We start from the raw sequence: 42810 nt of genomic DNA, 5'->3' as shown, positions 1-42810 counted from the left end.
AGAGGTAATTGACTCATATGATTAAATATTTAAAAAGTACAACTCAAAGTTAATCATTTTTTCAATTACCCTAAGTTTTTTTATTTAAATCCCTTGAAAACAATAAGTTAGACTTATAATTCACGTTGTAGTTAATATGGGTTGCTGTAAGTGGCATATCAGAATAAAATCAGAGGTCATCAAATAAAAATTTTTCCATAAAAATTTCCTGATGAAACTTCAAAATTTGTTCGCGATTTCCAAACCACTCCTCCAAATAGGTTCTATTGATTTTGCTTGGCTTTTGGGACAAATAACTATGAATAGAACTATGTTGCCAATCGAGCAAATCCTTGCAAAAGCCGTGTTTGACAGGGTTGAGGTAGATATAAGCAATCAGTTGGGTGAAGTATTGGTCGTCGGTGATGGCTTTGCGTTTGAAAGGTCGTTCAAATAAAGAGCCTCTTCGCTCATATAGTTTATTGTATGCTTTGGTGTAGGCGTTGAAGAAATGGCTGAACTGTTGCGAAATCAGACCTGACAGGTTTTGAAAACCTGTCAGGTCTATATTTCTTTCCTTCAAAAATGCTACTATTTCCTCTTCGCTTCTTATTCTAATCATTATGTGAAAATGGTTGGGCATTAGGCAGTAAGCATAGGTATCGGCAATAGGATAAATATACTCAGCATACTTGCGTAGAAAATAATAGTAGTTTTCATCGCAGCGAAAGAGATTTTCGCTTCCGTTGGCGTGGTTGTACACGTGATAGACCGTTTCGGGGAGAAGAGGAGGAGGTGTAGTCGCCATAAGTTTTTTTAGTTTTTTTACACCTGACAGGTTTTGAAAACCTGTCAGGTGTGGAGGGGTGGTGGAGTTTAGACTTGGTTTTCGTAGTCATTAGATTGATACATAGCTTGTATAAGACTTGGAAGAAGTTCTACTCCTCAAAGGCAAGACCCAAATCTCCTCTTTCCTTTTCGTTGATTTACCTGAGAAATTATTCACCATCTCAAAAGTTACCAACTCATCAAAATCATCATACTTTTGCAAAATACCCGAAAGCCCTTTTTTAACATCAAAAGGAACTACATTGGCTTCTGGTGGGTTATCGTTGTACTCTAAAAATTGAAAAAAACAACCTCGCTTGCCGAAGTAGTTGATTTTATGCAAATAGTTCTTTAGAAACACTTCTTGTGAAGTGTCCGAAACCTCAAAAATTATTTCCAAAGGATGTGTTATTTGTATGTACTCTCTAAAACTTATTGTTTCTTGAAATCCCGGCTCAAATATCTTACCCGCTTCTTTGTCTTTTTTACTACTCTTATCCTCTTTAATCTTTAAGATTTTCACAAAAGCGTTATTCACACAAAATTTACTACCCTGAGGTAAATAAAAGCTGATTTTAGCATCTCTAATCGCTTCAAAAATCTCTGACTCTTGTAGCTTTTTCTTTTTGCCTTTTGTCGTTTCCTCCTCTTTTGGATTAAATATTTCTACTCCTTCAATCGTAATAATTTGATTGAGCAAAGCCATTTTGACGCTATAAGGCGAGGGCAAAAACAAACTCTTTGCCCCCGAATTGGTAGCGTTGCTATCTTTGAGTGAAAATAAAGCAGTAGGCAGATATTTAACTGAAAATCGTACCATACTCTAACCAATTTTATAAGGTTCGTAATCCATTAGGTCAGCTAAAATTTTGGATAAATCGCCCAAGCCGTTAAACTCTTCCAGCGAAATAGCATCTTGCTCTATCCTATTGATATTTTCAGCTATTTTCCTGATTTCAGCCACATAACCGTCATTTAAGGCACTAATGGTAGGGGCAGGTGTAAGTTTATTAGAAATGGCTATTACACCTTTGAAATCAGTAATGTGTGGTTTTTGAGTGCTGGTCATTGCTCCTCTGGGGTTGATAAATGAGCTAAGCAGGGCTTGAATCAGAGCCTTGTACCTTGCTTGACGTTTTTCAAGTTCCGGATAAGTCCTTGAAATATCGTTGAAGCCAATTCTATACACATCTATATGGCACACAAAAGCATATACCCCGTGATTGGCAGGGCGATGGAAGATATTTTGCCCTTCATTGGCTCCGTCAGTCTTTTTACCACCTGCATCTGATACCAATTTGGTATGCACATAGCTTTCCGTATTGTTTTTATGAGGAATACCCACTGTCCAAGCAAACTCAACCACCGATTTACGGGGAACATTTTTGTTTTTATTGCCGATTTTAGTAACTAAAACTCCGTGAGTATCATCCACCACGCAAAGTTTGATAATAGCATCTACAATATCCTTATCAGAAGCATCTCCCAAATTAAGATTTCCTAAATCCTCTCCACTTGAAAGACGATTGGGATTGAAAATTTGGCAATTTGAGCATAAATCTAAGTTTTGCTCTTTTGCCAGGTTAATCAAATGCCCCACGTGGATATGCTTAAACATATCCCCACTAATTCCGTTAACGGTATGTTCATCACCATTTTTATCAATGATAGTCAATTGACGGGTAATGATTTGGTTACCTTCGCCACCTTCGTTGTTCAAAGAGTGCAAGTTGAGTGTAATCTCTCCACTGATGGAAAGAGATGCGATGATTTTTTTATTTTCTGACATATTATTGATGATTTAAAGGTTTACAAATTATTCGTTTTCTTCGGTTAAGTCTTCTGTTTCTTCCTCTTTCACTTCTTTAGCTTTAAGGGCAAAGCCATAAGAAGCAAGTAAAGCTCCTATAAGGCGAGAAGGATGTTTGTCTAATAAGCAGAAGAACTCCTTCAATTCTTCGTCTTTTACGTTTGCACGGAAAGATTTTCCGCCATTCTTTTCTACAACTTTGGCGGTTTCAGCATTATACGTAGCAATGAACTCCCCAATGAAGGTCGCCAAATCCAATTTTGATTTTGATTTGTTTTGCAATTCTTGGGCTAATCCATAGCGGATTTCAAATTTGCGAGTATCTTTGGGGGTGTACTGCAAGCTGACTGTACTTTTGCGAATAGCTTGGGCTACTGCCTCAAAACCTTTGTTAGCGATTATCTCGCATAAGTTTAAACTTTGATTATCCATATTCATATAAAAAAGATTTAAAGTTTCTATTTTGAAGGGTTTGATATAGTACTGGTCTTTATCCAGTGCTTGCATCAGATAGACCGAATACCAATTACAGAACTTGAAAAAGCTTTGCAAATCACCACCGCTTAAAAAATTGCGATAAGCTAATAAGCCTTGTATAGCATCGCCTTGTTCTTTAATTGAACTAATAATACTTTTTTGAGAGTTAAGGATTTCTATCCATTCATTTGCGGATTTTCGGTCATTGATTTCAATAAATTCAGGAACTTCCAAAAAGGCAATATTCGCAACAGCCTTGTTTTGCCCTAAATCTTTTTGGTAAACTGAATGAATTCCATTAATGGTATTTTTCAATTTTCCTGTAAACTCCTCACTTCGCTGAATAAAATTGACTGAGAAATTGAGTATGTTCAAAATATCTAATTTTACAGGTGATACACTCTTTAAGTGTCGTTTAAATTCTAACATTAGCTCTTTGGCTTTACTCCACAAAATGTGTTTATACTCAGGCACAAAAATTTTTAGGTCATAGCTACTCCCCACTTTCACATATTGGCAAATCATCATTTGTAAAGCACCGGATATTTTCATTAGTTCCTGCACCCAATAACTATCTAAATTGGTCATATTGGCATTATTAGCCTTATATTGGTTAAGCCCTTTTCCCTGATTAGGTGAGTAAAGTTGTTGTGCTGTGAGCTTTTCATCAATTTTGAACCCTCTATTGATTTTTTGAACGACATTCGGTATCGTTGAGTAAAAGGTTAAGATTTCATTTAATAGTTTCGAAAATTGCTTTTGATTATTATGCAGTATAGAATGAGCTTTTACGTATCCCGTGTAGGGATTACCCACCATATTTTTATATACATCAAAAGCCTCATCTAACTTCTTTCCAAACTCACTTTCAAACTGATTTTGTAATGTCCGAAGTTTTTCCTTTTTCTCTTCAGCACTCAAATTTTTATCCGTACTAATTTCATTTTTTCTTTTTTTTATTTCGTCAAATTCTTTCTTCTGGTTAGGATAATCGTAAAAGTTATTTCCAATATCATTGGGTACTTGGGTATTTGCTTCCTTTTTCAGGAATTTAATGACTTGGAAATAACTCAATTTTAAAAGCATTTCCTCAGTGATGCTTTGGCTGGGTTTAATTTGATAATATAGACCCTTATCAAATATTTCTACCTTTCGGTTGCCGGCATTACTTCGTAACAAAATCTCATCAATCAGATTTGCCAAACCGTAAGCCTCCAAAGTTTCGGCATAGGTATTAGAGTTCTTATCTATGAAAAACTCTTTGTATTCTCTTGGTTGCTCCATAAGGGTTGAATTAGTTTTCTGTAAAAAAATCGGATAAATTTTCAGTGGCTTTTTGGTCGCATAGCCTTAACAGGCGAACCAAGAATAAATACATTATGGTTTGCTCGTCTGTCTCCAACCCATTCAAATTCATCTTGCCCTCAAAGTCTTCTTCTTTGGAAAGTTCAACATCATATCCAAATTCGTCTAAAAGTCTTTGCATAGCTTTATAGCTACTATCTGAAATACTAAACTTTGAATAAGAGTCAGATAAAGGACTATGATGCCTTGCGATTGCCATTGATACAGCATAAGCCAAGTCTTCACTTTCAAAATATTCTTCAATCACAGTTTCTGCCACAAAAGCCCCCACTCCTGCGTGTCCGCCCCGTTCATAGAGTTTGCATTCTTGCTCCAAAGCCAAATCAGTCGGGTTATTCCTATCATAATCGGTATGGGCTAAAATTTCTTTGAAGTCTTTTGGGTCTTTGCCTTCTTTTTTGGCTTGGTAGCAACGCATAGGCTTTTGCCATTTTTCGTTAAGCTTGCCGTAGTCGTGCAGGATAATCATTAGTTTGATAAGTTGCTCGAATTCCGTTTTTGTCCATTCCGACTTTCCTATTCTTTTAGCAAGTTGTATAAATGCAAAATCGAGTTTTGGTAAAAACTCCCGCTCAAAACAGCGTATCAAACCCATATTGTGCTGGTAAAAGGTGTCTTTGGTCAAAGGCTTAAAATCCTCTTTTTTGTCTTTATATTCTCTTGTGGGCGATATGGTACCAAACGTTTCTGCAAACTGCCAATTGAAACCTATATCCTCGTGATAACCGAAAAAATCGGCATTTACATAGACCTGTGCAGGTAATTGTAAAAAGTCTGTAATATTCTCTAGTTTGTATTTCACATCTTCATCGTTTTCACCAAAGCCATCAATTACGTTGTTTTCTACTAACTGCCATACTAAAGTGTCTTCTTCACTATCATAAACCTTTGCTCCTTCACCTCTTGCAATTTTATTAAGCCAACTCACCAAACTCCATTTATACATACCCACCGACTGATAGCGATATGGAAACTTGGCTACTTCTTCCTTCTGATTTTCCGTAATCAATACTACTTCCACGCTCTGAATATCTCTGATAGTATTGCGATAGTTATTTTTCTGACAATCCCGCCAAGACTCCAAAATTTTAGCGTAATTGAAATTGCTGTCTTTCAGCTCTTGGATATTTTGATTTTCAAATTCAGTCAATACACTTTCGACCAACTGCTTAGGAATATCCCCATCTAATGTTTGGTATTTTTTTAGCTCTGTGAATGATTTTTCAACCACCTCTTTTTGATAAGGCAAAAACTTGTTGTTGATTGCCCTGATTTCTTTTTTATCATCATCATTGTTTGCTTCAAGTGTTATTTTTTCTCGTTCTTCAATTTCTAAAATATCATAGATAAAAATTTCGCCTGTTTCGTTTTCAAATCTTGCACAGCGACCTGCTCTTTGCAAAAATGAGTTGACAGGTGATATTTCAGTGTGCATTACCGAGCAGGAAATATCCATACCTGCCTCAATTACTTGGGTAGAAATTAGAATAGCGTTTTCGTTGGGGTCGGCATTTTTCCCAAAAAGTGCTTTCAGGCGATTTTCTTTGGCTTTTCGGTCGCTGTCAAAAAAGCGAGAGTGCAGGCAAATGATGTTCTCCGCCTTTAACTCTTCAAGGGCTTGAAACCCTTGAAGAGTTTTAATTTTAGTTAGAAGTTCTTGATATAATCTTTGAGCGTTTTCTACCCTATTACATATCACAATCGTTTTATTTTGATGATGTTCTATAACAGCTTGTGCTGAAATAGTATTATCAAGTACCTTAATCTGCTTTTTATCTTTATTAGGCAAAAGTGATTTGATTTTTTGTTTGTCCTCAGGGAAATCATCAAGCGTGATGATTTCATAATTAGGTAAATTTTCTTTGAGCATCACAGCAAATGAACTGCTCAAAGTAGCCGTCATAATACAACACCTGCTCAAATCGCCTAAAAGTCGTAACATCCCCAATGTTGTGCCCATCGATAGTGATGGTTCAAGCAAGTGAAACTCATCGAAAACCAAATAGCTACCAATCAGTGCCCCTGCATTGATATTAGCTTGTCGGTGAGATAATGGCAAAGGGAAACAAAGAAAGTTACTTAGCGTTTGGTCTATGGTAGAAAAAATAATATCTTTTTCAAAAAACTTATCTTCGCCATATTCACCAGTTTGAATGCTTGCATCAGTAATTTTATGTACATCTTGATAAATAGAGTTTGTAAGTGTTCGTAATGGTAAGCTGTAAATCATTTTTTGAGGAAAATCAGCTATTCCATTTTCTCTGGCATACAGAAATGGTATTATCGAAGCCCAAGTTTTACCCGCACCAGTGGGGACGACAAGAATAACATTTTTACCACTAAGTAAGATTTCGGCAACCTTCATTTGATAACAATAAGCCTGATAGCCAAGTTTTTTTATGTAATAATTACAGATTTCCATAGGTTTTGTTATCATTTTTACATATGCAAACATAAGTTTCAATTTTTCCAAATTTTGTCAAAACTTAAATTTTTTTATTTCGTTTTGTAAAAAGTTTTTCAGTCCTTCATCTTCAACTACTTTTATCTCACCGGGCAGGCTAAGTATAAACCTTCCGATACCTTTATAGCTTCTTACAAAGCCTCTGAAAAAATAGGTGTTTTGTTCTTTTTTCAGGGCGGGCTCTGTTAGCGGAAACTCCTCACGCAAGAGTAAATAAGCCTTTTCCGATAGCTCTAAAACTATAAATAATTCCTCTTTATCGCTAAAACCAAAGGCATCAGTAGGATACAATTCACCTTGATAGCTACGAGGTTGGTCGATTATTTCTACTGCATCAATTCTTTGAATACTAAAATTTCTAACTTCTTGCTTTTCAAGCTCATAAGCCCGTATTTGAGTGAAATTGTGCGTAAAACATATGGGTTCTACAAGCCTATCTTTTACGCTCTGACTTGCAATAGAATGGTACTTTTTTAGAATGGCTCGCTTCTTTTGCTCAATGGCTAACGATAGCTTCTGTATTATTCCTTCTCTGACATTCTGAAAAAAGTTTTCAGCTATATTTTTTAGTTCCGACTCGTAGAAAATCTTGCTCAAAATACTTTGTTTCAGGGGCGAAGTAGGCAAGGTAACAAGCAAATCTTTGAGCAATAGCGTTTCTTCCATAGAAAAACCATAAGTAAGCGAAATAGGCACGCGTTTAGAAATTAGCTTGTAGCGTTTCGTTTTCTCCTCTTTTTCAATTGGGAAACCCAAGTTGGGTAAATCTTCGTCTAAGTATCTGCGAATGGTACGAGCATTGATTTCTGTTTTTTGGCTTAGCTGTTCAATCGTATAGGCTTGTGCATCTTCTAAAATGTACCGCAACACTCTAAAAATACTTACAACTTTGTTTTCCTCTTTGTATTTAGGCATATTTAGTTTTTTGAGTTCAAATTTTCAAGTACATCACACATTCCAAACCCTTGGGCGTTCTCATTGCCAAAACCTGCCGCAAGACCTACTTCCAATAACTCTTTGGGGGCTTGTAGTATGAAATCAAATAAATAACCTTTCACTTGAATAGGATTAGAAGTATTTTGTTTTATGGTAATCAGTTTGCTTCTGATGCTCTTTTCCTCAACTTCTAAACTAAAAGGATAATTCTGCCACGCAGGGGATAACTCTTTTCCGCTGGCTTTGTACTTTTCCAACAAATTATTGATGAATAACTCCTTGAAACCACTATCCAAAGGGCTTAAATATTTTTTCTTGTCTTGCTTATCTTTTTGAGCAACCACCAAAGGAGAAATTGTTTGCAAATGTACGATTTCTTTGCTCAGACGTATAGGAGCAGTTTCTACCCGCTCAACACGGAAATCTATTTGTGTCTCTTGTATTCCGATACTACCTCGTTGGTTTTGAAACAAACCTGCCACAAATTTCTCAGCGGCTTTATCTACATAAAAGCTAATGTACAAAGCTATCTGATGACTTTGCAACAGAAAACCCATATCTTTTACTATTTTATACTTCGGAATGAGCAAATTAGAAAAACAAAAAAACTTAAAACTCTTTTGATTGCTCTCGTAGCCATTCTGATGTAAAAAATAAGCATATTCCTCATCGGCTCTGCTGATGATTTTGTAAATCCAACTGGAAAGCTCGTATTGGTAATTGAAAGGCAGAATAGGATTTCGGTGAGTATTTACGGCAAGTATCAACTTAAAACGCATATATTCAGATTTTGCAATACCAAACTAACGATTTGGTCTTAATTTTGCAAGTTTTTATAGTAAGATTTTTCCTTGCTACTATGAAAAAAACTTACTATTTATTCAATGCGGGCAGATTGAGCCGAAAAGATAATACGCTCAAATTTACACCCATAGACGAAGAGGGTAACGAAGCCCAACCCAAATACTTACCCATTGAAGACGTAGATAATCTCTATGCTTTTGGAAGTTTGGAAGTAAATAGTGCCTTGCTCAATTTTTTGGGTAAAAATAACATTAATGTCCATTTCTTTGACTATTACGAGCATTACACAGGTTCATTTGTAGCCAAAGAATATTTGTTTTCAGGCAAGGTGCAGATTGCTCAAACTCAAAACTACTTGATTACTGAAAAAAGGTTGCTCATAGCTCGCAAAATTTTAGAGGGAGCTATCAGCAATATCTTAAAAAATTTGCATTATTATCAAGCTCGGCAGAAAGACTGTTCTGTTCAAATTGCTCAAATTCAGCAATGGGCTGATGATTTAGAATATAACGCTTCGTTAAATATCCCACAAATGATGGCTCTGGAAGGAAATATCCGTCAGGTGTATTATAGTGCTTTTGATACTATTATCAACGATTTCATTATGGAAGGGCGTTCCAAACAACCCCCACAAAACGAAATCAATGCCTTGATTTCCTTCGGCAATATGATGTGTTACACGCTTTGCCTCGACCAAATTTACCATACCCAACTCAACCCAACGATTAGCTTTTTGCACGAACCGGGTGAAAGACGATACTCTTTAGCTCTGGATTTAGCCGAAGTATTCAAGCCTATTCTCGTAGATAGGCTGATTTTTTCGCTTTTGAACAAAAAACAAATTCAACAGAAAGATTTTGACAAAAATCTAAATTATTGTGTTTTGAAAGAAACAGGCAAGAAAACTTTTGTGAAGGCTTGGGACGAAAAACTCAAAGAAACTATACAGCACCGAACACTCAATAAACACGTAAGCTATAAATATCTGGTGCGTTTGGAGTGTTACAAACTCATTAAGCACATTTTGGAAATGGAAGTGTATAAACCTTTCAAAATTTGGTGGTAGAATAAAAAACATTATCCCTTGAAGGGTTGAAAAGTTAGCAAAAGAAACACCTATGTACGTTATTTTGGTATATGATTGTGGTGAGCAAAGGGTAGGCAAGATGCTCAAACTTTGCAGGCAGTATCTGCATTGGATACAAAATTCGGTTTTTGAGGGAGAAATTAGCGAAGTAAAACTCAATGAACTGCTCGGCAGGGCTTCTCGAATTATGGACACCGATACCGATAGTCTGATTATTTTCAAAAGTCGCGACCAAAAGTGGTTGGATAAAGAAATTATCGGTAAAGAAAAAAACAGCACCGATAATTTTTTGTAAATTCTCATTATGTTTAATCAAATTTCAGCGAAAATTTTCTCATAATCTTTTGGAGTTTTCATAAATTCTGATAGCTTTGCTTAAAATTGAATGCTATGCCTCAAAAATTTCTCTTGAAATGTGATATTTCAGGCATACAGGGGTTTATTTTTGATGTTCCCAGCGATGGTGCCGCCCGACAGCTCAAAGCTCGTTCTTTTTACGTTTTTGCTCTTACAGAAATTGCCTACGAATATTTCACCCAAAAAGTAGCTCCCCCTCAACTCATTTATAAAGGTGGGGGTAATTTCTTTGCCTATTTTGAAACAGAAAAAGAAAAACTCGGCGAAGCTATCCAAAACTTTCAAAAAGAATTTTTGCAAGAAAACATCTTTCCTGCCTTTGCCTTTATAGAAAGTAAGGGCGAATTTAAGGAGGATATGAAACAAATTGCCCAAAAAGCAAATACTACAAAATTTCAAAAACCTCTGTACTGCGAAGCATATGACTATTCCCCTATAAAAAGCGAAAAATGGGAAGAATTTACCCAATATTTAGTCAGAAGTAACGGGTATGTAATTAAAAGCGAATTTCAAAAAAATAACCCTTTTAGCAAGGCAGGTTTTACTTTTGAACTTCGGGAAAAAGATGCCTTGCAATTTGAAGGAAAAATTCTCAATAAAATGCCTATTGGAAAGAGAGGTATTGTAGAATTTGATGAAATTGCTCAAAAAGCCACAGGCGATAAAAAACTTGCCGCCCTTGCTATGGATGTGGATAATTTAGGCTCACTTTTCAGAGATAAAGAAGAAAACGACTACAAACTGAATTCCCAAAACTTAACAAGTTTCTTTGAAAAAGAAATTTACAACCTCCTAAAAACCCATATTCAAGAGCATTACATTTACCCTGTCTTTTCAGGAGGCGATGATTGCTTTTTAGTAGGGGCTTGGGACAAAATTTTAGAAATTGCTCGCCTGATACAGAATAATTTTCAAAACTTTGCCAAAAACAAAAATCTGCCCAATACGCTTTCGGCAGGCGTGGTGATAGTTTCCCCCCGATTTCCTATGGTTCGTATGGCAGAAGAGGCTGAAAATGCCCTCAAAACTGCCAAAAGCAACGGCAAAAATGCTATTTGCATCTTTGGAGAAGTACTCCGATGGAATGAATTTGAGCAAGCCTATAAAATCGCCTGCGAACTAAAAAAGTTTGTAGAAGCTAAAGAGCTATCCCGTAACATACTCCACCGCTTGCAGTCATCAGAATTAGGTTTTACCAGCCTTCAAGAACAGAAAGCAGGTAAAATCAATTTCCCACGCGTACATCGCTTAAAGTACTATTTGCGAAACATAGATAAAGATACACCTGCTCGCTCTTATTTAGAACAATTGTTTGAAAACTACAAAAATGCTCTTTTAACGCATTTCCTAAAAAAGCCCAACGCCCCTAACCCCGCTTTGTATGTAGTAGCGGCTCGTTGGGCTGAACTGCTCACAAAATCGGCAAATACGGAAAACTAAACATAAAAAATTATGCACGGAAGTAAAAATCCAAATCAAAACAAAGGGCAAGAACAAGGTAAAAAAAATAAAACCTTTGCCGAACTTGCCGAAAAGGGATTAGAACACTTCGGTGAGTTGAAAAACGAACTGCTCAACTTTCAGAAAAGCTCCAAAATTGATGAAGTCTTTAACAAAACAGAAGAGTTTGTTAAAAATTATAGCCAAAGCATTACGGCTCATCAATTGCGAAATATCTACCAAGAAATTAAAAAGGCAAACGAAGTATTAGACCTGAAACTCCTACGCCCCAATTTAGCCTACATTGCAGGAAGATTGGATAAAGGTGAGGGTAAAGAATTCGTAGCCTTTGTTGATGCCCTTATCAGGGAAGTAGATAGCAAAGAAAAACTAGAAAATTTCAAGGATTTTATGGAAGCAGTGGTGGCGTATCATAAATTTTACAGCTCAAAGTAGAAAAAATATAAATCTATGGAAAAAATGATTCTGCAAGAAAAAATCGTCTTGAAAGGCACTATCACCCTACTGACAGGCTTACACATTGGCGGTGCTAAAACTTCTTTGGATATTGGCGGTTTGGATTTACCTGTTATCAAAACGCCCAAAGGTGTGCCTTACATTCCGGGTAGCTCGCTCAAAGGCAAAATTAGAAGCCTTTTGGCAAAAAAAGAAGATTCCAATGATGTAAAGGAAGATAGCATTATTTTACGTAAAATGTTCGGAGGTGTAGAAACTAAAGAAAAACCCCAAGAAATCACAAGGCTTATTTTTCGTGATGCTTACCTTGATGAAGAGGCATTCAAGGTGGCTTTTCCTAAAAATGCAGTCAAATTAGAAACTGATTTTACCGAAATTAAAACCGAAAATACCATAAACCGCAAAAATGGTACAGCTCAACACCCCCGAACCATAGAACGCGTACCCGCAGGAGCAGTTTTTCATTTTGAAATTGTCTTGGATAAATATAACGATAGCGAAGCCAAAGAAATTCTTGCAAAGCTCAAAGAAGGCGTAGAACTGCTCAACAACGACTACCTCGGCGGCAGCGGCACACGTGGTTACGGCAAAGTGAAAATGGAATTTGATGAAGAAAGCAACCGAAAATTTCCAGAAAACTGAAAACTTGAAAATCAAAACTCGTGATGCAAGTTAAAATCTTATACTGCCCACCTGGAAGTCGTTTTCATTTAGGAGAAATTAGCGAGGTAAGAAGTACCACACTTACCGATACAGCTATTTACATACATTCTGATGTGCTTTTCGGGGCATTTTTGTACCAATTAGCCTATCTATATCCCGAAAAAGTTCCTCATTTTATAGAACTTTTTCGTAACAAGCAAATACAATTTTCTTCGGCTTTTTATTTTCTTGAAAATCGTAACAATCAAAGCAAAATCTTTTTCTTGCCCAAGCCCGTCAGTCTTAATCTTATTGAAGTGATTGATAGCAAAGGCGAAAGCCAACACAAAAAACTGAAAAGTATTCAATTTCTTTCTTGGAAAGTTTGGCAAAAAGCCCTTATGCCACAAGATTGGCTCAATTCAGAACTTTGCCATATCATAGACGGCAAATTTGTAGTGCTTGCCAATGAAATTAGCCCCCAAGATTTAGCCGACCTCCGAATATTTGCCAAAGACGATACGCTCAAAGTGCGTTTGCATACTACCGAAGAAACAGGCAATCTTTACTCTCAAACTGATTTGTTTTTGCTTGGAAATAAAAATTGGCAAGTGCATTGGTATTTTTTAGAAAAAAATCTGCTCTCTGCACAAGATAATGAGATTTATCAGCAGGTTTGGCAGAATGTCATAAAAGTAGGCATCGGCGGAGAACGTAGCACAGGAGCAGGAAAAATTACGCATATCAGTTCAGCAGAAACAGACACAAATTTTTTGCAACAAGAAAGCTCTCAAAAAGTCAATTTTTCGCTCACTATCCCGCAAAAAAATGAAATTGCTCATCTGCTTTTGTATCAGAGCAAATTGCGAGGAGGTACATTTTTGGCAGAAAATTATCGGCTCAAAGTGGTGCAAAGCATCTTGGAAGGAGCTATCCAAACACAAGAAATTCAAGGCAATATCGTAGAAATTGGCGAAAACAAATTGCGATATGGCATCAATTTCGCCGCCGCACTGCCCGAAAAATACGCTTTCACCGAAAGTTAAAGCAAAAATTTACAGCTTATGGCAAACTATACGTTATATTTCAAAACATTAAGCCCTGTTTCGGTAGGCACGGGAGAAAAATTTTCCCCATATAGCGATTTTGTGATAGAAAAAAACTTTGTGCATTTCATTGATAAAGAAAAAATCAAAGCCATTATTCGCTCCAAACCCAACTTTGATGAACTTATCGACCTATACGTAGCAGGTATTGCCACAGGTATGGATAACAACCGAAGCCATTTTGAACTCAAACAATACATCACTAATACTCTAAAAGTTCCTTTGAGTGAGGTAACTTTACGCAAACACCAAGCCTCGCCTTCGGTGAAAGGAAAAATACTGATTAGCGAAATTATCAAAAATCCTCATTTTCAGCCATATATTCCGGGTAGCTCCCTCAAAGGAGCTTGCAAAGGAGCTTTGCTGTATGATTGGCTCAAAAATCACTCCGAAGGCAAAACGTGGCTAAAAGAGCTTTTAGATGTTCTTTCAAAAAACAACAAAGATTTAATCAAAAATAAAACCCAAGACCTTCAACGAGCATATACAAATATTCAAGTAGCCTTCGCCGATAGTTCCTGTTTAGCCCGTGAAGCTATACATATTTACAAAACTATTCGCTTTCATATTCATCAGGCAAAAGATAAAGGGACACCACAATTCGTAGAAGCCATCGCCCCTGAAAATACTTTCCAAACCGAATTTCGCTCTAAAGAAAATGAGCCTACAAAAGTATTTCAGGCTCTTGTGCAACTCAGCCAAGATGCCAACCAACGAGATATTGAGATTTTAGAAAATGCCCGCCATAAAAGTCCCGAAACCGAGCAACTGCTGAATTTTTACTACCATATCCAAGAAAAACTTACTGATGGCAAAATTTGCTTCAAAATAGGTTCGGGCAAAGGTTATTTTTTTCAGTCAATTGGCTTGGCAGTGTACTATCAGGCAAAAGAACATTTTGGCAAATTTCTTCAATTTTTTCACCCCGCCTCTAAACCTATCAAAAACCACAATGAATTCCCTTTGACCAAAGTGGTAGATGCAGATGATTTTTCACCTTGGGGTTGGGTGCAAGTAGATACAAAACCTATTGCCAAAATTCCTCAATTTGTTTCACTTGAAATTGGCTTACCTTTTGAGCTAATTCACGAAAGCCAAGAAAAAAAGGAGCAAATAAAGCAAGAAATCCGTGCCGAGTATCTCAAAACAAGTACCAAACTCAAAAAAGGTACTATGCTTGACGCCATAGTGGTGCAATCGGGTAAGCCCAACAAAGTAAAACTGATGATTGCCCCTAATAATGAACCTATTTTTGACCTCAAAGGTTACAGCAGTCCGTTAGAGGAAGGTAAAATTGTAATTGTTACCATAGAATACAACGAAAAGAAAAATCAAATTTTGGACGTAATTTTTAAGAAGTTAAAGTAACTTTAAGGCAAGAAAACGGCAAGAGTTGAAAAAAACTACTAAATAAAACCTAAATTTTATGAAAAACGTAGCTGTTCTGATTATCAGCGACCAAACTATCCAGAACGTTCAATTTATCAAAGAATTTTCCGAAAAAATCGGTACGTATTGGTTCATTACTACCGAAAGTATGGAAAACAAGGGCTGTTCAGAATGGATATGCGAAACTCTCCAACTTCCGAAAGAAAACGTTCAGAAGATTCTTGTTAATGAATTTAGCTTGCAAAATATCACCGAAAAGTTAAAAGATCGCTATCAAAGCGAAAATAGCTATCTTGTCAATATTACAGGAGGTACGAAATTGATGAGCATTGCCGTATATGACTTTTTCAGAGAGAAAACCAATGCCACTATTTACTACCTCACAGGCAGAAAAAATGAATTTCTGAACCTCACGCAAAATAGCCACAAAGAAACCTTACAACAAAAAATTACGCTGTATGAATATCTGACAAGTTATGGCATCAAAGTCAAAGAGAGCAGTCAGAAAGTACCTATGAAAACCTTTGAATTAGCCAAGGCAATGTATCAGGAATTTATACAAGCCAAACAGGCTAATATAGACTGCTTGCAAAAATTAAGAGATAAAATTCAAGAGGACAAAAAAATAAAAGAAATAAACGTAACTGATTTTGAAAACCTATCTGAGTTGTTACAAGCCATTGACTTGCAGCATCGGGGTCAAATTTCTCGCAAAGATGCCGAATACCTTACAGGAAAATGGTTGGAAGAATGGACTTACTACCGAATCAAAGAAAAACTACAATTAAACGAAAACACAATTGCCATAGGATTATATCTGCAAAAAAAAGGCATTGAAAAAACTGAAAACGATTTTGATGTAATGTTTATTTTGAAAAATGAGCTGTACATTGTGGAGTGTAAAACCTCGCATAAAATAAACAAAGAAAATAAACTCAATGAGTTTATTTACAAATTAGATGCTTTGCAGAAAGAATTTGGCTTATTTTCGCAGGCTTTTATTTATACGTTGGGGAGTTTGCCTACCGATGATAACCCCAAAAATATACTCAAAGATAGGCTCAAATTTCACCGAATTACACTGCTTACCAAAGAGCAAGTTAATATAGAAAATACGAAGTCTTTTGAAGGTTGGCTAAATAATTTAGCAAATGGCTAAAATATTTTTGCTTTTTTCGCACAAGCTCACCGAGCAACAAGAAACAGAGCTACGAAAAGATTGGGGCATCAGGGAAATATGGTATTTGCCTGATAATTTACAAACTATTTGGAGCAATGTTAATCCCGAAGTTATCCAAATTAGGGAAAGTCTGGAGGTTATTTTTGATTTTTTGCAGAAAAATGCTACGCCAAACGATTATGTTTTAGTACAGGGCGATTATGGGGCAGTAGTTTTGGTGGTGCAATGGTGTTGGAAAAAAGGGCTAATACCTTTGTATGGCACTACGCAAAGAGTAGCCCAAGAGACACGAGAAGGGGAACACATCAGGGTTGAACGAATTTTTAGACATTGTAGGTTTAGAAAATATGAAAAATTAATAAATCACTGATAATGAGATGCTTAATTATTTGCAAGTCGTCGAACACTGTTCAGAAGTATACTGTGCTTATTTAGTATAGCTAATTTTAGCCCTAAAAATGGCTTAATATCCTGATTTTCAGCGAGTCGTCGATCTCCAGGGAAAATCCTATGATTGGAGATCGACGACTTTTTTGTAAAAATTTTTCAAAAAAAATTTGGAAATTTCATTTCTTTCGCATACCTTTACAACGAAAATAACGCCTTTTAATCGTACCATTGTGGAATTGAAATTACGCTAAAAAGGTATGGGGTTAGCTTAATTATTCTTTTAATCGTACCATTGTGGAATTGAAATTGTCCGTGTCAAATCAGTTGAGCCATTGTCTTTATCTTTTAATCGTACCATTGTGGAATTGAAATGATATAATCGGATTTACTCAAAACGGGACGTTTATTGCTTTTAATCGTACCATTGTGGAATTGAAATTTGACAAATTTTGACAAAGTCGTCGGCGGTATTTGCTTTTAATCGTACCATTGTGGAATTGAAATAATGGTATATATAATTTTAGTAAGGACAATTGGCAAAACTTTTAATCGTACCATTGTGGAATTGAAATGATGTAATCGGATTTACTCAAAACGGGACGTTTACTTTTAATCGTACCATTGTGGAATTGAAATGACGTTGAAGTTATTGCTTACCTAGTGAAGCAATTCTTTTAATCGTACCATTGTGGAATTGAAATTTTTTTCAAGTCCATATTTTTAATCCCTAAAGGCTCTTTTAATCGTACCATTGTGGAATTGAAATTTTTGGTTATGTTCAACGTCTATTATCTCCAACTTTGCTTTTAATCGTACCATTGTGGAATTGAAATCAACAAAAAGAACTAAACCACGACAAACTTGATTTTACTTTTAATCGTACCATTGTGGAATTGAAATCTGTTTTCAGTAGGTCAACCGGAAAGTGCAAACGCTTTTAATCGTACCATTGTGGAATTGAAATCGTTAGCGGGGCGAAGGACTTTCACTTGAAATGGGGCTTTTAATCGTACCATTGTGGAATTGAAATGTCCTTTTTTTTGGCATCATTCTCATTGCTCCAATACTTTTAATCGTACCATTGTGGAATTGAAATTTTTATTTCGTTTTGAATTGATTTGGCTTCTTGGCTTTTAATCGTACCATTGTGGAATTGAAATGTTCTAACCTCTAACACGTAATCTTGCCACGTGCCTTCTTTTAATCGTACCATTGTGGAATTGAAATATAATATTTCAAATGAAATTTTTCTGCCTTGCCTTCTTTTAATCGTACCATTGTGGAATTGAAATTACTTTTTTTTGCGTAAGCGAAGCAACGCACAAGCCTTTTAATCGTACCATTGTGGAATTGAAATTACATAACTACATCAACCTGTACTACGTATCCTCCTTTTAATCGTACCATTGTGGAATTGAAATACGAAAGATGCGAATATTGTCGGAATTTTAGAAGCTCTTTTAATCGTACCATTGTGGAATTGAAATTTTACTTGTCTCATCCTAGACACGTCATCTTTGTCTTTTAATCGTACCATTGTGGAATTGAAATCTCTATTTTGTACGTTGATGAGATGAAGTGGTAGGCTTTTAATCGTACCATTGTGGAATTGAAATTAACTTGTTTTTTTATATTTTTTACGTGGAACATTACTTTTAATCGTACCATTGTGGAATTGAAATTTGACTTGTTTCATATTAGAGACGTCATCTCTATTTTGCCTTTTAATCGTACCATTGTGGAATTGAAATATTTTTTCAATCGTGTCGTTAATTTCGTAGATGCTTTCCTTTTAATCGTACCATTGTGGAATTGAAATCTTTGAAACGAGGAGTATTTTTTAATTTGTTAAATACTTTTAATCGTACCATTGTGGAATTGAAATTTTCTCGGATATGAAGAGACATTTGTAGAGTTTTTCTACTTTTAATCGTACCATTGTGGAATTGAAATGTTATTTTGCAGGCGTCTGTTTTTAACAGAGCGGGGGCAGCTTTTAATCGTACCATTGTGGAATTGAAATCAGAAACAGAAAACGTCGCAGAAACAAATGTGCAAGCTTTTAATCGTACCATTGTGGAATTGAAATACCCAATGATACAAATGGGATGAGCCATCCCTTTTGAATCCTTTTAATCGTACCATTGTGGAATTGAAATAACGTTTCGGCGTGCAAAAGAGCCGAAACGGCGTTCTCTTTTAATCGTACCATTGTGGAATTGAAATTAAAATATTCATTCTCTATTTTTCTTATGCAAACACTTTTAATCGTACCATTGTGGAATTGAAATTATTTTTTCTTTTGTGTCCAAAATGCAATCCTCTCTTTTAATCGTACCATTGTGGAATTGAAATCTTTTCTTGCAATTCGTACAAAAGCCAACTCATTTCCTTTTAATCGTACCATTGTGGAATTGAAATAAAAGGCTTAAACGGTGTTTATGCGTTCTTAAAAAAGACTTTTAATCGTACCATTGTGGAATTGAAATATTGTGGCAGGTTTTTGGTTTGGGCGAGCGTGGTGCTTTTAATCGTACCATTGTGGAATTGAAATTTAGACGGAAAGTTGGAGGTAGAAACTAACGTGCTCTTTTAATCGTACCATTGTGGAATTGAAATAAATTTTGCCGTCTGCGTTTTGCTTATACTTGTAACTTTTAATCGTACCATTGTGGAATTGAAATTAGTAAGCGTATTTAATAGCTTCTTTTGTTTTTTGCTTTTAATCGTACCATTGTGGAATTGAAATAAACAAAGCTCTTTACGAGGCTTTACACGGCACACTTTTAATCGTACCATTGTGGAATTGAAATGCTCTTGCTTAACAATTAGCTCTTGTACTTTTGCGTTCTTTTAATCGTACCATTGTGGAATTGAAATATTCAAATACGAAAATTAAAAAGCAAAAACGCATCTTTTAATCGTACCATTGTGGAATTGAAATAAAGTTTGAGAAACGAAAATTCATAGTTACAGTACTTTTAATCGTACCATTGTGGAATTGAAATACCAAAAAGAATCGTTGCGCTGTATCAATTTTTTTCTCTTTTAATCGTACCATTGTGGAATTGAAATTCAAATTTTATTGTAGGCATTACACTACTTTGGACTTTTAATCGTACCATTGTGGAATTGAAATCCGAAAGTCAAAGACAGTTATTTAATAATATTCCACTTTTAATCGTACCATTGTGGAATTGAAATTTTGCAAAGTCTGTTTTAGTGCTTACCACTTTCTTTGCTTTTAATCGTACCATTGTGGAATTGAAATGAAAATCAATTTTTGTTATTTAGATAAATTCTACTTTTAATCGTACCATTGTGGAATTGAAATTTCATAATAAGTCGTTTGCCCCTTTATCCTAAATCTGTACTTTTAATCGTACCATTGTGGAATTGAAATCTCTTAAATGAGAGTTTCCGAGCAGGTAATATGATTCTTTTAATCGTACCATTGTGGAATTGAAATCAGTTTGGAATTTATACAAGTTAAGCCCGTAAAACTTTTAATCGTACCATTGTGGAATTGAAATGTGGATTTGTGGAGAGGCAGGAGACAGGAGACAGGACTTTTGGTCTTACCATTGTGGAATTGAAATGATAGTAGGGAGTAGAGAGTAGCTTTTAATCGTACTATTGTAGAATTAAAATCTATCTACTATCTACTAATTACTATCTACCAACTCTTATATCGTACCATTGTGGAATTGAAATGGAATTAAGAAGCAGGAGAAAAGAAATAGGATAAAGTTGATAAGAAAATACAAAAGTTAAAAGACCATACATAGAAAGTATTAGCCCTCTGAAAGATTTGATAAATCTTACAAGAGTGAAAAAATGACAAACTATCCACTCACTTATACGCAAAATTATTACTTGATTTTACTCCCCCCTCCTTTCCAAGTAGGGACAAAAGGTTCTTTGGTTGTTTTTTGCCATTTTATTCAAAAGTAATATGCCATTGTATTTTGTAACTCCTCTTTAATCATCGCTTGTAGCCTTTCAGGAGCAAGTACCTTTACGTTTTTTCCAAAGCTCAAAAGTTCGCTCACCAAGTCAGGGTTGATAATCAGCTTCAGGCTAATGCAAAATTCCTGTTCAGTATCTATCAAAATTTTTTGCGTGTGATGCAAAGGCTTGCTTTTAAGGTAATGCCCTACCCAAGGCGAAAAAGAAAGTACAATTTTCTCAATTTTCTCATTTGGCAAGCGAGTAATTCCATAGCAGTTTTGATAAAAATCTTCTGCCTCAAAGCCTAATTTTTCAGGATAAAGAACACTAAAATCGCTAATTTTCAGAGTTTTTATTCTATCCAAAGCAAAAGTAGCTATTCGTTCTTTATCGGGGTTGTAGCCAATTACATACCAACGCCCCTTAAATTCTTTCAGCAAATAGGGGTGTAAAGTTCGTGTTTCAGCTTCGTTTTGAGAGAACTTTTGGTAGTCAAATTGAATTTGTTTGTAATTCTTGATAGCCCACAAAATATCTGCAAGCCACTTTCTACCTTCGGGGTAAGCGGCGTTTTCAGGTTGAATAAAATTGTGCATTTTGCGGGTAGTATCTTTGAGTTGTTTGCCCACTTCTACGGCATCTAATACTTTGTTGATGGCATCAGAGAAATCCTCAAAAATTTGGCTGTTTTTGAAACTTTGCAAAATAGATTCGGCGAAATTAAGGGCTACAAGGTCTTTTTGCGAAAGACTAATAGACATAAAACGATACTCCTTATCCAACTCATAGCTGATTTGTCCTTTTTTATCTTTTTGCTTGTAGCCATAAAAGTAACCTCTTTCTAAATGATGAAATTCAATTGGAGCCCCGAACTGCTCACGCATAATTTTGAGGTCTTTTTCAAAAGCAGAAACCGAATAAGTGGCATCGGTGCGTTCTTGGATAGTAGCGAGAATATGCTCTTTGGTAGGGAATAAATGCTGTCGGTTACGCAAAAGTTCATCAATAATCAGATAACGAAGCAGTTGATTTTTATTCGGCATAAGGATTGAAAGGTTTTATTTCCCTCATCGGTGATTGCTTTGGTTTCTTTCTGCGGCTTTTCTGATAGCTTTCTCTAAACTCTCTTCTATGAGTTCATACTGCTTAAAGAAATGAATGTTATCTTGGCGGATATGGAGTTGTCCTTCATTGCCTTTATTTCCTCTGTGTTGTCCTTTGGAATAAAACGGACTTTCCATAACCTCTTTACTACTCATTACCCATAAAACGATTTGGTCTCTAAAAACAGCAAGCCACACAAATACATCACAGCAAGCTGGTTTCAATTGCTGAAAGTTCATTAAAAAGTTTTTCTCAGTGTTTCTTGAAAGGGCTTTCATATAAAGAGGCTCTTGGCTATCACTATCCACAGCTCTTGAAGCCTTAACCTCAACCCTTATTCCATCTAAGTAAAAATCGTAGTCTCCCGAGTAGTTGGGGTCAAGTTGTTTATCGGGTTTTTTCAGTTTGGGGCAAATTCCTTGAATATACGTTTGAGCAAACTTTTCGCCAAAATCTCGGGGGGCAGTTATTTCAAAAATCCATAAATTGGGATTAGCATTTATGTATTCTGTTCTCAAATCCATATATTGTTGGTGAGTCAGCCCGCCTTTTTCAATTAGAGTACAAATTAAGAGTTCGTATTCGTTGAATGGAAAAATAGCCTTATCATTTTCAAGCATTAGCAATACATCTTCAAGTTCTTGCATTGAGCCTGTAAAAGTTTCTATAATTCTATTTTTTAAGCTGGTAAGTTCCATTGGGGGTTTTAGCAATTTGCAAGTAATCAAGGTAAGATTTTTCGGAGAAAACAGAATATTTTGAAAAATACTCGTAATGAATAGGTAGTAATTCTAAATCTCCACGCAGAATTTTGTGCGTTGCAAACATTTTCTTAAAAAGCCAGTTGATCATTTCGCTATTTAGCAACTCTGTAAGTTGGCGAGCATTGATAGGCATATCTTTCGGAATGAATAAATTGGCACTATTGAGAATATAACTTTGCTCTGTATCGCAATAAAAACACAAGTCAGTAGAGATAAACCTATAAATAATTTTTTCTGGTGCCTGATACAACTCCAAAGGGGCAACTTGTTGAAATTTAGAAAAATCGTTCAAAATATAAGTAGTAGGTCTTTTTAAGCCTTTTTTAGTAATATCCGAACCTTTGTAGATAGGAATGTAACCTTCTTGGGGTTGGTTGGTACAAAATTTTTTGTTATTACCTGTAACAATCCCTAACGCCCAAACGGCTCTATTTTTCAGCGTAATATGCGTAATAGCATATAAATGCTCTATCAGATGAGCTTCTTGTTCGGTAATCCAAAAATTAAATATCTTTTTAGGGGTTATTGTAAAGGATTTTTGTGTTCTTTGAAAGTTTTTATCTTCATTACAACATTCAATTAAATTGTTATTATCCGAAGGGCTATTTTCAAGGATTATGGCTTGGGCTTTTGTCAGCAATCCTTTGAACACTTTTCCATAATCTACCAATCGCAATATTTTTTTAGTTAAAACCTTCCTTCTGATGTCCTCAAAGTTAGCTATGTTGAAAAATGCTTCTTGGGTTAAAAAACCTAAACAACCATTGGGTTTTAATAGCAATAGGCTTGCTCCTAAAAATAAAGATGTAGTATCTAAGCTATTTCCGCACTCAAACATTGAGGCGTATATTTCCTTTTTATTTTTTTCAATTTTTTTTCCCCAAGGCGGATTGGTAAAGATAAGGTCAAAACTTATTTTTTCTCTGCTCAATGAATGAGCTTCTTGCAAAAAATCTGCAACTCTGATATTAGTAGCCTCGTAGCCAAATTCTTCTTTAATTCTCTGTTTGGTGATTAGAACAGCGTTTTCATCTGTATCAAATCCATAAACATTTTCGGGGCGGATACCTTGTCTGATTGCTTCCACAATAAAATTACCCGAGCCACAACAAGGGTCTAAAAAAGTAAAATTTTGCTGTATTTTTATACCCTTGAACATATCTTGCACTACCCAAGATGGCGTATAATAGATGCCTTCTTTGTTTCTGTAAGAGTCGGACAAAGAATTTTCATATTCTTTGCCCATACTCTCTCCTTGTTTGTTTTGAATTATGAAATTTATATCCTTTGCAATTGTGTAGATGTTTTTGTCTTTTGATAACTTATTGGCTCTTGCATTTAATTTCTCTTTGCCTACCACCTCCGACAAAAAGATTTCCAACGAATCTTGTGAAATTAGACTTTTACCAACTACTGCCAAATAGCCTGCCTTAATCCAATTACGAATAGTTGCTGTTGAAACTTTTGCTTTTCTTGCGGCTTGTTCAAGAGTTAATTTTTTTAATTCTACTTCACCAAATATATTTGTCTGCATATAGTTTAGGCAAATAGAAATAGCAAACAAGGATTGTTTAATTTCAATATTCTGCTACTGCTTCGGCAATAATATCGCAAGCCTCATTCATTTGCTCTTCATTGATAATGAGCGGAGGAGCAAAGCGAATTTTATCGCCGTGAGTGGGTTTGGCAAGGACACCTTTTTCTTTCATCAAGATGCACAAATCCCAAGCGGTTTTGCCGTCTTTTTCTTTGATATCTACTGCATTGAGAAGCCCTTTGCCCCGTACAGCACTAATTTTTTCGGGGTAACGTTGCATCAGTTCTTGCATACGCTTGCGGAAGATGATACCCATTTTTTCGGCATTTTCGGGTAGTTTTTCATCTTTAATAACCTGCAAGGCAGTCATTGCTATGGCACAAGCCAGCGGATTTCCGCCGAAAGTAGAGCCGTGTTCGCCCGGTTTTATGCAAAGCATTACTTCATCATCAGCGAGCACCGCCGAAATAGGATACACCCCGCCAGAAAGAGCTTTGCCCAAAATAAGTATATCAGGACGCACATTTTCGTGATGTGAAGCAAGCAATTTGCCTGTTCTGCCCATACCTGTTTGTACTTCGTCTATCATTAGTAGTACGTTGTATTTTTTGCAAAGTTCGGCAGATTTGGCAAGATAGCCTTCATCAGGCACAAACACGCCTGCCTCGCCTTGAATAGGTTCTACCCAAAAGCCGCATACATTCGGATTTTGAAGGGCTTTTTCCAAAGCCTCGGTATCGTTGTAAGGAATAATCTGATAACCGGGCATAAAAGGACCAAAATCGCGAGTAGCTGTTTTATCGGTAGAAGCCGAAACAATTGCAAGTGTTCTGCCGTGGAAATTGCGTTGTACGGCTACAATAACCGCCTGATTTTCAGGAATACCTTTTTTCTGATAGCCCCACTTACGAGCAAGTTTGAGAGCAGTTTCGTTGGCTTCGGCTCCTGAGTTCATCATTAGCACTTTATCGTAGCCGAAATACTCTGCCATATACTTTTCACACAAGCCCAATTTATCGTTATGAAAAGCCCTTGAAGTAAGCGTAAGCGTTTGAGCCTGTTCAATAAGAGCTGATATAATACGAGGGTGGCAATGCCCCTGATTGACAGCACTATATGCTGAAAGAAAATCAAAATATTTTTTGCCCTCAACGTCCCAAAGAAAAATGCCTTCCCCGCGTGCCAGTACCACAGGAATGGGGTGATAGTTGTGAGCTCCATAACGTTCCTCTAATGCGATAGCCTCTTGCGTTGAAATGAGCGTGGTAGTTGTCATAAAATTAAACTTTTTGGTATTACATTATGTTCATTAAGAAAGTTTGAAACGAGTTACACTGATATTTTTGCAAAATTATCAAAAATTATGGAGTTTTCATACTTCGGAAAGAAAAAAACAAACAATCTACCTACGCTTGAAGCAGACGACTACTACTACAACGAACAAGGACTTATGGTTTTTACGGAAAAATATCATCTCAAACGGGGGTATTGTTGCCAGAGCGGTTGCAAACATTGTCCTTATGGTTTCAAAAAACAAAATGAAAAACCTTGACGGAAATCATTGATTTTTGAGGGTTTTTGTTGTAACTTTGCAGAAATTTCAATCAAAAAACAATGAAACAACGTATTTTCAGCCTTATATTTACGTTTTTGCTTGCTTGTGGAAATCTTTTTGCTCAAAGCAATGAAAACAACATAGAAAAATTTTTCCGCACCGAAAGTAAATTTTATGTTGTAGTAGCCGTGCTTGCTATCGTGATGATAGGACTTTTGGGATATGTGATTTATTTGGATAGAAAAACGCAAAAGCTGGAAAAGCAAATTTTCGGTGAAAACAATTCACTTTCGCAAGAAAAAAAGCAATAATTTTTTCAGTACCTAACTAAAAAGCTAAAAAAATGAAACCCACACATATAGTTGCTATTGTAGTTATTGCCATCGCCGTAGGAGTGCTGATAAGCTCTATGGGTAGTGTTACGGAGTATGTAGATTTCGCTACGGCTCAAGAAATGTACAACAAAGGAAAAGATAAAAGTTTGCATATTGTAGGAACGCTCCCCAAAGATAATTCGGGCAAAGTAGTAGGTATGCAGTATGAGCCTCGGCTCAATCCGAATTTATTTATTTTTGAAATGATTGATAACAAGGGAGTTAAGGAAAAAGTATATTACAATGATGCCAAACCGCAAGATTTTGAGCGTTCCGAACAAATCGTAATCATCGGCTCTTACAACAAAGAAAAAAAGTTTATTGCCAAGCAAATCCTGATGAAATGCCCTTCTAAATACGAAGGCGAGCAGAAAAAAATATAAATCTTTGCCAATAGTTTTACACAATGAAACAACAAACTATCATTCCTTTGATTTTTTTTCTGGTTTTTTCATTTGCAAAAGCCCAAAATCCCGAAGCACAAATTAGAATGGATATTTCGGAAGAGCTACGGGCAGAGCCTAAATTAAATGCAGAAATATCAAAAACAAACAATGTTTATTATGTAAATGCTATTCAAAAAAAGTCAGAAATAATTGATAAAAAAGAGCTTTCACAAATTTCTCCAAGTTTCCAATATACAAGGCTAAAAAAAAATCTCAAACTCGGAAAGGTTGTACAAGCCACTGATAGCTTACCCAAACAAAAACCATTTTTTCAGCGTTTAGGCTGTTTTTTGAAAGAACCTTTACAACTAATTTCGTTGGGCGTAGAACTTTTTGAACTTACCAAGCCCCCTAAAAGTGCTTTTGCTATAATTTTGTATGTTATTTACATTGTGCCGCTTTTTGCAATTATTACGGCTTTTATTTTGGGCGGAGTTGTAGGACTGATAACCTTCATTTTTATTAGCGGAGCGATTAGCTTTCTGATTTATTGGGGGATTTTGGCTCTTTTAGGCATTTCTTTGGCGGGCAGTTTTATTTTTTGGGGGCTTCTGATAGCATTTTTAGTCGGATTAGTTGTATATCTCCTTTTAGTGCGTTTATGTTAGAAAATATTGAGGTCTGCCCTATTTGCGAAAATACTTCCTTTGAGGCTTTTCTTACTTGCAAAGATTACACCGTAAGTGGCGAAACATTCAGCTTGCAAAAATGCTCCAATTGTGGTTTTGTGGTTACTTCGCCTCGTCCTTTGCAAAAATTTTTGGGTAATTATTACAAATCTGAAAGCTACGTTTCTCACTCCGATACACAAAAAGGGCTTATCAATAAAATGTATCATTGGGTAAGAAAAATTACCCTGAAACGCAAATTACGTCTTATTGAAAAAATCAATCATTTTCAGAAAGGTAGCGTTTTAGATTTTGGCTGTGGAACGGGCTATTTTCTTAAAACTTGCTTGCAAGCAGGTTGGCAAGCCGAAGGCGTTGAACCCGATGAGAATGCCCGCAAAATAGCCTCCAACAATACCAATAAGCCTATTTTCGCTTCTTTGCAAGAAATCAAAAACACGCAATTTGATATTATCACACTTTGGCACGTTTTAGAGCATATTCCTGACCTCAACGAAACTCTTTCTGCTCTTAAATCATTGCTCAAACCTACGGGAAAGCTCATAGTAGCCGTACCCAATCGTGACAGCTATGATGCCCAAGTATTTGGAGCTTTTTGGGCGGCGTATGATGTACCTCGGCATCTTTGGCATTTTAGCAAAAACGATATGCAAGCCCTTTGCCAAAAGCATCATTTGCAAATTCAAGAAATTTTGCCAATGCCTTTTGATGCTTATTACATTAGTTTGATGAGTATCCTTTATCAAACAGGCAAAACGCAATTTGTAAGGGCTTTTTGGCAGGGTTTTCTTTCTAACTGGAAAGCAGGCAAGCAAAATACTTCTAGTTTGATTTATGTGATAAAACTGCAATGAAAATCATTAGTAGCATTGATAAAAGTCAAGGTCTTGTTTCTTTTGAACGCCTAAATTGCTCAAAAAATGAAATTCTTTATGGTATCTTCACAAAATAAAACCTTTCAAGATGAAGTAGTAACTGCCTTTCAGCAGTTGCAAAGCGAGATTTGTTCTGCCATAGAAAAAGCTGATGGCAAAGGGATTTTTTCCAAAGATGAATGGCAAAGAGCCGAAGGCGGTGGCGGATTGACACGAATTTTACAAAATGGAAATGTTTTGGAAAAAGCAGGGGTAAATTTTTCCAAAGTATTTGGCACACCTACTCCGCAAATGGCAAGCAAATTGCAAATGCCCGAAGGTGAATTTCTTGCCACAGGGGTTTCCATTGTAATGCACCCCGAAAGCCCTATGGTGCCTATTATTCATATGAATGTGCGTTATTTTGAAGTACAGACCGCCGACAACAAGCTCATTTATTGGTTTGGTGGCGGCATTGACCTTACGCCACATTATATTGATAAAGATGATGCTCGCTTTTTTCATCAAAAACTCAAAGAAGTTTGCGATAAGTATCACCCCGATTTTTATCCTCGTTTCAAGCAGTGGGCAGATGATTATTTTTTCATCAAACACCGCAACGAAACACGTGGCATTGGTGGTATTTTCTTTGATAGATTGCAAGAAAATGAAGAAATTAGCAAAGAAAAACTATTTGATTTTGTGCTTGAAGTCGGTAAAAGTTTTGCTCCTATTTACAGCCACTTGATTGCCAAAAATAAAAATTTACCATTTGGCGAAAAAGAAAAACAATGGCAACTTATCCGCAGAGGGCGTTACGTTGAATTTAACTTGGTGTATGATGTAGGTACAAAATTTGGCTTGGAGACTAATGGCAGAATAGAATCTATTTTGATGAGCTTGCCCAAACAAGCCGAATGGCATTATTGCTTCACTCCCGAACCTCATTCCAAAGAAGCTGAAACACTTGCTCTGCTGAAAAAAGGAATAAATTGGTTATAGTACAGGGCGAAGCCCTCGCAAAGCGAGGGCTTCGCCCTAAAAAATTCAAATCCCAAACTTTCCGCTACCTATTTCTGCCGTATTGTTCGTGGCTTGAAACCCAATCGGAAGAAGAAATCGCAGAAGCCAACGAAATTTCCCCTGCCAGCACCACTCCTGCTACAATTTCAGCAAATTTATTCACAGAGCCACGCCCCACGCAACCAAGCATACGCAAACATTCATTTTGCGTAGCCAGTTTGATACCTCCTCCGTGAGTAGCAACAATCAGCGAAGGAATAGTGATATTCATATACAAATCGCCTTCGGGAGTAAGTTCGGAGTACATAATACCCGCAGAAGACTCTGAAACATTGGCTACATCTTGCCCTGTGGCAATAAACATTGCCGTAATACCATTAGCAGAATGTAAGCCGTTATTATTAGCTCCTGAAAGAATTGCCCCCACGTTGGCAACGTGATAATGATACACCAATTGTTCGGGTTCTACACGCATAATTTGTGTAAGTACTTCCCGCTTGATAGTACATTCTGCTACTACACGCTTTCCACGCGTACGCATCACGTTGATTTGCGATGCTTTTTTATCCGTAGCAAAATTAGACTCTAAGTAAAAGTTTTTGATTTTACCTTGTGGATAAGCATCTAAAATCCAACTGCAAGCGGCAAAAGTAGCACGTCCCACCATATTTTGCCCTGCGGCATCACCTGTGGAGTAATTGAAACGCAAATAAGCAAACTTATTGGAAAGATAGCTATCAATGTATTGCAATTTAGCGACACTGGAAGTAGCTTCGGCTTCCTCTGCGATTTTTTTGAAATTCGCTTGTACCCATTTTTCAAATTCACGAGCCTCACGAGCATTTTCAAACACAAAAACAGGTGCCCTTTGCATAGCATCGCCAATGACGGTACAAGTTGCCCCGCCACTCAAATTGATAACCTTCATACCACGATTGTAGGAGGCTACGAGTGTTCCTTCTGCAGTAGCCAGTGGTATCAGAAATTCACCTTTGGCGTGTTCGCCATTGATTTTGAGAGGTCCTGCAATACCCATCGGTACTTGGGCAACCCCTACAAAATGCTCGCAGTTACCTTGTGTAATATGAGGGTCAAAAGAATATTTGGTAATGTGATTTACCCCCTCAAAATCAGGATTTACATTCTTTTTTACAAATTCATTGATAAACTTATGCCTTGCTTTGATAGCATCTTCTGAATAATCGTCCAAATCATTGCGAGGAATTTTCGCTATGTTCGTATCCTCTTTCGCAATAGCATCTTCTACCTTAATTTCCAAGTTACCAAAAGGACTCGCCTTAAATTCTATCTTCACCTTGTATTTCCCTTCGGGTAAAGGAGCTTGTTTGGTAATAACGTTAATAGCTCTACGCAGGGGAAACTCAATGGGATTGCTTTCTGAAATTTGCTCGGCGGCAAGAATACGATTATCACCTAAATCTACAAATACATCTTTCAGAGGAATGTTTTTGTCGCCTATTTCAACCTTTTTCAAGGCTACGAGCTTGGCATCGCTCAAACGATTTTTCACCGAAAATACAACTCCATCGCTTGCGTTACGCAAACTGCCACGTGTGTAGAGTTGCTTTAATAGCATACTGGGAATGAAATTCATAACTTTTCAAATTTAACGTTAAAACTTACATTACTCAATCGCATTTTAAGCATTTTTTTAGAATTACCAAAAAAAATTAGCGAAATTTTGCTAAAAAATGTACCGATAAGGAACAGATTGACAGGTAAAATGGTTATGAAATAGTACAATGCAATAATTTCAATCCTTAACCTTTGAACTTTTAAGTTATGGAACAAGTAGTAAAGCCCAAACGTTATCTGAACGTTTATACGGAGGCAAGTCCTAACCCCGCTTCTTTGAAGTTTGTCCTTAATTATATGCTTACGCCTGAAAACGAAAGTTTTGATTTCCCCGACCGCACCACTGCCGAAAAATCCCCACTTGCCACCGAACTTTTTGAAAAATTCCCATTTGTAGAAAGAGTTTTCGTAATGAATAACTTTATTACCGTAACTAAAAAAGAAGGTTACGATTGGCTGGACATAGCTCGCGAAGTCAAATTGCACATTCAAGAGTATTTGGAGCAAGAAAAGCCTATTTTTAGCGTAGAACTTTTGCAAGAAAATGCTAATTTGCAAGCAAGTGAAAATGATACCGAAGTCGTAAAACAAATCAAGAAAGTATTAGAAGAATACGTAAAACCCGCCGTAGAAACCGATGGCGGTGCTATTCATTTTCATAGTTTTGATGAAACCACAGGTAAAGTAACACTAACTTTGAAAGGCTCTTGCAGTGGCTGTCCTTCTTCAACCATTACACTAAAATCTGGTATAGAAAACCTCTTGAAACGTATGATTCCACAAGTGCAAGAAGTGGTAGCAGAAAGTATGTAAAAGTATGAACCAACTTTTAGAAACACTCCACGAAAAACTTCAAAAACGCAAACAAGAAGGGAACTTTCGGGCATTAAAACCTCAAAGTTCCCTCGTTGATTTTAGCTCTAACGATTATTTGGGACTAGCCCGCAATGAAATTTTGCAAATAAACATTGAAAAAGAACTCCAAAAACTACCTCAACCGCATTTAGGAGCAACAGGCTCTCGTTTGCTTTCGGGTACTCACCCTTACGTATTGGAACTGGAAACCTTTTTAGCCAAAATTTTTCAAGCGGAAGCCTGTTTGATTTTCAATTCTGGTTATCAGCTCAATACGGCTATTTTAGCCACTATTCCTCAAAAAAATGATGTTATTCTTTGTGATGAACTCATTCACGCCAGCCTTCGCGAAGGTAAAAACCTAAGCCTTGCTCAAAGCTATTACTTTCGGCATAGCGATTTAGAAGATTTAGAAAAAAAACTTCAAAAATTCCAAGAAAAACCACATAGCCATATTTTTGTGGTAGTAGAAAGCGTGTATTCTATGGACGGCGACATAGCCCCTTTGCCCGAAATCATTAACTTATGCAAGCAATATGGGGCTTATTTGATTGTAGATGAAGCCCATAGCACAGGCATTTACGGCAAGCAGGGCGAAGGATATTGCATTAGCCAAAATCTACATCAAGATATTTTTGCAAGAATTTACACCTTTGGCAAAGCCATCGGCGGACACGGAGCTTGCATAACAGGTTCAAAAATACTCATAGAGTATCTTATCAATTTTGCAAGAGCTTTCATCTATACCACTGCCCTACCCTTACATAGTTACATACATATACGCAAAGCCTTTGAGCATATTGCCGAAAACATCTATTTACAAGAAAATTTGTACCAAAAAATTACCCTTTTCAAGACTGCTCTGCAAAATTTATCCCATATTCAACTTAAAGAAAGTTTTACGCCTATTCAAATTCTCAAAATTGGCGGCAACGAAAGAACCAAACTTTTTGCCCAAAAACTGCAAGAAAAAGGCTTTGATGTGCGTCCTGTTCTTTCGCCTACGGTAAAAGCAGGCGAAGAGATTATTCGCATCTGCCTGCACGCTTTCAATACAGAGCAAGAAATTGCAGAACTTTGCCGAAATATACTTATTTTGGCAAAGGAAATATAAGTCTATCGGAAATCAATGAACAATTATCTTTCGCAAGCACAAAAAGAAGGAACTGTCCGTTTTTACAATAACGAAATTTTTTATTCTGCTAGCGGTGTAGGCTTTCCACTTACCCCCGAAGAGCAAGTAAGAGCCGAAATATATGCAAAAATTTTATACCATTACCGCTATCCCGCCGAAAGAATAGCCTTTGAATACCCCGTAAAAATGGGTTCAAGCTACAAAAGAGTAGATATTCTCATTTTAGACGATACGCAAAAACCTTTTTGTATTGTAGAGTGTAAAAAAAGCAGTATCGGCGAAAGTACCTTTGAGGAAGCCATAGAACAGGCTTTTTCGTATGATAATCATCTGTATGCTCCTTACATTTGGGTAACTTCGGGCAGGCGTGAAATTTTTTTCAAGTCCGAGCATAGCTCACAAGGTCGCAAACGCTACGAACTGAACGATTTGCCCAAATTTGGATTTTCAAAGCAACTTTGGTACAAAATCTATGAAGCAGGACAAAGCGTTTGGGGCTTTTTCAAGGATATTTATGCAGAATTTTTTGCTCCTACGCTTCGCAAACGTTGGTTTGCACGTTTGTTGTTGTTTTTAGTGATTTTTGCTTGGTGTAATTGGCTAGCAAGTTGGGCAAATATTACTTGGCTCACCCCTTACGCAATGGAGCAAAAATGGCTTCAAAAATCTTGGACTTTTGAGCATCTTTTTTACATCAGTGCCAGCATTGCAACGCTTGTAGGAGTTTGGATAGTCAGGCATAGTGTTATTCCCGATGATTTGCTTTCGGCTTCCAAAGCTCACGAAAAAGCCAAACAAAGAAATAATTGGGTGCTAATAGCCACTATTTTGGTGCTTGTGCCTGCGTATTTTTGGCTTAAACTTTTTTTTGATTATGATACAAAATACTGCTACGGTTGCAAACCTTGTGCATCAGAATGGCATTGTTGGTGGTCTTTTGCTCATTTTCGTCTGTATGCTCGCCCTGAAAGAATTTGGGAATATCTTACTCCTTCTTGGGTGATTTTAGGAGTACAAGCAATTGCTACGCTTTTAGTAGCTGAAATATTGAAATGGTATGCTTCTATTCGGTAAGAGACTTTTATCTCACTAAATTTCCATTTCTATCAGTTCTGATAAGGGCAATCATATTTACTTGCTCAAAACCAATTGTTCCTAAAATCAGTATATCGCCATTGGCGAGTTGCTTGATGCGGCGTGCTTTATCGTCTTTTGTTCCACCGAATTGCTTTTCCCAAACTACATTGCCAAAAAAATCAAGTTTATAGAGTAAAATGTCTTTTGCATTTCCTATGGTAGCTACGTTTCCTGCTACTAAAAATTCCCCATTGTCCATTTGGGTAATAGTTTTACCTTCGTCATCTCCACCTCCACCTAGGTTTTTTTCCCACTCTATATCCCAGCCTGACCATATATCGCCAAATTCTCTGACAACTCTAATTTTAGACACATATATATCTTTACCTCCATTTTCTCCTGCACTGATAGTTCCAGTAATAAGCAAGTTTTTATCTGATGTGGTTATTACCTGCTCACCGAAATCGTCCCCTATTCCACCAAACAAGTTAGTCAAATCAGCAGTAGCAACTAAACTACCGCCTGTAAATCTCATTCTTAATACTCTAATGTCCAATTTTTTATCTCCCGAAAACTCCGTAGTACCACTAACAAGGATTTGGTAGTTATTACTGAATTTATCACTCATAGCATTTCCAATAAGATTAGGACCGGGCGTTGTTGGTGTTACCACGCCGAAAGTCCCATACTCGCTTTGATTGATAAAATTTCCATTTATGTCAGTGATTATTAAATAAATTTTTGCCTGCGTAGTATTTTCTGCAACTGAAAAATCGCCAAACAAATAAATATTACCAATATCTTCAAAAACGACTATCCCTTTGAGCCTTTCAAAACGAGTGTTATTAGGATATTTCTTTGCCCACTGCACATTTCCATCATTATCTATTTTCATCAAAGCAAAGTTGGTATAAGAAGTATTTCCTACCTGAAAAGAGCTATCAATGCCTACATACCAGCCTCCCGAACTTGCGGGGTAAATGGCTTTGGCGGCTCTGGCATTTAGTTTTTTTTCCCACAAAAGATTTCCAAAAGCATCTGTTTTGGCTAAATAGCCAATAGTGCGAATAAACTCACTTCCATCATCAGCAAAATCTTTGACATTCACAGAACCCGCAACGAGCAAAGTTCCATCAGAGTTTTCAACTACATCATAGGCTTCTGCACCTTCAAAAGCCCCTAACATTTTGTAAAATGTTCCTGAATTGTCAAGATTTACTTTGGGCTTAAATTTGCAAGCTATTGGGATCATCAGAAAAAAGCTAAAGCCCCAAACAATAGTTATAGGATAAAAATTTTGCAGTTTTTGTAATATTTTTTGCATAAACGAAAGTTTTCAGCTTTTTGTCAAAATCTATCAATATTCAAAATTATTTGGTTTTACCTTACCCCTCCTTAACTCAAAGAAATAAGGGGGTGCTTCTGGGCTTTTTCTTACCAAAATCAATTTTGTTTCATTACTGACTCAAATTAGACAATATTTTATTTATCAAGATTTTCAATTTTTATATCTTCGGAAACTTTTTTTAGCTTTCTTTTTTGAATTTTTGGGTTGTATAGAGGGTAATTATACCCAAGCGAAAGCATTATGGCACTTAAAGTGTAGTCGTTATCTAAAAAACCATACCGAGCAATTTCTTCTTGTAAAATATAACGATTGACTGACTTTACCATATTATTCAAACCTGCTTGGTAACGCAATTCTACAAAAAGATGTCCTAAACCTATTTTGTATTCTACGCCCATTCCAGCCAAAACAGAAAAAGTCAAAGAGTTGCGTAACTCTTTCATTGAAATAGCTTTCCCCTCTACAGAACGCTCCACGTCCCCATCTTGATTGATGTCGTTGCGTTGGGCATTCAAAGAAGCAGATATTAAAAAATGGGGCGTTGCTCCTGCCATAACATATGGATTGACACCAAGTAAATTGAAATTATACTTATTTTTGAAGTTATATTTGAGAATGAGGGGCAAATCAAAGCGAGTTTGAGCTTCAGTAGCAAGCAGTCTTGCAAAACCAAAATATTGTGCCTCAAAGCGATAACGATAAGATACGAGATTGGGCTGTAATAAAATTTCTATAAAGTTGGTAATAGGACGAGAGATAATTCCACCGAACTGAAAACCAAGTAAATTAGTGTAAAGCATCTCTTGATTAGCGGGGTTATCTGTGCTGAAAAGTTGTGTTACTCTGATTTGAGAGAGATTAGCCCCTGCATTACCACCAACAATTAAATAAGGACGAATACGAAATTTCCTGTAAAGTTCTGCAAATTCAGTGGGGTCATTCGGACGCAAGCGATACTCAGGATTAGTTCGCAGGAGTTGGTGCATAAATTCCTCTGCTTCTTTATCCTGATTACGATACAAATGGATAATAGTAAGCAACCTGTATGCCCTTACACGTTCTTCCTGATTAAAATCGCCTTTTTCCAAACAATCTTTTAATAGCAAGATAGAATTACTCAAAGAACCATCATCAAAAGCGTTCTCGCTTTCTTGCAATTTAATAGAGCAGTCGCTCTGCCCCTCTTGCTGAGCCGAAACCCGCCAAGCAGTAAAAAACAATCCTAATAGTAGTAAGTATCGCCAATAATATTTATTCATTTGTGTTAGACTTGTTTGGGTTAAAACTTTGTTATCTGGACTCAAAAAATTCAGCAGGCTCAAAAAAGTTCAAAAGCCATTACATTTACCACCATTCAAAAATTTTTATTTTTTGCTTACAATTCATTCAATTGAAATCAAAAAATTACAGGATTTTTACTCTCGTTTAGGTAAATCGCCACAAGTTTTTTCATAAGGTACATCATCATCATCAGCTACATAGCGTTTCCATTCTTCATCACTCATATTCTTTTTGATTTTACCACATAGATAATCACTCATCTTGCTGATTTCTGTGTACCAAAATCTTACCACTTTATCACGCGTACCTGCGATAAGTTTAGAGCCATCTGCATTGAAACTCAGCGTAGTAACCCAAGTGTTGTAGTCATTGAATACCATTGGCTCGCTATTGAGATTGTTCATATTCCAAACCCTGACGGTTTTGTCCATACTGGCTGAAGCCATTTGAGCATCATCATTGCTAAAAACAATATCTGTAATTTGCCTGCTATGTCCGAAAAGGTTGATAGGTTTGGCATTCTCTTTTTGTAAGTTATACAAGCGTAATTTTCCTTGCTCGTTACCCACAGCAAGCCATTTACCATTATGACTGACGCGTAGAGCAGATATGGGCTGATTATCGGTCAGAAAGATTTTTTCTTCGTTGTTTTGAATATTCCAAAATATCACTTGTCCTTTGGCATCACCTGTGATGATATGCTTTCCATCGGCAGTAATAGCCAAACAAGTAACTTGTTCTTTGGGCGAACCGATTGTTTTTACTTCTCTCCCATTGTAAAAATAAATCTTTTTATTGGAAGCCAGAATAGCCAGCCCTTCGTTGGAGCGAGAAGGATACGCCAAGAACCAAACAGATATTTCAGGCGGTAAAACAATATTATTTTGCAAGCGTTTGCTTTCACCTTTTACATCAAAAATTTGAATTTTATTAGCATTACCCGCTACTGCCAGAAATTGCCCGTCATAGCTGATAGCCATAGTTTTATTGACATAACTATTTTTAGTAATAACTTCACCCTGCTTTTTAGTATTTTCCAAATCAAAGCGAAGCACCTCACCAGCACTGCCTGCCGAATATACGTACTTGCCCGTTTGGGCTGGCACAATAGCTCTGACAAAATCTGTATGTCCTTTTAGCTTATTAAAATCTTCTCCTTCGTAAGTACGGATAGCATAATAAAGTCCTTGATAAATATCGGGGTGGAACTTGCTTCCGCCATTATCGCTATGAAACTTGTAGGCTTGTTGAGCATTGAGGGCTTGTAGCTCGGGGTCTTCGGAAAGTTGCTTGGATTTGAGAGCCATAGCTTGAGCAATAGAGAGCAAACGCTGATTTTTAGCTCTATTTTTTTGCAGATTGGCTTCTTTGGTAGCGGCTTCAGCTTCTTTGCGGCGTTCTTCGGCGATTTTGGCATTTTCTTTGGCTCGCTCTTCACTGGCTTTGGCTTCGTCTTTGGCTTTGATAGCCTCTCTTCTTTGATTTTCGGCAATTTCTCTTTGCTTTTCAGCTTCTTCTCTTTGCTGTTCTGCTTCAATTTTAGCTATTTCTGCACGATTTTTTTGTATTTCTGCTTCTTCACGGGCTTTTTCAGCCTCTTCTTTTTGTCTGATAGCCTCTTTGGCATTTTCTTTCGCTAATTTTTCTTGCTTAATAGCCAGCAATTTTTGCTCTTCGGCACGGGCTCGTTGTTGGTCTGCTTCCACTCTTTTTGCCAAAGCGTAAATCAAAAAAGCAATAGCTACAAGTGTAAAAAGCCCTAAAATAATAGCAGTCATACGAGTACGCTTCAAGGTTCTTTTTTGTAACATTTCCTTGATGCGTTGTTCGGCTTCGTACTCTTTTTGGCTATAATCCAAGAAAACCATAGCTCTTTCAAAGGCGGGGTTATGCCTTTGAGCCCAAAGCAAAGTGGGTTTATGTTTTTCACGCCAATTGAGAGCCAGTTGCAAGTCGGGAGGTCTCCATAAACCTGCCTTTCCTACTTGGTACATAGCCGAAGCTTCCGAAAGTCTGAGATACATTTGCACTGCTTCGGCTTCATCATCTACCCAGTTTTTGAGCCTCGTCCAAATTCTCATCAAACTTTCGTGAGAAATATCAATAATAGAGTTGGCGTGTAATGGAATACCATAAGCAGGAGTAACAAGAGAGCGTCCGGGTTCTCTGAATTTATCAATAACGGTGATAATATCCTCTTGTCTTGCTCCAATAATAGCCGTAATTTCTCCGAGAGCAGTGGGTCTTCGTATACCTTGGTTTTGGTCTCCTCCTTTTTCTGTAATAGTTTTGAAAAGTTTTTCACAAACTCGCTTTTGAGCTTCTGTAAGTTCATCATAAGCCTCATTGGCGTGTAAGGAAAGAGCTTCTTTCATTGTGCCAATAGCTTCGTAATGATGTACATCAAGGGGCTCATTTGTCTCTTTATGCCTAATCCAATAATCCCAAGTACGCATTAGTGAATGTTGCAGAATGGGTAGTTGGTCAGGATTATCGCCCAAGTCATTCAGCAAGCGTTGTACCAAGCGAGGTGTGATTTCAGCACCGCCTACTGCTACAGGTCCTATGATAGCCATACGCTTCTGCTCGCGTGTCATTTGTGGTATCATATAGTAGCTATTGTTGATGGCTTTGGTTAAATCGGGGAAAAAAGCACACTCCCCAATAAAATCAGAACGCATCGTAATTGCTACATAAATAGGCAGACCTTCGTACCTGATAGCTTCCATCAGTAAATTTACGAAATTGAGAGCCTCGTTAATAGCCTCTGCATCATCTTGTTTGCGAAAACGGAAAAGTTCTTCAAATTGGTCAATGAGAATAAGCGTATTTTGCTCAGAAAATTCAGGGGTGTTCAGTATCACTTCAATCAGCCCCAAAGAACTACTACGCAGTAAGGTGGCAATAATTTTTTTACGAATAATTTTGTCTTCTTCATTCAAATCTTGCGTGTGCATTTTCTTGAAAATGGCTTCTGCCAAGTTCTCAATAGGCGAAGCACCCGGACGAGCCACTACTACATTCCAATTAGAGGTTTTATTTGCCACAAAGCCTCCATAGAGAATAGGGATTACCCCGCAATAAATAAACGAAGACTTACCACTTCCCGAAGGACCTACCACCGCAACAAAGCGATTTTCGTATAGTTTCATCAAAACTTCATCACTTTGCCCTTCTCGCCCAAAGAAAAGATGACTCTCTTCAATCGTAAAAGGTCTAAGACCGGGAAAGGGATTAAATGCGGTTTCGGTAGCGGTGTAATTCTCTAAAATACTTGCTTGCATAATAGCCTCTTGTTTAGCCTATCGCTGAATAATAAATTTTTTGTATCCCACTTTTCCTTGTTCGTTGTAAAACTTGAGCAAGTACATTCCCTCGGAAAGGTTTTGAGTAGATAACTCATTTTTACCAATTTTTGCCTTTCCAGTTAGTAGGCTTTTACCCAAAGCATCAAATAACTCGTAGTTGAGCTCATTCAACGTATTGGGAAGTTCTATGAATACCACATTTTGGGCTGGATTTGGATAAAGAGTAATAGCACCTGATAAATCGTTGTGCAAAGCAGTAATGCCACTAGGTATGGTTGTAGGTTCTATGTAAATACTTTGATAGATTTCTTTGGTTTCCTCGTCCTGTACAAAAACTACCACAGCAATTTTATTGATGTCATAGAAATTCGTGGGGTTGTACGATTGATTAATGGTAGCTTGTGTAACATTTTTTATCCAATTCGTGTTGATACGCGTACCTGCCGCATCAGGTAAAAGTCTTTTTACAACATTGTAGTAAGTATTTCCGGGCAAGCCAATTACATTACCTTGTACTTCTTTTTCTATAATAGCTATTTGTACCAAAACAGGTCTATTCAAGTTTTCTACTGCTCTGATAATTGCCCCTATATTCAGCAGTTCAGGAGGATTATTGCCGAATACTACTTGTATTTCAAAAGGTGAAGGCACCAAAGAGCGTTTGTCGTATTCAAGCAATGTAGGGTCTATGACAGAATAAAGATTAGGAAACACCGCCCCATCGCGAGTAGTACGAGGTGTTTGAGAAATGCCATAATGAAAAGCTCTGGCACTGGGGTCTACGGTATTGTCTTTATTCAGAGGGTCATTGGCATTAGGAAAACTGGTATGAAAACGAATATTAACGCTTTCGGGACGAAGCGTAGCAATATTATTGATGAAAGCGTCTTCGGCACTTGCATTAGGAGCCCCTGCATTGGTAAAATGTTCAAGTAAAATTCTGCGATTTCTGCTTTTAATTTGGAAATTATCAATGGCAAAACCATCATATTTGTCGGTATTATCTATGGGAAAATTAAGGCTTCCAAGTACAAAACGGAAACGTACTCTTCCACCTGCTCCCGCTTCTTGCTTTACTTGGTCAAGAATAAAGCGTGCTGTTTTCCAAGCAGTTTGGGTATCGCCTGACCAGCCCCTTACGGTACCGTTGATGAGCCCAGGTGTTCCTGTACCGGGCAAGCCTGTAATTCCCGCAGAATTGAACCATTCTAACCCTTGATTGACGTTTCCAAGAAGTTTCCAAGACATACCATCATTGGTAGTGTAAAGTACAGAAATACCATCTTGGTCGGGGCGAGTATCTACCCAATAATCAAAATTGATAACAGGTCTATCCAAGTTGCTAATATCAAAGCAAGGTGTTTCTAAAAACGACTGTTCATTGCCATTGTATTGCTCAATATTGCTTACCCCCTTGAAAGTTCGCCAATAAGCCCCATCGGTAGGAGTGATTTTGCCACCTGTTGCTGTCATTGTACCCCATTGCCAAGAAGGAGCAGTAGGGTTGGTTTTTCCAACAATCCAAGAGCCATTAGTAACATTAAAATTTTCGGTGTATGGGCTTGCATTAGTTACAACATACTGCGGAAAAATAGTAATTTGTTTGCTGATAGTTACAGGACAGCTCAAATCGGGATTACTGCTGGTCTGTACGGTAAGAGAAACATTATACACGCCTGGGGCAGTATAAGTATGAGTAGGATTTTGCAAGGTAGAAGTATTGCTATCCCCAAAATTCCAAAGCCAGCTTACAATGGGGTCGCCACCGGGCAGAATGGTTGTTTGGTCGGTAAATTGCGTAGGAGAACCCAAACACTGACCTATAAAGTTAAAATTAGCATTAGGTTTGTTTTTAATTTCTATGCTGAAATTAAGCGTTTGCTTACAGCCCTGAGCATTGGTTACTACAAGGGTCACGTTTTTGGTACCCGTAGAACTATAAGCGAATGAAAAGGCATTGGAAGTGGTCGTAGTCAGAGAAATTTCAGTTCCCGACCATTCATAGGTGCTAATAGGAAGCGGAGAGGTAACAACAAATTGCGTTGTTTCGCCTAAACATCGGTTGGAGATTTGAATATTAGCAAGCGTAAGTGTTGGACTAGGATTTACGGTAAGTGTTTTTTGAGTTGAAATATCGTTACAGGTATTTGCATCTGTGTAAGAATACTGAATTTCATACACATAAGCGTCTGTGGTAAAAGTAGGAATATTGAATTGCGGGGAAGCAAAATCTATGATATTCAAGCCAAAAGCCATATCAAAAGGAGCTTGCAGTGTGGGTGCTATGCGAGTTATCCTGAATCTTCCATTCATAGGTATAGTGGGAGGTAAGCCATTTACCGAAGGAATAAGCGTAATAGTATTTTGGTCCCTACAAATAGAAGCAGTTGTAGAACTTGTCTGATAAGCGGCAGGAAACTCAAAGTTTGGTATAGGTAAATCGTGAATAACCACCTGTTTGGAAGTAACATTTTCACAAGAGATGGGTCCTGGGTAGTCTTGACTAAATCGGTATTCTATCTCATAAAGTCCTGGCGAAGAACCTGTCTGCGAAGGCAATGGCTGTGTAGGTCGGAATGTTCTATCTACATATAAATTTTCAAAAGCAGTAGGCGAAGGTGATACACGTCTAATTCTGAATACCCCACCCGAGTTAGGAGTACCATTTACAACTCCCTGTAAAGTTACGTTAGGTGCATTTCGGCAAAATTCATCTCCGTCATTGATCCCTGTAAAAGTTACAATAGGTAGAGACTTTATATTAAAAATTTGTGTAGTGCTTTGAGCTGTACAACCTCTATTTGTTTGATAGGTGTATCTCACTCGGTAACCATCATTAGGAGTTAGAGGAGGGCTATTCAGATTTAGCGTATTTACTCCATTCGGAAAAATACGTACTACATTATTAGATGCATCTAAAACCTCAAAAAAGCCATTGTTAGGATTGAAAATTTCATCAGTAATATTGAAAGAAGGAGTGAGATTAAGTGTGGCATTTCCTTCGCAATAATTAGCTTGCAAACCCGTGAAAGTAGGTATTGGCATTGGGTCTAAGAAAAATTGTTTTACAGGGCTTTCTCCTGTACAACCTTGCGAGTCGGTATACCTAAATTTAACGTGAGTTAAGCGGCAATATCTTGAAAAAGTTCAAAATTTGTAAGTAGATTTTTTTCTTGAAAATCTCTAATAGTGGGCTTTTTATCTAGGAATTTGTAGGCAATAATTCCAGACCACAAATTGAC

At 37.0% G+C, this 42810-nt stretch carries 34 protein-coding genes and 1 CRISPR repeat array; of the genes, 18 read left to right on the top strand and 16 right to left on the bottom strand.

Going from position 1 to position 42810, the window contains the following annotated elements:
• Positions 1 to 169 precede the first annotated feature (169 nt).
• The 7 genes from Rain11_RS09985 to cas6 form a co-directional block, all read right to left on the bottom strand.
• The gene (locus Rain11_RS09985) at positions 170 to 787 is read right to left on the bottom strand and encodes a hypothetical protein (protein WP_101359222.1); all 618 of its coding nucleotides are present in this window, start codon (positions 785 to 787) and stop codon (positions 170 to 172) included.
• Between the two features lie 90 nt (positions 788 to 877).
• Positions 878 to 1627 (bottom strand): hypothetical protein, encoded by a 750-nt coding sequence (locus Rain11_RS09980; RefSeq protein WP_101359221.1) that lies wholly within the window; start codon positions 1625 to 1627, stop codon positions 878 to 880.
• Positions 1628 to 1630: 3 nt separating this feature from the next.
• Positions 1631 to 2596 carry a DevR family CRISPR-associated autoregulator gene (locus Rain11_RS09975; RefSeq protein WP_101359220.1) on the bottom strand — a complete coding sequence of 322 codons (966 nt, stop codon included), beginning with the start codon at positions 2594 to 2596 and terminating at the stop codon, positions 1631 to 1633.
• Positions 2597 to 2623: 27 nt separating this feature from the next.
• A complete protein-coding gene (locus Rain11_RS09970) occupies positions 2624 to 4378 on the bottom strand; it encodes a hypothetical protein (RefSeq protein WP_101359219.1) in 1755 nt (584 codons plus the stop codon).
• A gap of 10 nt (positions 4379 to 4388) precedes the next feature.
• Positions 4389 to 6914: a CRISPR-associated helicase/endonuclease Cas3 gene (locus Rain11_RS09965; RefSeq protein ID WP_101359218.1), complete on the bottom strand. Its 2526-nt coding sequence runs from the start codon at positions 6912 to 6914 to the stop codon at positions 4389 to 4391.
• Between the two features lie 24 nt (positions 6915 to 6938).
• Entirely contained in the window at positions 6939 to 7838 is a 900-nt protein-coding gene (locus Rain11_RS09960) for a helix-turn-helix transcriptional regulator (protein ID WP_101359217.1), read from the bottom strand.
• Positions 7839 to 7840: 2 nt separating this feature from the next.
• Positions 7841 to 8638, bottom strand: a complete 798-nt coding sequence (gene cas6 / locus Rain11_RS09955; protein ID WP_101359216.1) for a CRISPR-associated endoribonuclease Cas6 — start codon at positions 8636 to 8638, stop codon at positions 7841 to 7843.
• An 80-nt stretch (positions 8639 to 8718) separates the two neighbouring features.
• Between cas6 and cas1b the strand changes: the two genes are divergently transcribed.
• The 9 genes from cas1b (at position 8719) to csx20 (ending at position 16711) form a co-directional block, all read left to right on the top strand.
• Positions 8719 to 9729 (top strand): type I-B CRISPR-associated endonuclease Cas1b, encoded by a 1011-nt coding sequence (gene cas1b / locus Rain11_RS09950; protein ID WP_101359224.1) that lies wholly within the window; start codon positions 8719 to 8721, stop codon positions 9727 to 9729.
• A gap of 52 nt (positions 9730 to 9781) precedes the next feature.
• Entirely contained in the window at positions 9782 to 10045 is a 264-nt protein-coding gene (gene cas2 / locus Rain11_RS09945; protein ID WP_101359215.1) for a CRISPR-associated endonuclease Cas2, read from the top strand.
• A 95-nt stretch (positions 10046 to 10140) separates the two neighbouring features.
• Complete coding sequence (gene cas10, locus Rain11_RS09940; RefSeq protein ID WP_101359214.1) at positions 10141 to 11547, top strand: type III-A CRISPR-associated protein Cas10/Csm1; 1407 nt, start codon at positions 10141 to 10143, stop codon at positions 11545 to 11547.
• A gap of 12 nt (positions 11548 to 11559) precedes the next feature.
• On the top strand, positions 11560 to 12003 hold the full coding sequence (gene csm2 / locus Rain11_RS09935; RefSeq protein WP_101359213.1) for a type III-A CRISPR-associated protein Csm2: 444 nt from the start codon (positions 11560 to 11562) through the stop codon (positions 12001 to 12003).
• 15 nt (positions 12004 to 12018) lie between these two features.
• Positions 12019 to 12666 carry a type III-A CRISPR-associated RAMP protein Csm3 gene (gene csm3, locus Rain11_RS09930; protein WP_207764449.1) on the top strand — a complete coding sequence of 216 codons (648 nt, stop codon included), beginning with the start codon at positions 12019 to 12021 and terminating at the stop codon, positions 12664 to 12666.
• Positions 12667 to 12689: 23 nt separating this feature from the next.
• On the top strand, positions 12690 to 13712 hold the full coding sequence (gene csm4, locus Rain11_RS09925) for a type III-A CRISPR-associated RAMP protein Csm4 (protein WP_101359212.1): 1023 nt from the start codon (positions 12690 to 12692) through the stop codon (positions 13710 to 13712).
• An 18-nt stretch (positions 13713 to 13730) separates the two neighbouring features.
• Positions 13731 to 15140, top strand: coding sequence for a type III-A CRISPR-associated RAMP protein Csm5 (csm5, locus tag Rain11_RS09920; protein WP_101359211.1), 1410 nt, complete (start codon positions 13731 to 13733; stop codon positions 15138 to 15140).
• Positions 15141 to 15198: 58 nt separating this feature from the next.
• The gene (locus Rain11_RS09915; protein ID WP_101359210.1) at positions 15199 to 16320 is read left to right on the top strand and encodes a Card1-like endonuclease domain-containing protein; all 1122 of its coding nucleotides are present in this window, start codon (positions 15199 to 15201) and stop codon (positions 16318 to 16320) included.
• The gene (gene csx20, locus Rain11_RS09910) at positions 16313 to 16711 is read left to right on the top strand and encodes a CRISPR-associated protein Csx20 (protein WP_101359209.1); all 399 of its coding nucleotides are present in this window, start codon (positions 16313 to 16315) and stop codon (positions 16709 to 16711) included. Before Rain11_RS09915 ends, csx20 begins: the two co-directional genes overlap by 8 nt.
• 233 nt (positions 16712 to 16944) lie before the next feature.
• A CRISPR array of direct repeats spans positions 16945 to 20445; the repeat unit is 30 nt; unit sequence CTTTTAATCGTACCATTGTGGAATTGAAAT.
• A 230-nt stretch (positions 20446 to 20675) separates the two neighbouring features.
• On the opposite strand, the gene Rain11_RS09905 is transcribed toward csx20, so the two are convergent.
• Genes Rain11_RS09905 through rocD form a run of 4 tightly spaced genes read right to left on the bottom strand, consistent with a single transcriptional unit; the run spans position 20676 to position 25363 of the window.
• On the bottom strand, positions 20676 to 21725 hold the full coding sequence (locus tag Rain11_RS09905; protein ID WP_101359208.1) for a helix-turn-helix transcriptional regulator: 1050 nt from the start codon (positions 21723 to 21725) through the stop codon (positions 20676 to 20678).
• Between the two features lie 24 nt (positions 21726 to 21749).
• Complete coding sequence (locus tag Rain11_RS09900; protein WP_101359207.1) at positions 21750 to 22484, bottom strand: hypothetical protein; 735 nt, start codon at positions 22482 to 22484, stop codon at positions 21750 to 21752.
• Entirely contained in the window at positions 22459 to 24084 is a 1626-nt protein-coding gene (locus Rain11_RS09895) for a TaqI-like C-terminal specificity domain-containing protein (protein ID WP_101359206.1), read from the bottom strand. The genes Rain11_RS09900 and Rain11_RS09895 overlap by 26 nt, the downstream gene beginning before the upstream one ends.
• Positions 24085 to 24127: 43 nt before the next feature.
• On the bottom strand, positions 24128 to 25363 hold the full coding sequence (rocD, locus tag Rain11_RS09890) for an ornithine--oxo-acid transaminase (protein WP_101359205.1): 1236 nt from the start codon (positions 25361 to 25363) through the stop codon (positions 24128 to 24130).
• 87 nt (positions 25364 to 25450) lie between these two features.
• On the opposite strand from rocD, the gene Rain11_RS09885 reads away from it, so the two are divergent.
• The 6 genes from Rain11_RS09885 (at position 25451) to hemF (ending at position 28947) form a co-directional block, all read left to right on the top strand.
• On the top strand, positions 25451 to 25639 hold the full coding sequence (locus Rain11_RS09885; RefSeq protein WP_101359204.1) for a DUF5522 domain-containing protein: 189 nt from the start codon (positions 25451 to 25453) through the stop codon (positions 25637 to 25639).
• 62 nt (positions 25640 to 25701) lie between these two features.
• Entirely contained in the window at positions 25702 to 25953 is a 252-nt protein-coding gene (locus tag Rain11_RS09880; protein ID WP_101359203.1) for a CcmD family protein, read from the top strand.
• 32 nt (positions 25954 to 25985) lie between these two features.
• Complete coding sequence (locus Rain11_RS09875; RefSeq protein WP_101359202.1) at positions 25986 to 26399, top strand: cytochrome c maturation protein CcmE domain-containing protein; 414 nt, start codon at positions 25986 to 25988, stop codon at positions 26397 to 26399.
• Between the two features lie 23 nt (positions 26400 to 26422).
• The gene (locus tag Rain11_RS09870) at positions 26423 to 27070 is read left to right on the top strand and encodes a hypothetical protein (RefSeq protein ID WP_101359201.1); all 648 of its coding nucleotides are present in this window, start codon (positions 26423 to 26425) and stop codon (positions 27068 to 27070) included.
• Positions 27064 to 27945, top strand: a complete 882-nt coding sequence (locus Rain11_RS09865) for a class I SAM-dependent methyltransferase (RefSeq protein ID WP_101359200.1) — start codon at positions 27064 to 27066, stop codon at positions 27943 to 27945. The genes Rain11_RS09870 and Rain11_RS09865 overlap by 7 nt, the downstream gene beginning before the upstream one ends.
• 78 nt (positions 27946 to 28023) lie before the next feature.
• Positions 28024 to 28947 carry an oxygen-dependent coproporphyrinogen oxidase gene (hemF, locus tag Rain11_RS09860; protein ID WP_101359199.1) on the top strand — a complete coding sequence of 308 codons (924 nt, stop codon included), beginning with the start codon at positions 28024 to 28026 and terminating at the stop codon, positions 28945 to 28947.
• Between the two features lie 64 nt (positions 28948 to 29011).
• On the opposite strand, the gene Rain11_RS09855 is transcribed toward hemF, so the two are convergent.
• A complete protein-coding gene (locus Rain11_RS09855) occupies positions 29012 to 30583 on the bottom strand; it encodes a hydroxymethylglutaryl-CoA reductase (protein WP_101359198.1) in 1572 nt (523 codons plus the stop codon).
• Positions 30584 to 30771: 188 nt separating this feature from the next.
• On the opposite strand from Rain11_RS09855, the gene Rain11_RS09850 reads away from it, so the two are divergent.
• The 3 genes from Rain11_RS09850 to Rain11_RS09840 are packed head-to-tail and all read left to right on the top strand — an operon-like array spanning position 30772 to position 33628.
• Positions 30772 to 31377 (top strand): NifU family protein, encoded by a 606-nt coding sequence (locus Rain11_RS09850; protein ID WP_101359197.1) that lies wholly within the window; start codon positions 30772 to 30774, stop codon positions 31375 to 31377.
• A gap of 4 nt (positions 31378 to 31381) precedes the next feature.
• Positions 31382 to 32533: an aminotransferase class I/II-fold pyridoxal phosphate-dependent enzyme gene (locus tag Rain11_RS09845; protein ID WP_101359196.1), complete on the top strand. Its 1152-nt coding sequence runs from the start codon at positions 31382 to 31384 to the stop codon at positions 32531 to 32533.
• Between the two features lie 15 nt (positions 32534 to 32548).
• On the top strand, positions 32549 to 33628 hold the full coding sequence (locus Rain11_RS09840; RefSeq protein WP_101359195.1) for a type I restriction enzyme HsdR N-terminal domain-containing protein: 1080 nt from the start codon (positions 32549 to 32551) through the stop codon (positions 33626 to 33628).
• Positions 33629 to 33635: 7 nt separating this feature from the next.
• Here the strand turns inward: Rain11_RS09840 and Rain11_RS09835 are convergent, their stop codons facing one another.
• The 4 genes from Rain11_RS09835 to Rain11_RS09820 form a co-directional block, all read right to left on the bottom strand.
• Entirely contained in the window at positions 33636 to 34955 is a 1320-nt protein-coding gene (locus tag Rain11_RS09835; RefSeq protein WP_101359194.1) for a hypothetical protein, read from the bottom strand.
• A 158-nt stretch (positions 34956 to 35113) separates the two neighbouring features.
• A complete protein-coding gene (locus Rain11_RS09830) occupies positions 35114 to 36238 on the bottom strand; it encodes a porin family protein (protein WP_101359193.1) in 1125 nt (374 codons plus the stop codon).
• Between the two features lie 156 nt (positions 36239 to 36394).
• Positions 36395 to 39544, bottom strand: a complete 3150-nt coding sequence (locus Rain11_RS09825; RefSeq protein ID WP_101359192.1) for an nSTAND1 domain-containing NTPase — start codon at positions 39542 to 39544, stop codon at positions 36395 to 36397.
• An 18-nt stretch (positions 39545 to 39562) separates the two neighbouring features.
• A complete protein-coding gene (locus tag Rain11_RS09820; RefSeq protein ID WP_101359191.1) occupies positions 39563 to 42613 on the bottom strand; it encodes a T9SS type A sorting domain-containing protein in 3051 nt (1016 codons plus the stop codon).
• Positions 42614 to 42810: the final 197 nt, after the last annotated feature.

Source organism: Raineya orbicola (assembly GCF_002843425.1).
In the GTDB taxonomy this organism is placed as follows: domain Bacteria; phylum Bacteroidota; class Bacteroidia; order Cytophagales; family Thermonemataceae; genus Raineya; species Raineya orbicola.
Note: the sequence above shows the minus strand (reverse complement) of the source record. Positions and strands in the feature narration are given on the sequence as shown.

What these genes read in the sequence shown, in the direction of transcription:
- Rain11_RS09985 (WP_101359222.1), bottom strand. Translation starts at nt 787, where the DNA reads ATGGCGACTACACCTCCTCCTCTTCTCCCCGAAACGGTCTATCACGTG.
- Rain11_RS09980 (WP_101359221.1), bottom strand. Translation starts at nt 1,627, where the DNA reads ATGGTACGATTTTCAGTTAAATATCTGCCTACTGCTTTATTTTCACTC.
- Rain11_RS09975 (WP_101359220.1), bottom strand. Translation starts at nt 2,596, where the DNA reads ATGTCAGAAAATAAAAAAATCATCGCATCTCTTTCCATCAGTGGAGAG.
- Rain11_RS09970 (WP_101359219.1), bottom strand. Translation starts at nt 4,378, where the DNA reads ATGGAGCAACCAAGAGAATACAAAGAGTTTTTCATAGATAAGAACTCT.
- Rain11_RS09965 (WP_101359218.1), bottom strand. Translation starts at nt 6,914, where the DNA reads ATGTTTGCATATGTAAAAATGATAACAAAACCTATGGAAATCTGTAAT.
- Rain11_RS09960 (WP_101359217.1), bottom strand. Translation starts at nt 7,838, where the DNA reads ATGCCTAAATACAAAGAGGAAAACAAAGTTGTAAGTATTTTTAGAGTG.
- cas6 (WP_101359216.1), bottom strand. Translation starts at nt 8,638, where the DNA reads ATGCGTTTTAAGTTGATACTTGCCGTAAATACTCACCGAAATCCTATT.
- cas1b (WP_101359224.1), top strand. Translation starts at nt 8,719, where the DNA reads ATGAAAAAAACTTACTATTTATTCAATGCGGGCAGATTGAGCCGAAAA.
- cas2 (WP_101359215.1), top strand. Translation starts at nt 9,782, where the DNA reads ATGTACGTTATTTTGGTATATGATTGTGGTGAGCAAAGGGTAGGCAAG.
- cas10 (WP_101359214.1), top strand. Translation starts at nt 10,141, where the DNA reads ATGCCTCAAAAATTTCTCTTGAAATGTGATATTTCAGGCATACAGGGG.
- csm2 (WP_101359213.1), top strand. Translation starts at nt 11,560, where the DNA reads ATGCACGGAAGTAAAAATCCAAATCAAAACAAAGGGCAAGAACAAGGT.
- csm3 (WP_207764449.1), top strand. Translation starts at nt 12,019, where the DNA reads ATGGAAAAAATGATTCTGCAAGAAAAAATCGTCTTGAAAGGCACTATC.
- csm4 (WP_101359212.1), top strand. Translation starts at nt 12,690, where the DNA reads ATGCAAGTTAAAATCTTATACTGCCCACCTGGAAGTCGTTTTCATTTA.
- csm5 (WP_101359211.1), top strand. Translation starts at nt 13,731, where the DNA reads ATGGCAAACTATACGTTATATTTCAAAACATTAAGCCCTGTTTCGGTA.
- Rain11_RS09915 (WP_101359210.1), top strand. Translation starts at nt 15,199, where the DNA reads ATGAAAAACGTAGCTGTTCTGATTATCAGCGACCAAACTATCCAGAAC.
- csx20 (WP_101359209.1), top strand. Translation starts at nt 16,313, where the DNA reads ATGGCTAAAATATTTTTGCTTTTTTCGCACAAGCTCACCGAGCAACAA.
- Rain11_RS09905 (WP_101359208.1), bottom strand. Translation starts at nt 21,725, where the DNA reads ATGCCGAATAAAAATCAACTGCTTCGTTATCTGATTATTGATGAACTT.
- Rain11_RS09900 (WP_101359207.1), bottom strand. Translation starts at nt 22,484, where the DNA reads ATGGAACTTACCAGCTTAAAAAATAGAATTATAGAAACTTTTACAGGC.
- Rain11_RS09895 (WP_101359206.1), bottom strand. Translation starts at nt 24,084, where the DNA reads ATGCAGACAAATATATTTGGTGAAGTAGAATTAAAAAAATTAACTCTT.
- rocD (WP_101359205.1), bottom strand. Translation starts at nt 25,363, where the DNA reads ATGACAACTACCACGCTCATTTCAACGCAAGAGGCTATCGCATTAGAG.
- Rain11_RS09885 (WP_101359204.1), top strand. Translation starts at nt 25,451, where the DNA reads ATGGAGTTTTCATACTTCGGAAAGAAAAAAACAAACAATCTACCTACG.
- Rain11_RS09880 (WP_101359203.1), top strand. Translation starts at nt 25,702, where the DNA reads ATGAAACAACGTATTTTCAGCCTTATATTTACGTTTTTGCTTGCTTGT.
- Rain11_RS09875 (WP_101359202.1), top strand. Translation starts at nt 25,986, where the DNA reads ATGAAACCCACACATATAGTTGCTATTGTAGTTATTGCCATCGCCGTA.
- Rain11_RS09870 (WP_101359201.1), top strand. Translation starts at nt 26,423, where the DNA reads ATGAAACAACAAACTATCATTCCTTTGATTTTTTTTCTGGTTTTTTCA.
- Rain11_RS09865 (WP_101359200.1), top strand. Translation starts at nt 27,064, where the DNA reads ATGTTAGAAAATATTGAGGTCTGCCCTATTTGCGAAAATACTTCCTTT.
- hemF (WP_101359199.1), top strand. Translation starts at nt 28,024, where the DNA reads ATGGTATCTTCACAAAATAAAACCTTTCAAGATGAAGTAGTAACTGCC.
- Rain11_RS09855 (WP_101359198.1), bottom strand. Translation starts at nt 30,583, where the DNA reads ATGAATTTCATTCCCAGTATGCTATTAAAGCAACTCTACACACGTGGC.
- Rain11_RS09850 (WP_101359197.1), top strand. Translation starts at nt 30,772, where the DNA reads ATGGAACAAGTAGTAAAGCCCAAACGTTATCTGAACGTTTATACGGAG.
- Rain11_RS09845 (WP_101359196.1), top strand. Translation starts at nt 31,382, where the DNA reads ATGAACCAACTTTTAGAAACACTCCACGAAAAACTTCAAAAACGCAAA.
- Rain11_RS09840 (WP_101359195.1), top strand. Translation starts at nt 32,549, where the DNA reads ATGAACAATTATCTTTCGCAAGCACAAAAAGAAGGAACTGTCCGTTTT.
- Rain11_RS09835 (WP_101359194.1), bottom strand. Translation starts at nt 34,955, where the DNA reads ATGCAAAAAATATTACAAAAACTGCAAAATTTTTATCCTATAACTATT.
- Rain11_RS09830 (WP_101359193.1), bottom strand. Translation starts at nt 36,238, where the DNA reads ATGAATAAATATTATTGGCGATACTTACTACTATTAGGATTGTTTTTT.
- Rain11_RS09825 (WP_101359192.1), bottom strand. Translation starts at nt 39,544, where the DNA reads ATGCAAGCAAGTATTTTAGAGAATTACACCGCTACCGAAACCGCATTT.
- Rain11_RS09820 (WP_101359191.1), bottom strand. Translation starts at nt 42,613, where the DNA reads ATGCCAATACCTACTTTCACGGGTTTGCAAGCTAATTATTGCGAAGGA.